Raw genomic sequence first — 55,741 nt, forward strand, 5'->3', positions numbered from 1 at the left:
ATCGGGCCGGGGCGCATCAGGAACGCCCCCTCGGGCGCGCCGGGCAGGTTATGCATGCCGAAGACCTGCGCGATCTCGAAACGCTCCATCAGCCCGTCGCGCACCATGGCCAGCGCGCCGGCGCCTCCCTCCTCGGCGGGCTGGAAGATGACCGCGACGCGCCCGGCGAAGTCGCGCTCCCGCGCCAGCCGCCGCGCCGCGCCCAGCAGCATGGCCGTGTGCCCGTCATGGCCGCAGGCGTGCATGCGCCCCGCCGCGCGCGAGGCCCAGGGCGCGCCGCTGGCCTCGAGGATGGGCAGGGCGTCCATGTCGGCGCGCAGCCCCATGGTCGGGCCCGGCGCCGCGCCGCGAATCAGCCCGACCACGCCCGAGCGGCCGATTCCCTCGACCACCTCGTCGCAGCCGAAGGCGCGCAGCTTGTCGGCGACGAAGGCGGCGGTGCGGGGCAGATCGTAGCCCAGCTCGGGGTTCATGTGCAGCTCGCGCCGCCATGCGGCGATCTCTTGCGCCTCCGAGGCGAATTCTTCGGCAAGGCTTCGTCTTGCGGGCATGGCGGCTCCTTCGCGGTTTTGGTTAACGGCCGTTAATCGATGGTGACAAACGCCTTCGGCTTCTGGTATCAAGAGGCAAGTGTATCGATCGGTGGGAATCATCATGTTGAAAAAAGTTTCACTGGCCATGGCGTTTGCCGCGTTCGCCTGGGGCGGGACGGCCTCTGCGGCGGTCTATTACGGGCAGGACGTCACGGGGGTTAACCCCGACGACAGCGCCACCTGGGTCAACTCGAACGCCGCACGCGCGAGCTTCCTGTCCGCGCTGAGCAACGTCGGCAGCCAGGACTTCGAGAGCTTCGCCGACGGGCAGACGCCGCCGGTGTCGATGAACTTCCCCGGCTCGACCGGCTCGATCACGGCGACCATGTCGGCCGGCGGGCGCGTGCAGGCCGAGAACGCGACCGAAGCCAGGAAGGGCCGATTCGCGACCTCGGGCAGCCAGTATTACCTGATCGGCACCGGTCAGGGCGGCACCACCATCACCTTCAGCGCCGACGTGGCCGCCTTCGGCTTCTACGGAACCGATATCGGCGACTTCAACGGTCAGCTGGTGCTGGACTTCCTGGACGACGCCAACAACGTGCTGTTCTCGGAGAACGTCGGCATGGCCGGGCCGAACGGCAACATCCTGTTCTGGGGCATCACCAGCCAGAGCAACCCGTTCAACGCCGTCCGCTTCCGCGCCATCGGCAGCAACGATCAGTTCGGCTTCGACGACTTCATCATCAGTGACGCGCGCCAGATCAACCCGGTGCCGGTCCCCGCGGCAGGGCTTCTGCTGCTGTCGGGCTTCGCCGGCCTGGCCGGGATGCGGCTGCGCCGCAAGGGCTGAAGCGGAACGCGACTCAGGGTTCCCGCCGAAACATCGACGCCCGGGCGCTTCGCCCGGGCGTTTTCGCGCGTTTGAGCGGGCGGCTCTTGAGAAAGCGCGCGCGACTCGCTACCTCTGATGGCAAGCAGCGGGCTTGCAGCCCCAACGGATCGGAACATAGCCATGGCGTCGAGCCGGGGCGCCGCCCCAGCCGCGACCCGCGCCGCGCGCGGGGACGCGCGGGCGGCGCATGATCGCGACAGGCCGTGCTACGCGGCCCTGGATCTTGGAACCAACAACTGCCGGCTGCTGGTCGCGCGGCCGGCGGGCGCGCATTTCGACGTGATCGACGCCTTCTCGCGCAATGTCCGCCTGGGCGAGGGGGTCGAGCGCACCGGCGCGCTGTGCGACGCGGCCATGAACCGCACCATCGACGCGCTGCGCATCTGCGCGGCCAAGATCCGCCGCCACGAGGTGCGCCGCGCCCGGGTCATCGCCACCGAGGCGTGCCGGCGGGCGATCAACGGGCGGGCCTTCCTGCGCCGCGTGCGCCGGGAAACGGGCCTCGAGATGGAGCTCATCACCCCCGAGCAGGAGGCGCGCCTGGCCCTGGCGGGCTGCGCGCCGCTGCTCGATCCCGAGGCGCGCAGCCTGATGGTTTTCGACATAGGCGGCGGCTCGACCGAGCTCATCTGGGTGGATCTCGAGGGGCTCGACCCGGCCGAGCGGCAGAACCTGCTCATGGCGCTGGCGCCGGGGCCGGGGGGCAAGCGGCGCTCGGCCCTGCGGCGCGAGGCGCGCGCGCGCGTGGTGGACTGGATCTCGGCGCCGGTGGGCGTGGCGACGCTGCATGACAAGTTCGCCGACGTGCGCGACGACCGCAGCCGCTATGCGCTCATGTCCTGGTTCTTCGAAGAGAACCTGGCCGGCTTCATCCCCTACGAGGACCCCGCCCTTCAGCGCCGCCTGCCGGGGCTGCAGATCATCGGCGCCTCGGGCACGGTGACGACGCTGGGCGCGCTGCACAAGGGGCTGGTCAGATACGACCGCGCGAAGGTCGATGGCATGTGGCTGGGCGCGGAGGACGCGGTGCGGCTGATCAACGCGCTGGTGGACATGGGGCCGGCGGGGCGGCGCGCGCATCCGGGCGTGGGCCATGACCGCGCCGAGCTGGTGGTGGCGGGCGGCGCGATCCTGCGCACCATCCTGCGTCTGTGGCCCGCGCCGCGCATCCGCGTCGCCGACCGGGGATTGCGCGAGGGGCTGCTCTACAGCCAGATGTGGACCGAAAGGATGGGCGACGCATGAGCAAGGACAAGCTTCCGCCGGGCGTGCGCCGCCACGCCCCCAAGGGCGCCGCGGCCGAGCGCGGCGGCGCCTCGGGGCGCGGGCGGCAGGATCTGAAGAAGCGCGTCAAGACGGCCAAGGGGCGCAAGCTCAGCTCGACCCGCTGGCTCGAGCGGCAGCTGAACGACCCCTACGTCGCCGCCGCCCGCCGCGACGGCTATCGCGGCCGCGCGGCCTACAAGCTGATCGAGATGGACGACCGGCTGCGCATTCTGACGCCGGGCGCGCGGGTGGTGGATCTGGGCTGCGCGCCGGGCGGCTGGCTGCAGGTCGCGGTGGCGCGGGTCAACGCGCTGGGCCGCAAGCCGGGCAAGCGCGTGGGGCGCGTTCTGGGCGTGGATCTTCAGGATGTCGAGCCACTGCCGGGCGCCGAGGTGCTCAAGCTCGATTTCCTCGAGGAAGGCGCCGACGAGGCGGTCAAGGAGGCGCTGGGCGGGCAGGCCGACGTGGTGCTGTCGGACATGGCGCCCTTCGCCTCGGGCCACAAGACGACCGATCATCTGCGCATCGTCGCGCTGTGCGAGGCGGCCGCCGCCTTCGCGCGCGACGTGCTCAGCCCCGGCGGCGCCTTCATCGCCAAGGTGCTTCAGGGCGGCGCCGAGGCCGAGCTTCTGGCCGCGCTCAAGCGCGACTACGAGCATGTCTCGCATGTCAAGCCGCCCGCCAGCCGCAGCGATTCGTCCGAGAAATACGTCGTCGCGCGCGGCTTCCGCGGCAGCCCGGCCGCGCCCGAGCCCCCTGCCGGGCAGGCGGGCTGGGATCCGGCGGGGGTCTAGCCGCGGGAAGCGGGCCGGCCCTTGGCGCCGGGCCGCGCATGGGCCGCGATGCGCTTGAAGGTCGTCAGCAGCTCGTCCAGACGCGCCTCTTCGGCGAAGGGCAGGGCAGCGCGCATGAGCTCCTCGGCCGGGTCGGGCAGGCGCGCGCCATGGGGCGCGAGCGCCGCCGCGGCTTCGTCCATGCGTCCAAGCTCGGCAAGGCTGGCCGCGGCGATCAGCGCGGGGAACAGCTCGTCCGGCGCCTCGGCGACGGCCAGCCGCGCCAGCTCCAGCGCGCGCGCGGGGCGCCGGGCGGCGTAGGCGGCCAGGGCCTTGAAGGCGCGCCAGATGGGCGCGCGCGCGTCGTCGGGGCTCAGCGCCAGGGCGCGGTCGGCCCAGAAATCGGCCTCGGCCTCGGAGGCTTCCAGCGCGAACAGGCGCGCCAGCTCGGCCATGGCGGGGGCGTAGGCGGGGTTGAGCTCGAGCGCGCGCAGCTGCAACGCCCGGCCCGTTTCCGTTCCCTCCAGAAACGAGGCGCCCAGCCCCAAGCTGTAGTGCGCCAGCGCCGAGCGCGGCTGCGCGCGCACCGCGCGGCGCGCCATCTCGCGCCCGACGAAGAAGGCCGCGCGCGGGTCGGGGGTCAGTCCGCGGTATCCTTCGGCCATGTGAAGCTGCGCCAGCAGCGCAAGGGCGGTGGAATCGTCGGGATGCAGCTCGAGCGCGCCTTGCAGAAAGCCGCGCGCCTTGCGCAGAAGCTCGGCGTCCTGCGCCTGGCGCAGACCCAGCGCGGCCATCAGAAGGCGCCAGAAATCGCCGTCGGGCGGCGTCTTGCGCGCGCGTTCGAGCGCGACCTCGGCCGTCAGCAGCGCCGGCGTCACGCGCCCGGCGATGCGCCGCGCCAGCGCGCGCGGGGGGTCCGAGGCGTCGCCGGGCATGGGCTCGGCGTCCTGAGCCAGAACCAGCGCGCCGTCGCCCCGGCGCGCGGCCGAGAAGAAGGCGCGCGGGGCCTCGTCCGGGCGGCGGCCCAGCGTGATCACGTAATCGACCTGCGCGGCGATCTGCGCGGGGCTCATTCCCGCCGCGAAAAGCTCGTCGCAGCTGCGCACGCGCAGCCAGCAGCAATTGGCCATCATCGCCGTCGTCTCGCGCAGCAGGGCGACGTCGGCGGGCGAGTCGGGGTCGGCGGCCTTGAACGCCGCCAGCGGGCGGGCCGAGAAGGAATCGCCGCCTTCGCGCGCGGGGGCGGGGGCCGCGGGCGGCGCGCCGCGGGCGGCGCGGCGGGACGAGAGGGCGTTCTCATAGGCCTCGAGCGCGGCGCGGGGCTCTTCGCCCAGCTCCTCGCGGAAAAGCGCGCGGCAATCCTCCAGATGCGCGCGCGCGCTCTTGAGGCGCCCGCGCTCGACCAGCAGCGCGATCAGCCGCGCGTGAACGTCCTCCTGCAAGGGGTCGATGCGCAGCAGCGCCCGCGCCGCGTTGGCCGCGCGTTCCAGCCGCCCGGCCGCCTGGTCCAGCAGCAGCTGGCGCAGCAGCCCGTCCAGGGTGAGGGAATCGAGCCGGCTGGCCTGCGTGGCGGTCCAGTCCTGGAAATCCTTCTCGGGCACCTGAAGCGGGCCCAGGAACGGGCCGCGATGCAGATCCGCCAGCCGCGAAAGCCCGTCCGCGTCGCGATGGGCGGCTGCGGCCTCGATCTCGAGCGCGTCGCACCACACCGCGCCCGGGCGCAGCGCGATGGCGGCGTTGTCGGCGTCGATGACGGCGTCGAAAGCCGGCCCCAGCGCCCGCTTCATGCGCCGCATCTCCTGGCGCAGGCTGGCGCGGCCCTGCTCGGGGGCGCTCTGGCTCCACAACAGCTCGACCAGCGCGTCGCGGCTGGCCGCCTGGCCGGGCTGCAGCGCCAGATAGGCGAGGATCGCCGCCCCTTTCGCCCCCAGCCGCCCGACGGGCGCGCCCTCGGGGTCCGACGCCACGGCCAGCGCCGCGCCCATGGCGTAAAGGCGCAGCGTCGCCGCGCCCGCCGCCACGCGCGGCGGCTGGCTGGGAGCTTCGAGATTCATGGTCTCTCGTCCGCGGATGCCTTCATGCAAAGCGCTTCACTTCGTTTCCTTGCCCGCCCTATGCTTGGCGTTCCCGCCGCCGGGGCGCGGCCGCTGCCATTCTAGCCCGAGGCGCGCGCCCCGCGCCATCATCCGTGGACCAGAGATGACGAAATCCGACAAACCCGCCATCGCCTCGCCCGACGAGCTGGCGCCCTTCGCCGCGCCTCTGGCCGGTCCGCTCGAGCTGCCGCCCTTCGACGCCGCCGGCCCCGAGCGCTGGCCCGCGCTGTTCCGCGCCGCCATCGCCGAGCACGAGCGCGAGCTCGAGCGCATCGCCCAGGACCCGCGTCCGGCCGATTTCGGCAACGTGATCGACGCGCTCGAGGCGTCGGGGCGCGCGCTGGGGCGGCTGTGCGCGGCCTTCTTCACCCTCGCGAGCTGCTGCTCGGACGATGCGCTGCGCGCCGCCGAGCGCGAGGTCGCGCCGCTTCTGGCCGGCCATCGCGCCCGCATGTGGAGCGATTCGCGGCTTCTGGCGCGCATCGACGCGCTGGCCGCGCGCGCCGATGCGCTTGCGCCCGACGCCGAGGCGGCGCGCGTGCTCATGCTCTATCGGCGCGAGTTCGAGCGCGCCGGCGCCCGCCTGCCCGAGGCGGCCCGCGCGCGCCTCGCCGCGATCTCGGCCGAGCTGGCGGCGCTGGGGGCGCGCTTTTCGCAGAACGTGCTGGCCGACGAGGCCGGCTGGACGCTGCAGCTTGGCGAGGGCGATCTTGCGGGGCTGCCGGCCGACGTGATCGACGCCGCCCGCCGCGCGGCGCGCGAGCGCGGGATGGAGGGCTGGGCGATCACGCTTGCGCGCTCGTCGGTCGAGCCGTTCCTGACCTTCAGCGCCAGGCGCGATCTGCGCGAGGCCGCCTGGCGGGCCTGGGCGGGGCGCGGAACCGGCGCCGGCGCGGGCGGGTCCGAGGCGGACAATCGCCCGCTCATCCGCCGCATCCTGGCCCTGCGGGCCGAGCGCGCGCGCCTTCTGGGGCATCCGAACTACGCCGCCTTCAAGCTGGCGCCGCAGATGGCCGGCGCGCCCGAGGCGGTGCGCGCGCTGCTCGACCGCGTCTGGGCGCCCGCCCGCGCGCGCGCGCTGGACGAGGCGCGCGCGCTGTCGGCCCTGGCCGCCGAAGAGGGGGCGAACATCGCCCTCGCCCCCTGGGATTGGCGCCACTATGCCGAGAAGCTGCGCAAGCGCCTGCACGATTTCGACGAGGCCGCGGTCAAGCCGTATCTGGCGCTCGACAACGTCATCGCCGCGGCGTTCGACGTGGCCGGGCGGCTGTTCGGCCTCGAATTCGCGCCGGTCGAGGGGCTTGCCCTGCATCACCCCGATGCGCGCGCCTGGCGGGTGACGCGCGGCGGGCGCCATGTGGGGCTGTTCGTGGGCGACTATTTCGCGCGGCCCTCCAAGCGCTCGGGCGCGTGGATGTCGGCCCTGCGCGCGCAGGAGAATTTCGACCCGCGCATGGGCGAGGTGCGGCCCATCGTGCTGAACGTGATGAACTTCGCCCAGGCCGAGGGGCCAAGCCTGCTGAGCTGGGACGATGCGCGCACGCTGTTTCACGAGTTCGGCCACGCGCTGCACGGGCTTCTGTCCGACGTGCGCCATCCCTTCGTGTCGGGAACGGCCGTGGCGCGGGATTTCGTCGAGCTGCCCAGCCAGCTCTTCGAGCACTGGCTCTCGCAGCCCGAGGTGCTGGCCCGGCACGCGCGGCACGTCGAGACGGGCGCGCCGATGCCGCAGGAGCTGATCGCGCGTCTGCGCGCGGCCGAGACCTTCAACCAGGGCTTCGCCACGGTCGAATACGTCGCCTCGGCGGCGGTCGATCTGGCCTTGCACGAGCTGCCCGACCCCGAGGCGATCGACCCCGCCGCCTTCGAGGCCGAGCTCTTGTCGCGCATGGGCATGCCCGAGGCGGTCGCCATGCGCCATGCCAGCCCGCATTTCCTGCATGTCTTCGCCGGCGAGGGCTATTCGGTCGGCTATTACAGCTACATGTGGGCCGAAGTGATGGACGCGGACGCCTTCGGCGCCTTCGAGGAGGCCGGTGATCCCTTCGATCCCGAGGTCGCCGCCCGGCTGGAGCGGCACATCTACGCCGCGGGCGGCAGCCGCGACCCGGCCGAGGCCTACCGCGCCTTCCGCGGCCGCGACCCCGATCCGGCGGCGCTGCTGCGCCGGCGCGGCCTGGCCGGGCAAGGCGCGTCCGAGGCCGCCGCGACCGCCTGAGCGCAGCGCAAGGACAGGGCGGCGAGGCTGGTCCGAACGGGGGGCGCAAGCGGCGAGCCGTTGCGCATCGAGCGACCGTGGCCGCGAACGTGCCGCCGCGCCGCTTGGGGCCGTCCGCCGATGGCGGCGCGCGGCCGGATGCGCTTCGGGCCGCTTCGCGCCCGCCTCGGGGCGGGCGCGCCGGGGTCAGTTCGCCGCTTCGGGGCCGCGCGCCTCGCGGCCCGCGCGGCGTCCGCGGCGCCCGCGGCGCTCGGCCTCGGCGGGACGCTCGCCGCCGCCCTCCTGCAGCAGCTCCATCGCCGCGGCGCTGGCCGGGCCCAGCCGCGCGACGATCTCTTCGGCCGTGGGGCGCGGGCCGCGCGGGCGCGTCTCGAGCGCCTCGCGCATCGCGCGCACATGGGCCGGGGTCGTGCCGCAGCACCCGCCGATCACGCGCGCGCCCAGATCGCGCGCCAGGCACGCATAGTCGGCCATCAGCTCTTCGGTGCCCGAGTAACGGATCGCGCCGTCGACATACTCGGGAATGCCGCAATTGGCCTTGGCGACCAGAACGTCCTCGTCGCCCAGCTGCGAGACGACGCTCAGCAGCCCGATCAGCAGATCCGGCGCCCCGGTGCCGCAATTCCCGCCGAAGGCCGCGGGCGGATGCGCGCAGCTGTGCGCAAGGCGCGCCAGGCCCGCCGGGGTGACCCCCATCATCGTACGGCCGTTGGTGTCGAAGGACATGGTCGAGATGGCCGGCATCCCCGCCTCGGCCGCGGCCTCGAGCGCCGCGGTCAACTCCTCGGCCGAGGACATGGTCTCGATCCAGATCACATCCGCGCCGCCGGCCTTCAGGCCCTCGATCTGGGCGCGGAAGGCGGCGCGCGCGGTCTCGGGGGTCAGAACGCCGCCGACCTCGGCGAAAAGGTCGCCGGTGGGGCCGACGTCGCCGGCGCAGACGATCTCGCGCCCCGTGGCGGCGCGCGCCGCGTCGATCTCGGCCCTCAGCAGCGCCGCGGCGGCGCGGTTGACCTCGAACACCCGGTCGTCCAGCCCGTGCAGCTTCAGCCGGTTGGCCGTGCCGCCGAAGCTGTTGGTCAGAACGATGTCCGACCCGGCCTCGATGAAGTCGCGGTAATGCGCGCGCACCTTGTCCGGCTCGGCCAGGTTCCAGCCCTCGGGGGCGTCGCCGTGGTTCAGCCCGCGCGCGAAAAGGTTGGTTCCCGTCGCGCCGTCGGCCAGAAGCCATTCGCGCTCGGACAGCAATCGGCGGAAAAGATCGGACATGGCGGGCGGCCTCCTTCTGGGAACGCGCGGGTCATGCCATGAAACGCCGCCGCGCGCAACGCGCCGCGGGCGGGGTCGGGGCGCGGCGCCGCATGCCCCGCGGCCGCCGCGCGGCGCGGGCGGGCGCTGCACGCATGCGCGCGGCCGACGCGCCGCCTAGCCCGAGCCCCCGGCCGGGCGCGCCGTCTCGGTCAGCAGCCAGTCGCGAAAGGCCGAAAGCGGCGGCGCCTCGGCCGCCCCCGCGGGCCAGACCAGCCAGTAGGCGCCGGCGCTCTTGCGCGGCCGCCCGCAGGGAATGACCAGCTCGCCGCGCGCGCGCTCGGTCTCGGTCATGAACAGCGGCAGCAGCGCCACGCCAAGCCCGGACATGGCCGCGCGCGCCAGCGCGGCGAACTGGTCGAAGGTCATCCCGCCCGGCCGCGGGGGCGGCGCGCCCTCGGCGGCCAGCCAGTCGTCCCAGGCGCGCGGGCGCGTGGCGATGCGCAACAGCGGCGCCGCCCCGCGCGCCAGCGCCTCGGCCGAGCGCGCCCTCGGGGCCAGGGCCGGCGCGCACATGGGGGCCACGCGCTCATGCATCAGGAAGGCGGCCTCGGCGCCGGGCCAGTCGCGCGCCAGCCTTTCCTCGGGTCCGAAATGAATGGCGGCGTCGTGCCCCTCGGCCGCGAAGTCGAAAGGGCGCAGCCGCGTCGCAAGGTTCAGCGTCACGCCGGGATGGGCCTGCAGAAAGCGCGGCAGCCGCGGCGCCAGCCAGCGCGCGCCGAAGGTGGGCAGCATGGCCAAGTTGAGCACGCCGCCGTCGGGATTGGCCACCAGGTCCTGCGAGGCGCGCCCGATGATCCCCAGCGCCCGGCGCACCTCGGCCAGATAGCGCGCGCCCGCCGGCGTCAGCTCCAGCCGCCGGCCGCGGCGCGCGAACAGCGCCACCTGCAGCCGCGCCTCGAGCGCGCGGATCTGGCGGCTGACGGCGCTTTGCGTCAGGTCCAGCTCCTCGGCCGCGCCGGTGACCGAGCCGGCGCGCGCGGTCGCCTCGAAGGCGGCGAGCAGGGCGATGGGGGGCAGGAAGCGTCGCGGCCAGGTCATGACATTCCCATTCGGAATGGATCGCGCGGGCGGGCGAAGGAAAACGCAATTGCCTTGGCGCGCGCGGCGCTGCATTCATTCTTCATCTTCATAAAACGGCGGGCCGCTCCCGCCAAGACCCGGAGGACGCGCCATGAACGCCCCGCTCAAGGCCAAGGACTCGCCCGCGCTCGCATCGTTCGACTGGCAGGACCCCTTCCTGCTCGCCGATCAGCTGACCGAGGACGAGCGCATGATGATGGACAGCGCCCGCGCCTACGCGCAGGAGAAGCTGATGCCGCGCGTCACCGACGCCTATCTGAACGAGCGCACCGATCCCGAGATCTTCCGCGAGATGGGCGGGATGGGCCTTCTGGGCGTCACCATCCCCGAGGAATACGGCGGCCTTGGCGCGGGCTACGTCGCCTACGGCCTTGTCGCGCGCGAGATCGAGCGCGTGGACTCGGGCTATCGCTCGATGATGTCGGTGCAGTCCTCGCTGGTGATGTATCCGATCTACGCCTACGGCTCGGAAGAGCAGCGCAGGCGCTACCTGCCCAGGCTGGCCTCGGGCGAGTGGATCGGCTGCTTCGGCCTGACCGAGCCCGACGCCGGCTCGGACCCGGCCGGCATGAAGACCCGCGCCGTCAAGACCGAGGGCGGCTACCGCCTGACCGGCTCGAAGATGTGGATCTCGAACGCGCCCATCGCCGACGTCTTCGTCGTCTGGGCCAAGTCCGAGGCCCATGGCGGCAAGATCCGCGGCTTCGTGCTGGAAAAGGGCATGAAGGGCCTGTCCGCGCCCAAGATCGGCGGCAAGCTGAGCCTGCGCGCCTCGGTCACCGGCGAGATCGTCATGGACGGGGTCGAGGTTCCCGAGGACGCGCTGCTGCCCAATGTCGAGGGGCTCAAGGGCCCGTTCGGCTGCCTCAACCGCGCGCGCTACGGCATCAGCTGGGGCGCCATGGGCGCGGCCGAGGATTGCTGGCATCGCGCGCGCCGCTACGGGCTCGAGCGCACCCAGTTCGGCCGCCCGCTGGCGCAGACCCAGCTGTTCCAGAAAAAGCTGGCCGACATGCAGACCGAGATCGCGCTGGGGCTGCAGGCCAGCCTGCGCGTGGGCCGGCTGATGGACGAGGGCCGCGCCGCGCCCGAGATGATCTCGATCGTCAAGCGCAACAACTGCGGCAAGGCGCTGGACATCGCGCGCATGGCCCGCGACATGCACGGGGGCAACGGCATTCAGGCCGAGTATCACGTCATGCGCCACGCCCAGAACCTGGAAACCGTGAACACCTACGAGGGCACGCATGACGTGCACGCCCTGATCCTGGGGCGCGCGCAGACCGGCCTTCAGGCGTTCTTCTGAGCGCGCGGCCGGGCGGGAGGGGCGCGATGACCACGGACGGAACCGGGCGCGACGCGCCGACCGGCGGGCGGCTGCTGGTCGAGTGCCTGCGCGCGCAGGGCGTCGAGCGCGTCTTCTGCGTGCCGGGCGAAAGCTATCTCGAGGCGCTCGACGCGCTCGGCCTCGCCGGGGTCGAGACGGTCAACGCCCGCCACGAGGGCGCCGCCGCCATGATGGCCGAGGCCGACGGCAAGCTGACCGGCCGGCCGGGCGTCGCCTTCGTCACCCGCGGCCCGGGCGCGACCAACGCCGCGGCCGGGGTGCATGTGGCCATGCAGGACGGCACGCCGATGGTGCTGTTCGTGGGCCAGATCGGCCGCGCCATGCGCGGGCGCGCCGCCTTTCAGGAGGTGGACTACCGCCAGACCTTCCGCGACCTGGCCAAATGGGTCGAAGAGATCGACGACGCCGCCCGCATCCCCGAGATCGTCTCGCACGCCTGGCACATCGCCATGTCGGGCCGGCCGGGGCCGGTGGTGCTGGCGCTGCCCGAGGACATGCTGCGCGACCCCGCGCCCGCCCGTCCCGGCCCGCGGGTCGAGGTCGCCGATCCCGCTCCCGACCCCGCCGCCATGGCGCGGATGCGCGCGGTCATGGCGGCGGCTGAGCGCCCGCTGGTCATCGTCGGCGGCAGCCGCTGGGACGCGGCGGCGCGCGAGGCGCTGCACCGCCTTGCCGCCGAATGGGACGTGCCTGTGGCCGTCACCTTCCGCCGGCAGATGCTGTTCGACGCCACGCATCCCAACTATGCCGGCGATCTGGGGCTGGGCGCCAATCCCGCCCTGGTGCGGCGCGCGGCCGAGGCCGACGCGGTGCTGATGATCGGCGCGCGCTTTTCCGAGAACCCCAGCCAGGGCTTCTCGCTGTTCGACATTCCCGCCCCGCGCCAGCGCCTGATCCATGTCCACCCCGCGCCCGACGAGCTGGGGCGCATCTACGTCCCCGAGGTGGCCGTCAACGCCACGCCGCGCCTGTTCCTCGAGGCCGCGCTGGCCGAGGCGCCGCCCCGCCGCTGGAGCGCGCGCGCCGAGAACGCCGCCTACCGCGCCTGGACCGACGCGCCCCCCGAGGATCCCGGCGCGCTGACCATGTCGCGGGTCATCGCCCACATGCGCGAGGTCCTGCCTCCCGACGCCGTTCTGACCAACGGCGCGGGCAACTACGCCATCTGGCTGCACCGCTTCTACCGCTGGCGCGCCTTCGGCACGCAGCTGGCGCCGGTGTCGGGCTCGATGGGCTACGGCCTGCCGGCCGCCATCGCCGCCAAGCTGCGCGACCCCGCGCGCGAGGTGTTCTGCCTGGCGGGCGACGGCTGCTTCCAGATGACGGGGCTCGAGCTGGCGACGGCGGCGCAGACGGGCGCCTCGGTGGTGACGCTGATCTGCGACAACGGCATGTATGGCACCATCCGCATGCATCAGGAGCGCCGCTTTCCCGGACGCGCGCACGCCACCAGCCTGCGCAACCCAGACTTCGCCGCCCTGGCGCGCGCCTGCGGCGCCTGGGCCGAGACGGTCGCGCGCGACGAGGACTTTCCCGCCGCGTTCGAGCGCGCGCGCGCCCATGCGCGGGCCGCGAAGGGGCCGGCGGCGCTGCATCTGCGGCTCGATCCTCGGGCGCTGGCGCCGGGGCGCGCGTTGCCGGATGCCGGCTGAACGGGGAGCCTGAACGGGGGGCGCCGATCGCAGGGCGGTTGCCGCGGGGCGGTTGTCGCGCTAACCCTATGGATGAACAGGATGGATGAATGCGGCGCGCGGCGTGCGCGCAGGCTTGGATCAGGGGAGCTCTGAATGGGGCATGAGACGGCTTCGGCGCCGCGGGGCGCGGCGTTTCGCGACGCCGCGGTTCTTGTCGTGGCGGCGCGCGACGCCGCGCGCGCGATCGCCCAGACCCTGCGCGATGCGGGCATGCGGGTGGACGCCGCGCTGACCCGAGACGAGGCGCTGGGGCTGATCGGCTTCTACGACTTCGACCTGGCGCTGGTCGATCCGCTTTGCGACGGCGGCGCGGGGGCCGAGCTGATCCGCGATCTGGTCGCGGCGGCGGGCGGCCCGGCGGTGGCCGCCCTTGCCGCGCCCGAGGACGAGCGCGCCCGCGCCCTGGCGCGCGAGGCGGGCGCGTCGGCCTGCCTTGCGCCCGACGCGCCGGCCGAGGCGGCGGCGGCGCTGCTTGGTCCGAGCGGCGCCGAGCCGGGGCGGGGCGCCGCGCCCGATGCCGAACCGGCCGTGGGCGGGGTGGACCCCGGGCGCTTCGGCGCGCATGTGGATCGCGAGATCTACGAAGGCCTGGCCGCGGCCATCGGCGAAGAGATGATGGACGAGCTGCTGACCCGCGTGCGCGCCGACATCGCCGAGCAGCGCGCCCTGGTCGCCGCCGCCGCCCCCGCCGCCGATCGCGAGGCGCTGCGCCGGGCCACGCATGTTCTCATCTCGGTCGCCGGCGCGGTGGGCGCGACGCCGCTGCAACGCATGGCCGAAGAGCTCAACCGCCTGGCCAAGCAGGCCGAGGACGAGGCCCTGCGCGCGGCAGCGGCGGCGCTGACCGCCGAGGCCGACGAGGTGCTGGCCTTCATCGGGCCGCGCTAGGCGCATGACGCACGCCCGCCTATCCGGCTTCGCTGCGCGGCCCGATGCGGGGCCGGTCCTCCTGGTCGAGGACACGCCCTCGCTGTCGATGGTCTACGAGACGGTGCTGCGCAAGGCGGGCTACGACGTGCGCGCGGCGCTGACAGGGGCCGACGCGCGGGCCGAATTCGCGCGCGGCGCGGCGCGGGTGGTGCTGCTGGACCTGATCCTGCCCGACGCCGACGGGATCGACCTTCTGCGCGAGATGACGCGGGCCGACCCCGGCGCGAAGGTGATCGTGATCACGGCGAACGGCTCGATCAACCGCGCGGTGGACGCCATGCGCGGCGGCGCCTTCGACTTCCTGGTCAAGCCCTTCGACGACAAGCGCCTGCTATCGGCCGTGGCGAACGCCGCCGCCGCCGCCGGCGGCGCGGCCGAGGCGGCCGCCGCCCCGCCCGCCGGCAGCCGCTTTCACGGCTTCGTCGGCTCGTCGCCGGCGATGCAGGCGGTGTATGAGAAGGTGCGCTCGATCGGGCGCTCGACCGCGACGGTGTTCGTCACCGGCGAAAGCGGCTCGGGCAAGGAGGTCTGCGCCCAGGCGATCCACGCCGTGTCGAACCGGGCCTCGGGGCCGTTCGTGCCGCTCAATTGCGGCGCCATCCCCAAGGATCTGCTGGAATCCGAGGTGTTCGGGCATCTGCGCGGCGCCTTCACCGGCGCGGTCGCCGACAAGCAGGGCGCGGCGGCGGCGGCCGACGGCGGCACGCTGTTCATGGACGAGATCTGCGAGCTGAGCCTGGATCTTCAGGCCAAGCTGCTGCGCTTTCTCCAGACCTCGACCATCCAGCCCGTGGGCGCGGCCACGCCGCGCAAGGTCGATGTGCGCATCGTCTGCGCCACCAACCGCGACCCGGCCGAAGAGGTGCGCCGCGGCCGCTTCCGCGAGGATCTGTTCTACCGCCTGCACGTCGTGCCCATTCACCTGCCGCCCCTGCGCGAGCGCGGCGAGGACGTGCTGGAAATCGCGCAGACCTTCCTCGAGCAGTTCAGCCGCGAGGAGGGCAAGCGCTTCAAGCGGCTTGGCGAAGAGGTGCGGCGCCTGTTCCTTTCGCATCCATGGCCGGGCAATGTGCGCCAGCTGCAGAACGCGATCCGCCATGTGGCGGTGCTGCATGACGGCGAGGAGGTGACCCCCGCCATGCTGCCGCCCGAGATCGTTTCGGGCCAGGCGCCGACGCCGGTCGACGGCGCGCAGGGCTGGTTCCCGGCGACGGGCCGCGCGCCGGGGGCCGCGGCGCCCGCCGCCCCGCCCGCCGGGCCCGAGGGGCTGCGCGCCCATGCCCGCGCCATGGTGGGGGCGCGGCTGGCGGATGTCGAGCGCGAGGTGATCGAGGCCACCATCGAGGCCTGCGGCGGCTCGGTGCCCAAGGCGGCGCGGATGCTGGACGTCAGCGCCTCGACCCTTTACCGCAAGCGCGAGGCCTGGGCGCGCGCCCGCGACAAGGCCTGAGCGCGCCCGGCTGACGCGGCCGCGCCCCAGCCCCGGCGCGCGAGGGGGGCGAAAACCGAAAGCGGCCGGCGGACGCGGCCGCGCCATCGCAAGGCCGCCGGCGGCGCGCGACGTCAACGAACGCGCCCGGCGGACGCGGCGTCGCCTCTTGCCAAGCGCCGCGTTTGCCCGCACCCTTCCGCCCCGCGACGCAACGACGCCGCCGCGCCGACCGCAAAGTGCAGGCTTCGCCCGCGCGGCGCGCAAACCGACAGGGAAAGGATGATCCACATGCTTCGACGCACGCTGCTGGCCGCGACCGCCGCGCTGGCCGCCGTGGCCGCGCAGGCCGCCGAGCTCAAGCCCGCCGTGGTCTACGATCTGGGCGGCAAGTTCGACAAGTCGTTCAACGAGGCCGCCTATTCGGGCGCCGAGCGTTTCCGCAAGGAAACCGGCGTCGCCTACCGCGATTTCGAGATCCAGAACGACGCCCAGCGCGAGCAGGCGCTGCGTCGCTTCGCGCGCAGCGGCTACAACCCGATCGTGGCCATCGGCTTCAGCCAGGCCGCCGCGGTCGAGAAGGTGGCCAAGGAGTTCCCCGACGCCAATTTCGCCATCGTGGACATGGTGGTGGACCTGCCCAATGTGCGCTCGATCCTGTTCAAGGAGCATGAGGGCTCTTATCTGGTCGGCATCCTGGCGGCCATGGCCTCCAAGACCGGCAAGGTCGGCTTCGTCGGCGGCATGGACATTCCGCTGATCCGCAAGTTCGCCTGCGGCTATCGCGGCGGCGTCAAGGCGGCCAATCCGGACGCGGTGGTGTTCGAGAACATGACCGGCACCACCGGCGCGGCGTGGAACGATCCGGTGCGCGGCGGCGAGCTGGCCAAGGCGCAGATGGCCCAGGGCGCCGACGTCATCTACCACGCCGCCGGCGGCACCGGGCTGGGCGTGATCCAGGCCGCCGCCGATGCGGGCAAGCTGGCCATCGGCGTGGACAGCAACCAGAACGGCATCGCGCCGGGGCATGTGCTGACCTCGATGCTCAAGCGCGTGGACGTGGCCGTCTACGACGCCTTCAAGGACGTGCAGGACGGCAAGTGGACCACGGGCTTCGAGGTTCTGGGCCTGGCCGAGGGCGGCGTCGGCTATGCGCTGGACGAGAACAACAAGGACCTGATCACGCCCGAGATGAAGGCCGCCGCCGACGAGGCCGCCGCCAAGATCATCGCCGGCGAGATCGTCGTGCACGACTACATGTCCGACAACGCCTGCCCCTACTGAGGGCTCCGGGCGGCGCGCCGACCGGCCGCGCCGCCCTTCGCGCATGCGGCGTTTCCCTTGCGTCGCGCATTGGCGCCGGGCGCGCAAGGCGCTATTCGGCCCCTCGTTCATTCGAATCGCCTTCGCCTCGGGACCGCGGCGCCTGCGGGCTTTCCCCGCGCCGCCCGGAGGGCTACCGTCAATTCGAGCGGCGCCGTGCCGGCGTCGGCGGGAGGAGCATCGCATGACGGCGCCTGCCATCGAACTTGTCGGCGTGGACAAGAGCTTCGGCCCCGTCCACGCCAACCGCGACATCAACCTGCGGGTCGAGAAGGGCACGATCCACGGCATCGTCGGCGAGAACGGCGCCGGCAAGTCGACCCTGATGTCGATCCTCTACGGCTTCTACCAGGCCGATCGCGGCGAGATCCGCGTGAACGGGCGCCGCGTGCGCATTCCCGACAGCCAGGCCGCCATCGCGCTGGGCATCGGCATGGTGCACCAGCACTTCATGCTGGTCGAACCCTTCACCGTGCTCGAGAACGTCATGCTGGGCGCCGAGGGCGGGCGGCTTCTGCGCGGCGGCTCGGCGCGCGCGCGCGCCGAGCTTGCGCGCCTGGCGCGCGAATACGGGCTCGAGGTCGATCCCGACGCGGTGGTGGGCGATCTGCCCGTCGGCCAGCAGCAGCGGGTCGAGATCCTCAAGGCGCTGTATCGCGGCGCCGAGATCCTGATCCTGGACGAGCCGACCGGCGTGCTGACCCCCGACGAGGCCGATCAGCTGTTCCGCATCCTCGACCAGCTGCGCGCGCAGGGCAAGACGGTGCTGCTCATCACCCACAAGCTGCGCGAGATCATGGCCGCCACCGACGCGGTGTCGGTCATGCGCGCGGGGCGCATGGTCGCCACGCGCGCGACCGCCGACACCTCGGTCGAGGAGCTGGCCGAGCTGATGGTCGGGCGGCGCGTCCTCTTGCGCGTGGACAAGGGCCCCGCGCGCCCGGGCGAGGTGCGCCTGCGCGTCGCGGATGCGCGCGCTCATGACGCGCAGGGCGTCGAGCGGCTGCGCGGCGTCTCGCTCGAGGTGCGCGCGGGCGAGATCGTCGGCATCGCCGGCGTGGCGGGCAACGGCCAGTCAGAGCTGCTCGAGGCGATCGCGGGCATCCGGCCGCTGAGCGCGGGGCGCATCGAGATCTGCGGCGCGCCGCTGGCCCGCCCCGACCCGGCGCTGGCGCGGCGCATGGGGCTGGCGCATGTGCCCGAGGACCGGCACCGCATGGGGCTGGTCACGCGCTTTCCCGCGCGCGAGAACGCGATCCTGGGCTATCACCGCGCGCCGCGCTACGGAAACGGTCCGTTTCTGGATCAGGGCCGGGTGCTCGAGGCCTGCCGCGAGCTGATGGCCGCCTTCGACGTGCGCCCGCCCGATCCGCATCTCAAGACCGCGAACTTCTCGGGCGGGAACCAGCAGAAGATCGTGCTGGCGCGCGAGATCGAGCGCGACCCCGAGGTGCTGATCGTGGGCCAGCCCACGCGCGGCGTGGATGTGGGCGCGATCGAGGCCATCCACCGCCGCCTCATCGAACTGCGCGACGCGGGCAAGGCGATCTTGCTGGTTTCGGTCGAGCTGGACGAGATCCGCGCCCTGTCGGACCGCATCCTGGTCATGTTCGACGGCCGCCTGATGGGCGAACGCGACGCCGCCGCCGACGAGCGCGAGCTGGGCCTGCTGATGTCGGGCGTCGGCGCCGGGAGGGCGGCATGAGCGCCCGGCGGCCGACGCGCGGGGGGCGGCGATGACGGGCGCGCGCGGGCTTTCGGTCCGGCTGTTCCTGGCCGACGGCGCGCCCGGCGGCATCGTCACGGCCGAGATCATGAACTGGACCGGCCATGTTCTTTCGGCGCCGCGCGCGGCGCTGGCGCGGGCCTTGGGGCGCGACGAGGCGGGCAAGACGGGCGTCTATTTCCTGATCGGCGAGGTCGAAGATTCTCTTGGTCGGCGGCGGGTCTACGTTGGCGAGAGCGACGAGGTCGGCCGCCGGGTCGCGGAGCATGCGGCCGATCCCGCCAAGGATTTCTTCGAGCGCTTCGTTCTCGTCACCAGCAAGGACCAGAACCTGACCAAGGCCCATGCGCGTTATCTCGAGAACCGCCTTGCCGCCATCGCGCGGGAATCGCGGCGCGCCATCCTTGACAACCGGACTGATCCCGCGTCGGGGGCGTTGCCCGAAAGCGACGTTGCGGACATGGAATTCTTCATCGCGCAGACCCGCCTCATCATGCCCGTTCTGGGGCATGATTTCCTGCGCGAGCCGGCGATCGCCCGCGAGGCGTCCCCCGGCGCGCTCGAGCTGTATCTGGAAAGCCCGAAGAAGGGCTTGCGGGCCGAGGCGGTCATGACCGACGACGCCTTCGTCGTGCGCGCCGGATCGACCGCCGCCCCGACGCCCCGCGGCGGCGGCCGCTCTGGCGCGGCGGGCCATGCCGCCTTGCGCGCGCAGCTTGCGGCCGAGGGGGTGCTCGCCCCCGACCGGGATGGGCGGGCGTTGCGTTTCGCGCAGGATTTCGCCTTCTCGAGCTCCGGCGCGGCGGCGTCCGTCATCCATGGGCGCTCGGCCAACGGGCGCATCGCCTGGCGCCTCAAGGGCTCGGGCGCGACGTTGAGGCAGCATGAGGAAGCGCAGACGGAGGGCCGCGCATGAACGCCCAACTTCCCCGCTGGGTCGATCTTGGCCTGATCCCGCTCCTGAACCTGGCGGCCGCGCTTCTGGTGGCGGGGCTGGTGGTGGCGCTGATCGGGCAAAGCCCGCTCGAGGCCGTGCGGCTGATCGTGCAGGGCGCCTTCGGATATGGCGAGGGCGTGGGCTTCACGCTGTTCTACGCCACGAATTTCATCTTCACCGGGCTGGCGGTGGCGGTGGCCTTTCATGCCGGGCTGTTCAACATCGGCGGCGAGGGGCAGGCCTATGTCGGCGGGCTGGGCGTCGGGCTGGCGTGCCTGGCGCTGGACCGCTGGCTGCCGTGGTGGCTGATCGCGCCGGTCGCGGCGCTGGCGGGGGCGGCCTTCGGCGCGGCCTGGGCCTTTCTGCCGGCCTGGTTCCAGGCGCGGCGCGGCAGCCATATCGTCATCACGACGATCATGTTCAACTTCCTGGCCGCCTCGCTGATGGTCTATCTGTTGGTCAACGTGCTCAAGGTCGAGGGCGCGATGGCGCCCGAGTCGCGCACCTTCGAGCAGGCGGGCCGTCTGCCCAGGCTGGACTGGCTGATGTCGGCGCTGGGCTACGAGCAGGGGGGCGCGCCGCTCAACGTCAGCTTCCTTCTGGCGCTGGCGGCCTGCGTCTTCGTCTGGGCGCTGATCTGGCGCACGCGGCTGGGCTACGAGATCCGCACCTTCGGCGCCAATCCCACGGCGGCGCTCTATGCCGGGATCGACCCGGTGCGGGTGACGGTGATCACCATGCTGATCTCGGGCGGGCTGGCGGGGCTGATGGCGCTGAACCCGGTGATGGGCGACCAGAACCGCATCTTCCTCGACCTTGCCGGCGGGGCGGGCTTCGTGGGCATCGCCGTGGCGCTGATGGGGCGGGCGCATCCGCTGGGGGTGCTGCTGGCGGCGGTCCTGTTCGGGGCGCTTTATCAGGGCGGCGCCGAGCTGGCCTTCGAGATGCCGCAGATCACCCGCGACATGGTGGTGGTCATCCAGGGCCTGGTGGTGCTGTTCGCCGGCGGGCTCGAGTTCATGTTCCGCCCGCTGGTCGCGCGGTTGCTGGCGCCGTTCCTGCGGCGCGAGGAGGGGTGATGTTCGACGCCGCGATCCTGATCCTCGATTCCACCGTGCGGCTTTCGACGCCGCTGCTGCTGGTGTGCCTGGCGGGTCTGTATTCCGAGCGCGCGGGGGTCATCGACATCGGTCTCGAGGGCAAGCTGCTGGCGGGCGCCTTCGCCGCCGCGGCGGCCGCGGCCGTGTTCGGCTCGCCCTGGATCGGGCTGGCGGCGGCGGTCGGGGTCAGCATCGCGCTGGCGCTGCTGCACGGGCTGGCCTGCATCACCTTCCGCGGCAATCAGATCGTGTCGGGCGTGGCGATCAACTTTCTGGCCGCGGGGCTGACGGCGCTTCTGGGGCAGGCCTGGTTCAGCCAGGGCGGGCGCACGCCGGCCCTCGGCCCCGAGCAGCGCTTCGGCGAGCTGTCGCTGCCGCTGGCGCAGACGCTGGCCGACGTGCCGGTGCTGGGCGGGATCTGGTCCGAGCTGATCTCGGGGCACTCGATCCTGGTCTATCTGGCCTTCGCCATGGCGCCGATCACCTGGTGGACGCTGGGGCGCACGCGCTTCGGCCTGCGCCTGCGCGCGGTGGGCGAGAACCCCGCCGCGGTGGACACGGCGGGCATCTCGGTGGCGCGGATGCGCTATCTGGCGGTGGCGTGCTGCGGCGCGCTGTGCGGCGCGGCGGGCGCGTATCTGAGCACGGCGCAGTCGGCGGGCTTCATCAAGGACATGTCGGCGGGAAAGGGCTTCATCGCCCTGGCGGCGCTGATCTTCGCCAAATGGCGCCCGATTCCGGCCATGTTCGCCTGTCTTCTTTTCGGCTTTCTCGACGCCGCCGCGATCCGCCTTCAGGGCGTGTCGCTGCCGGTCATCGGCTCGGCGCCGGTCGAGCTGATCCAGGCGCTGCCCTATCTGCTGACGGTGGTGCTGCTGGCCGGCTTCATCGGCGCCGCGCGGCCGCCGCGCGCGGGCGGCGTGCCCTATGTGAAGGAGCGCTGAGGTCATGACCCGAGCAACCGCCGCGCCGCCTCCTGCCGGGGAGGCGCGCTGATGGCCCCGGAAGAGGAGCTTTACGCCGCCGCGCTGGCCGCGCGCGCGCGCGCCTATTCGCCGCACTCGAACTTCGCGGTGGGCTGCGCGATCCGCTCGGCCTCGGGCGCGATCCATGTCGGCGCGAATGTCGAGAACCAGTCCTATCCCGAGGGCTGGTGCGCCGAGACCAGCGCCATCGCGCAGATGATCATGGCCGGCGAGCGCGAGATCCTCGAGGTCTGCGTCGTGGCCGATCTCGACCCGCCGATCACGCCCTGCGGCGGCTGCCGCCAGCGGCTGGCCGAGTTCGCCGGCCCCTCGACGCTGGTCCATGCGGGCGATCTTGGCGGGCCGCGCGCCAGCTGGACCATGGCCGAGCTGCTGCCCGCCGTTTTCAGACTGGAGGAAGGATGACCCAAGCCGCGCAGATCATCCGCGAAGCCGCCGGCGACGAGCCCGTGCGCCTGGGGCTGGTGCTGGGCTCGGGGCTGGGGGCCCTGGCCGAAGAGGTCGAGGACGCCGCCGCCTTCGCCTTTTCCGAGCTTCCGGGCTTTCCGGTTTCGGGGGTGTCGGGCCATGCCGGGGCGCTGTCGGTGGGGCGGCTGCGCGGGGTGCGCGTGGCGCTGTTGTCGGGCCGCGCCCACTACTATGAAAAGGGCGATCCGGCCGCCATGCGCACGCCCATCGAGACGCTGCGCGCGCTTGGCGCCGAGGCGGTTCTGCTGACCAACTCGGCCGGTTCGACCCGGGCCGACATGCCGCCCGGATCGCTCATGATCATCCGCGATCACATCAACTTCTCGGGCCTCAACCCCCTGATCGGCGAAGAGGGCGACGCGCGCTTCGTCAACATGGTGGACGCCTACGACCCCGAGCTGCGCGCGCGTCTGCACGAGGCCGGCGCGGGGCTGTTCGAGGGCGTCTACGCCTGGTTCTCGGGCCCCAGCTTCGAGACCCCGGCCGAGATCGAGGCCATCCGCATGCTGGGCGCCGATGCGGTGGGCATGTCGACCGTGCCGGAAACGATCCTTGCGCGGCGCTTCGGCTTGCGCGTGGCGGCGGTCTCGGTCATCACCAACTTCGCCGCGGGCATGACCGGCCAGGCGCTGAGCCATGACGAGACCAAGACCGAGGCCGCCCGCGCCCAGACCCGTTTCCGCGCCCTGGTGCGTCATTTCGTGGAGAGCTTCGCATGATCGATCTTCGCGCCGCAGCCGCCCGCGCGCTGGCCTGCCTTGACCTGACCGACCTGTCCGACGACTGCGACCTGGCCAGGGTCGAGGCGCTGTGCGGCCGCGCGGTCACGCCCCATGGCGCGGTCGCGGCGATCTGCATCTGGCCGCGTTTCGTCGCCGCCGCGCGCCCGCTGCTGGCGCCGGACGTCAGGATCGCGACGGTGGTGAACTTTCCCGGCGACGAGGACGCCCCCGAGGACTACGTCGCCCTGACCGAGCGCGCCATCGCCGACGGCGCGGACGAGATCGACATGGTGATCCCCTATCGCCAGCTGCTCGAAGGCCGGCCCCAGGCCGTGCCCGCCGCGGTCGAGCGCGTGGTGCGGGCGGCCGGCGGCGCGCCGGTCAAGGCGATTCTCGAGACGGGCGTGCTGCAGGATGCCGACGCGATCCGCCAGGCCGCCGAGCTTGCCATCGAGGGCGGCGCGCGGTTCCTCAAGACCTCGACCGGCAAGGCGCCGGTGAATGCGACGCTGGGCGCGGCGCAGATCATGCTCGAAGTCATCGCCGCGCGCGATCCGGGGGTGGGCTTCAAGGCCGCGGGCGGCGTGCGCACGGCCGCCGAGGCCGCCGCCTATCTGGAGCTGGCCGACCGCCTGATGGGGGCGGGGTGGGCCGACCCGACGCATTTCCGCATCGGCGCCTCGGGGCTGCTCGATGCGCTGCTGGCCGTTCTGGATGGGCGCGACGCGCCCGCCTCGGCCCAGGGCTACTGACCGCCCCGTAACAGGAGACCCGCCATGCTGCCGCAGGAGATCATCGTCAAGAAGCGCCGCGGCCAGGCGCTGAGCCCCGACGAGATCGGCTTCTTCGTCCGTGGGCTGACCACGGGCGAGGTCACCGAGGGGCAGGCCGCGGCGCTGGCCATGGCCATCTGCTTCCAGGGCCTGAGCGTGGACGAGCGCGTGGCGCTGACGCTGGCCATGCGCGACTCGGGGCGCACGCTGCGCTGGGATCTGCCCGGCCCCGTGGCGGACAAGCATTCGACCGGCGGGGTGGGCGACAACGTCTCGCTCATGCTGGCGCCGGCGCTGGCGGCGTGCGGCGTCTATGTGCCCATGATCTCGGGCCGCGGGCTGGGACACACGGGCGGCACGCTGGACAAGCTGTCGGCCATTCCGGGCTATGACGTGCGCCCCGACGTCGCCACGCTTCAGGCCGTGGTGGCGCGCGCGGGGTGCGCGATCATCGGCCAGACCGACGACATCGCCCCCGCCGACCGGCGCCTTTACGCCATCCGCGACGTCACCGGCACGGTCGAGTCCATCGACCTGATCACCGCCTCTATCCTGTCCAAGAAGCTGGCCGCCGGGCTGGACGCGCTGGTTCTCGACGTCAAGACCGGCACGGGCGCCTTCATGCAGACCGAGGCCGAGGCCCGCGCCCTGGCGCAAAGCCTGGTCGCGGTCGCCAACGGCGCGGGCTGCCGCACGGCGGCGCTGCTGACCGACATGAACGAGCCCCTGGCCTCGGCGGCGGGCAATGCGCTCGAGGTGGCGAACGCGATGCGATTTCTCGTCGGCGCCGAGATCGACCCCCATCTGTGGGACGTGACCGTCGCGCTGGGCGGCGAGCTGCTGGCGCTGACCGGCGTCGCGCCCAGCGCCGAGGACGGGCGCGCGCGCATCGCCCGCAGCTTCGAGTCGGGCGCCGCGGCCGAGCGCTTCGGCATGATGTGCGCGGCGCTGGGCGGGCCGGTCGATTTCGTCGAGCGCTTCATGGAATACCTGCCCGCCGCGCCGGTGGTGCGCGACGCGCCGCCCGCGCGCGAGGGGATCGTGCGCGCCATCGACCTGCGCGCCGTGGGCAACGCGGTGGTCGAGCTGGGCGGCGGGCGCCGGCGCCCCGAGGACGACATCGACCTGGCCGTGGGTCTTGACCAGCTGGCGCCGCTGGGCGCGGCGGTGGGGCCCGACCGGCCGCTGGCGCGCATCCATGCCGCCGACGAGGCCGCCGCCGAGGCCGCCGCCGCGCGCCTGCGCGCCGCCTACCAGGTCGGCGACCAGGCGCCGCCCGAGCGCCCGCTCATTCTTGGCCGCATCGGCCCCGAGGACGTGGCGGGCCCGGAGGCGGCGCGATGAGCGCGGGCCGCGTCCTCATCCTGGTCATGGACAGCGTCGGCGTCGGGGGCGCCCCGGACGCGGCGCTGTTTCGCAACGGCGACGGCGACGACGAGGGCGCCGCCACCGTCCCGCACATCGCCCAGGCCTGCGCCGAGGGCCGCGCCGAGGAGGGCCGCTCGGGTCCGCTGCGTGCGCCCAACCTGACGGCGATGGGGCTTGGCGAAGCCTGCCGCATCGCCTGCGGCGCGACGCCGCCGGGGCTCGAGGCCACGGGGCCGTTCCAGGGCGTCTACGGCGCGGGGCAGGAGTTCTCGGCCGGCAAGGACACCATCACCGGCCATTGGGAGCTGGCCGGCGCGCCGATGCGCCGCGACTGGCACTATTTCCCGCGCGCCGTGCCCGCGCTGCCCGAGCGGCTGACCGACGCGCTGATCCGCCGCGCCGGCCTGCCGGGGCTGCTGGGGAACAAGCACGCCTCGGGCACCGAGATACTCGACGAGCTGGGCGCCGAAAGCCTGCGCACGGGCAAGCCCATCATCTACACCTCGGCCGACAGCGTGATCCAGATCGCGGCGCATGAGCAGGCCTTCGGGCTCGAGCGGCTTTACGAGCTCTGCCGCATCGCGCGCGAGCTGGCCGACGAGCTCAATGTCGGGCGCGTCATCGCGCGGCCCTTCCTGGGCGATCCGGCCACGGGCTTTCGGCGCACGGCCAACCGCAAGGATTTCTCGACCCCGCCGCCCGAACCCACCCTGTGCGACCGCGCGCTCGAGGCGGGGCGGCAGGTCTTCGGCGTGGGCAAGATCGCCGACATCTTCGCCGGGCGCGGCATCGGCGCCGTGCTCAAGGGGGCCGACGACATGGCGCTGTGCGATCGCACGCTCGAGGCCATGCGCGACGCCGGGCCGGGGGATCTGATCTTCGCGAATTTCGTCGATTTCGACAGCCTTTACGGCCACCGCCGCGACGTGTCCGGCTATGCCCGCGCCATCGAGGCCTTCGACGCGCGCCTGCCCGAGCTGTTCGCCGCCATGGGCGACCAGGATCTGATGATCGTCGCCGCCGACCATGGCAACGATCCCACCTGGCGCGGCACGGACCACACGCGCGAGCGCGTGCCCATTCTGTGCCGCGGCGCGCGCCTGCGGCCCGGCTCGGCGGGTCTGCGGCGCTTTGCGGATGTGGCCGAGACGGCGGCGCGCTGGCTTGGCCTGCCGGCGGGGCCGCATGGCCGCGCGATGCTGGCGCCGGCCGAGAGCGGCGCCTGGCGCGCCGCGCCCGAGACCGCGCTTGGCCCCTTCGCCGTCGCCCCGGGCCGCGAGGAGGGCGCATGAGCGACCTGCGCGCCATTCCCAAGATCGAGCTGCACCTGCACATGGAGGGCGCGGCCCCGCCCGCCTTCGCGCGCGCCCTTGCCGCGCGCAAGGGCCGCTCGATCGATGCGCTGATCGACCCGCGCACGGGGCGCTACGCCTGGTCCGACTTCTCCAGCTTCCTGGCCGCCTATGACGCGGTGGCGGCGCTGTTCGACACGCCGCAGGACAACCGCGACCTGGCCGAGGCGGTGCTGCGCGAATGCGCCGCGCATGGCGTGATCTATGCCGAGATCTTCATCTCGCCCGATCACGCGGGCGCCGATCCCGTCGCCTGGGCCGAGTATCTGGCCGCCATTTGCGAAGGCGCGGCCGCGGCCGAGGCGGCCTGCGGCATCGTCGCGCGGTTCATTCCCCTGTGCGTGCGCGGGCTGGGGCCCGAGGCGGCGATGCGCGCCGCCCGCCTTGCCGTCGCGGCCGAGGATCCGCGCATCGTCGGCTTCGGCATGGCGGGGGACGAGCGCATGTTCGACCCGGCCGATTTCGCCCCCGCCTTCGCGCTGGCGCGCGAGGCGGGGCTGAAGCTGACCGCCCATGCCGGCGAATTCGGCGGCGCCGACAGCGTCCGCCGCGCGCTGGACGCGCTGGGCCTCGACCGCGTCGATCATGGGGTGCGCGCCGTCGAGGACCCCGACCTGGTCGCGCGGCTTGCGCGCGAGGGCGTGCCGCTGGCGGTCTGCCCGGGCTCGAACGTGGCGCTGGGCGTCGTGCCGGACTGGGCCGCGCACCCGATCGACGCGCTGCGCCGTGCGGGGGTGCGGGTGACGGTCTCGACCGACGACCCGCCCTTCTTCGACACCGACATGACGCGCGAGCACGAGATGCTCTCGCGCCATTTCGGCTACGGCCCCGACGACCACCTCGCCCTGGCGCGCGCCGCGCTCGACGCGGCCTTCTGCGCGCCCGACCTCAAGCGGCGCCTTGGCGCGCGGCTCGCCGCGGCATGAACGCGCCCTCTTCCAACCGCAGGACACAGGCATGACCAAGCATCTGACCATCGTCGACCACCCGCTGGTGCAGCACAAGCTGACCTACATGCGCGACAAGGACGCCTCGACCGGCAAGTTCCGCCGCCTGCTGCGCGAGATCAGCCTGCTGCTGGGCTACGAGGCGCTGCGCGACCTGCCCATGACCACGACCACCGTCGAGACGCCCCTGCAGGAGACCGAAGCCCCCGTCCTGGCGGGCAAGAAGGTGGCGCTGGTCTCGATCCTGCGCGCGGGCAACGGGCTGCTGGACGGCGTGCTCGAGCTGGTGCCCTCGGCGCGGGTAGGGTTCGTGGGGCTCTATCGCGACGAGGAGACGCTCCAGCCCGTGCAGTATTACTTCAAGGTTCCCAAGGATCTTGCCGACCGGCCGGTGATCGTGCTCGACCCGATGCTGGCGACGGGCAACTCGTCGGCCGCGGCGGTGACGCTGCTCAAGGAGGCGGGGGCGCGCGACATTCGCTTCCTGTGCCTTCTGGCCGCCCCCGAGGGCGTGGCCCGCATGAAGGAGGCCCACCCGGACGTGCCCATCATCACCGCCGCCCTGGACGAGAGGCTGAACGAGAAGGGCTATATCCTGCCCGGCCTTGGCGATGCGGGCGACCGGATGTTCGGCACCAAGTGAGCGCCCGGCGGCGCGAATGACGCGGGCCGGAGCCTGGCGGCTCCGGCCCGTCATCTTGCTTGCGGCGTTCAGGTATGGGCGTTCAGGCGGGGCGGATCAGACCGCCCGCCGCCTCGCCCCCAGCCCCGCCAGGCCCGCCAGCCCGGACAGCAGCAGCAGCCCCGCGCCGGGGATCGGCACCGTGGCCGCGCCGGGCGTCGAGCCGAGGATGAAGTCGTCGAGGCCGAACTGGTCGTTGCCCCGAACGTTGCTGACGGTCAGGCGCAGGCCGAAGAAGTTCTCGTCGGTCGTGAAGCCGGCGAAAAGCAGGTTCGACTTCGGATCGGCCGAGGTGGTGGCGAGGTTGCCCAGCTCGGTCCAGATCGGGTTGAGCGAGCCGTCGTAGGACAGCGCCTCGATCATCAGCGAATCGCCGAAATCGCCCACATCCGTGGCGTAAAGGCCGAAGGCGTTGGCGCCCGACAGGCCGAGATCGATGGTGATCTGCCCGCCCGAGCCGATGAGGACGAAATTCTCGGGCGACGAGTAGTATTGTTCGTTCGCCGTGATGCCGGTCCGGATCCGGGCGGGGCCGCCCAGCCCGTTGTCCGAGAAGGTCGCGCCGCCATAGGTGGTCCAGCCGGCGCCGGCGCCGTTGGTCGTGGACAGCTGCGTGCCGTCGTCAAGGCCTTCGAAATCGGCGACGTCGCTGCTTTCGAGCGCGCCGAGGAAGGCGTCATGGGCGCTCAGCGCCGGGCCGCTGGTCGGGATGACGGGACTGCCGCCCTCGGTCTCGCCGAACCAGCTTTGCGTGACGGTGAGCGCGCTGGCGCCCGTGGTCATCGCAGCTGCGGCGAGCGCGGCGGACAACGCCAGCGCGCCAATTCGTGCACAGGTCATGAAAACCTCCTGGGTCCATGCTTCAACGCGATGCGGCTTCGACGAATGCGCCGCCAGGTTGAACGCAAGAAAACGAGCGGGTCGAAACGACGACCCTGCGGCCAATGCGTCCGGCTTCGCCGTGCGCGCAACGCTGCCGATGAAATGTCTTACGCTGAACCCGGTTCGCTTGAACCCCGGCGCCTGCGAGGCTGTCGCGGCGCTCATGGGCATAATACCACGTCGCGCGTCGAAGGGAAGGGGCCGCATGGGCGAAAAGCACCGCGGAAGCGGCGCGGGATGAACCCGAAGGCGGGGGCGCCGGGGCGTGGAAGGAAATTTTAACCGAATTCCGTTCAAATCGATTCGAACCGGCGCGGCCTTGTTCCCGCTTCGTTTGATGGTTAATGTCGGGAACGAACGCGGAACGCGGCGTGCGATTGCGCCGTCGCCGCGGCTGTGAAATAAGGAATGACGGCGATGAGCCAAAGCATCCTGGAATTGAACGGAACTCGCGGCATGGACAAGCAGAAGGCCCTGGAATCGGCCCTTGCGCAGATCGAGCGCAACTTCGGCAAGGGCTCGATCATGAAGCTCGGGCAGCAGACCGCGATGGATATCGAGGCGGTGTCGACCGGCTCGCTGGGCCTCGACATCGCGCTGGGCATCGGCGGGCTTCCGATGGGCCGCATCATCGAGATCTACGGCCCCGAAAGCTCGGGCAAGACGACGCTGGCGCTGCATGTCATCGCCGAGAAGCAGAAACAGGGCGGCATCTGCGCCTTCGTGGACGCCGAGCACGCGCTTGACCCGACCTATGCGCGCAAGCTGGGCGTGGATGTGGACGAGCTGCTCATCTCGCAGCCCGACGCTGGCGAGCAGGCGCTCGAGATCACCGACACGCTGGTGCGCTCGGGCGCGGTTTCGGTGGTGGTGGTCGACTCGGTCGCCGCGCTGACGCCGAAATCCGAGCTCGAGGGCGACATGGGCGACAGCTCGGTCGGCGTCCAGGCGCGGCTCATGAGCCAGGCGATGCGCAAGCTGACCGGCTCGATCGCGCGGTCGAAATGCATGGTGATCTTCATCAACCAGATCCGCATGAAGATCGGCGTCATGTTCGGCAGCCCCGAGACGACCACCGGCGGCAACGCGCTCAAGTTCTATTCCTCGGTGCGGCTCGACATCCGGCGCATCGGCTCGATCAAGGACCGCGACGAGGTGGTGGGCAACCAGACCCGCGTCAAGGTGGTCAAGAACAAGGTCGCGCCGCCCTTCAAGCAGGTCGAGTTCGACATCATGTATGGCGAGGGCATCTCGAAGACCGGCGAGCTGATCGACCTGGGCGTCAAGGCCGGCGTGGTCGAGAAATCGGGCTCGTGGTTCTCCTACGGCGATCAGCGCATCGGGCAGGGGCGCGAGAACGCCAAGAACTTCCTCAAGGAGAACCCCGACATCGCGCGCGAGATCGAGGACAAGATCCGCGCCGCGCACGGGCTGGACTTCGCCATGCGCGACGAGCCCGATCCCGTTCTGGACTGAGGCGGCGGGGATGAAGCGGCCCGGGCGGCGCCTTCAGCCGCCCGTCACGCTCATGTGGCGCGAGACGGTTCCGTCGACGCGCTGGCGCGAATAGTCGAAATCATGGCCCTTGGGCTTGCGCGCGATCGCGCCGCGGATCGCTTCGCGCAGGGCCTCGTCGTCGTCGGTGGCGCGCAGCACCGCGCGCAGATCCGCGTCGTCGTCCTGCCCCAGGCACATGAAGAGCTGGCCGGTGCAGGTCAGGCGCACGCGGTTGCAGCTTTCGCAGAAATTGTGGGTGAGCGGCGTGATGAAGCCCACCATCCCGCCCGTCTCCTCGACGCGGACATAGCGTGCGGGGCCGCCCGTGCGGTGGTCGAGATCGGTCAGCGTCCAGCGGCTTTCGAGATCGCGCCTGAGGTCCTTGAGCGAATAATACTGGTCGAGGCGGTCCTCGTTGCCGATGTCGCCCATGGGCATGACCTCGATGAAGGTCAGGTCCATGTCGCGCGCGCCGCACCATTCGACCATGCGGTGGATCTCGTCGTCGTTGACGCCGCGCAGCGCCACCGCGTTGATCTTGACCCGAAGCCCCGCTTCCTGGGCGGCGTCGATGCCGTCCATCACCTGCGCGAAGCGGCCCCAGCGCGTGATGCGCGCGAAGCGGTCGGGGTCGAGCGTGTCCAGCGACACGTTCACCCGCCGCACCCCCGCCGCATGCAGCCGCCCGGCGAAGCGCCGCAGCTGCGAGCCGTTGGTGGTCAGCGTCAGCTCGTCCAGCGCGCCGCTTTCGAGGTGGCGGCTCATGGCCTCGAAGAAGCGCATGATGTCGCGCCGCACCAGCGGCTCGCCGCCCGTCACGCGCAGCTTGCGCACCCCCAGCCCGACGAAGACCGAGCACAGCCGGTCCAGCTCCTCGAGGGTGAGCAGGTCCTTCTTGGGCAGGAAGGTCATGTTCTCGGACATGCAGTAGACGCAGCGGAAATCGCAGCGATCCGTCACCGACACCCGCAGATAGGTGATGGCGCGCATGAACGGGTCGATGAGCGTGGGGGCGGCATCTTGCATGCGGTGTCCTCCGTTGCCCAGCAAGCTAGCGCCCGCGCGGCGGGGCGGCAAGCGGCGCCTTCGGGCCCTTCAGCGCGTGGGCGGGGGCAGGGGGCGGCGCACGCTCGAATCGCGCAGCAGCTCCCACGCCTGCTCGGCGCTGTCGACGAAGTGGAACAGCTCCAGATCCTCGGGCGAGATGGTGCCCGCCTCGGCCAGCATCTGCCAGTTGACGATGCCGCGCCAGAATTCCTCGCCGAACAGCAGGACGGGCACCGGCGCCATGCGGCGGGTCTGGATCAGGGTCAGCGTCTCGAACAGCTCGTCCAGCGTGCCGAAGCCGCCCGGAAACACCGCGATCGCCTCGGCCCGCATCAGGAAGTGCATCTTGCGGATGGCGAAGTAGTGGAAGTTGAAGCTCAGCTCGGGGGTGACGTAGGCGTTGGGCGCGTTCTCGAAGGGCAGAACGATGCCGAGGCCGATCGAGCGCCCGCCCGCCTCGGCCGCGCCGCGGTTGCCGGCCTCCATCACGCCGGGGCCGCCGCCGGTGACGACCACGTGATGGCGCCCGCCCTCGGCGATCGAGGCCTCGGTGCACAGCCGCGCGAAGCGCCGCGCCTCGTCGTAATAGCGCGTCAGCTCGGCCAGCATGGGCGTGCGCGCCGTGTCGCGATGCTCGGGGGCGGGGATGCGCGCGCCGCCGAACAGCACCACGGTCGATTCGACCCCCGCCTCGGTCAGCAGCATCTCGATCTTCAGAAGCTCGAGCTGAAGGCGCACCGGGCGCAGCTCGTCGCGCTTGAGGAAATCCAGATCCTGGAAGGCCAGCCGGTAGGAGGGCGACGCGCTTTGCGGCGTCAGCGGCTGACGCAGGGCGGCGTCGATGTCCTCTTCGGCGGAACGGAAGATCGAGTGGCGCTCCTCGCCTTTCTTCATCGCATGGGATCCCTTCGCATGTGGGCGCGGCGATTGCGCGCGCGCTCAGACGTCTCTATAGCCAAGCGGTGAAACGACCGTAACAGCAAAAGCAGGGACGAGAATGGAACACGCCGCGCTCGAAGCCGCCATCGAAGCCGCCTGGGAAGAGCGCGACGCGCTTGGCCCCGACACGAAGGGCGAGGCGCGCGACGCCGTCGAGGCCGCGCTCGAGCTGCTCGACTCGGGCCGCGCGCGCGTCGCCTCGCGCGGCGAGGACGGCGTCTGGACCGTGCATCAGTGGCTCAAGAAGGCGGTGCTGCTGTCCTTCCGGCTCAACGACATGCAGGTGATTCCCGGCGGGCCCGGTGCCAGCGGCTGGTGGGACAAGGTGCCCTCGAAGTTCGAGGGCTGGGACGCGGCGCGCTGGCGCGCGGCCGGGTTCCGCGCCGTGCCCAACTGCGTGGTGCGCCGCTCGGCCTACATCGCGCCGGGGGCGGTGCTGATGCCCTGCTTCGTCAATCTGGGCGCCTATGTGGGCGAGGGGACCATGGTCGACACCTGGGCCACCGTCGGCTCGTGCGCGCAGATCGGGCGCAACGTGCACCTGTCGGGCGGCGTGGGCATCGGCGGCGTGCTCGAGCCCATGCAGGCCGCGCCGACCATCATCGAGGACGACTGCTTCATCGGCGCGCGCTCGGAGGTGGTCGAGGGCGTGATCGTGCGTCAGGGATCGGTGCTGGGCATGGGCGTGTTCCTGGGCCAGTCCACCAAGATCATCGACCGCGAGACCGGCCAGGTGTTCTATGGCGAGGTGCCGCCCTATTCGGTGGTCGTCGCGGGCACGGCGCCGTCGAAGGGCGGGGTCAACCTGTATTGCGCCGTGATCGTCAAGCGGGTGGACGCGCGCACGCGCTCCAAGACCTCGATCAACGAGCTTCTGCGCGACTGATGGCCGATCAGGAACAGGGCGCCCCGCGGCGCGGCAAGCAAAAGGTCTACACGCTGCTGGTCGATGTCGGCCGGGCCGAGGGCGACGGCCTGCCCGAGGGTTCGACCGGCGCGGCGCTGATGTGCTACGCCAGCGGCGTGGACGAGGCCGAGGCCGTGCGCGAGACCGTGGCCGTGCTGCGCCAGGCGGGGCTCGCCCCGCTCGAGGTGCAGGGCTACGGCACGCTCGACGAGCGCGAGGCCGAGGGCCATGTGATCGGCGACGAGGACCGCGCGCTGATGCGCCGCGCGCTCGAGGAGAACGCCGTGATCGTCGCCCAGGCCACGCCCTTCTACGACTGACCCCCGCGCAGGAGGACGCATGAGCGCCGACGCCCCTTCCCCCGCCGCGCTTGCCGACGACCCCGTCGCCCTTGCGGCCGAGCTGATCCGCCGTCCCTCGGTCACGCCCGCCGAGGCGGGGACGCTGGAGCTGCTCGAGGCGGTCCTGTCGCCGCTGGGCTTTCGCTGCGCGCGCATCGAGCGCGGCGGGGTGAGCAACCTTTACGCGCGCCTTGGCGAGGGCGGGCCGGTTTTCGGCTTCAACGGTCATGTGGACGTGGTGCCGCCGGGCGACGCGGCGGCGTGGACGCATCCGCCCTTCTCGGGCGCGCTTGCGGACGGGATGCTGTGGGGGCGCGGCGCGGCCGACATGAAAAGCGGCGTCGCCGCCTTCGTCTGCGCGGCGGCGGCGCTGGCGCGCGAGGGGGCGCCGCGCGGCTCGATCGCGCTGCTCGTCACCGGCGACGAAGAGGGCGAGGCCGAGCACGGCACCCGCGCCATCCTCGACTGGATGGCCGAGAATGGCGAGCGGCTGGACCATTGTCTGGTCGGCGAGCCCACCTGCCCCGAGCGCCTCGGCGAGATGATGAAGATCGGCCGCCGCGGGTCGATGACCGCCTGGATCACGGCGCACGGGCGCCAGGGCCACGCGGCCTATCCGCACCGCGCGCTCAACCCGCTGCCGGCGCTGGCGCGGCTGGTGGACCGGCTGGCCTCGCGGCGCCTCGACGAGGGGACCGAGCATTTCGAGCCCTCGACCCTGGCGGTGACGACCATCGACGTCGGCAACCCCGCGACCAACGTCATCCCGGCCGAGGGGCGCGCCACGGTCAACATCCGCTTCAACGACGCGCATGACTCGGCCTCGCTCGAGGCGTGGCTGCGCGACGAGGCCGAGCGCGTCGCGCGCGAGACGGGCGTGCGCTTCGATCTGCGCGTCAAGGTGTCGGGAGAAAGCTTCCTAACCCCGCCGGGGCCGTTCTGCGAGCTGATCGCGGACGCCGTCGAGGCCGAAACCGGCCTGCGCCCCGTCGCCTCGACAAGCGGCGGCACGTCGGATGCGCGCTTCGTCAAGGACATGTGCCCGGTGGTGGAGTTCGGCCTGGCCGGGGCGACCATGCACCAGACCGACGAGCGCGTGCCCGCCGAGGATGTGCGCAAGCTGGCCCGCATCTACGCGCGCATCATGCGCGACTACTTCGCCTGCGGCGGCGTCTGAGCCGGCCAGGCGGCGGGTTTTCGGGCTTCGTTCGCGGCAGGCGGGCGCGCGGCTTCGCGACGGGCCGCGCGATCGCAAGGCGCGGCTTGCCGCGCTGCGGCCCGCCGCCCCCGCGGGACGGGCGGCGCCCGGGAGCGCCCCGCGCCGATCCGGGCCGCCGCCGGCGCGCCTTCGCCCTTGGGCGTCGGCGGGCGGCGCCGCGCACCTTCGGGATGGGCGGCGGCGGAATCGCCTTCCGGTCGGCGCCCCCATCGGGGCTGCGGGCGGGCCGCGCCGGCGGGCGCTTCGGCGCGGTCGGGGCGGGAGCGATCGGCTGATCGCGTCGCCTCAGCGCGCCGGGCCCTGACCGGACGAGAAGGGCGGCTCGGGCGCGTCGCGGCGGGCGGCGGCGCGCAGCTGCGCGGCGGCCTCGCGCTCGCGCGCCGAAAGGACCGGCTCGGCGGCCCGCGCCGGGGCGTCGGATCGCGCCTCGGGGCGAGCGGCGGGGGGCTCGGGCAGGGCGCGGCGGAAGACCAGCACCGCCTGGACCGTCTCTTCGAGGCGGCGGAACCAGCCGCGCCGCTCTTCGCAGGGCAGATTCTCGGCGCGCAGGAACTCCCAGCCATCGACGGCCTCGGCGGACAGCACGTCCTGCACGGTGCGGGCGAAGAGCTGCGCGCGGTCGCGCACGCCCTTGCGGCGGCGCGCGCGCCGCGGCGCGGGGACGACCTTGTATTCATAGCGGGTCATGGCCTGCTCCGTGCTTGCCCGTGGGGGACCTTCGCATGCTTAGCGCGGCGACGCGGCGCGGTCGAGGGCGCGCTCACTCGACGCCCAGCTTGCGCCGCACCAGCGCGTTGACCGCCTGCGGGTTGGCCTTGCCCTGGGTGGCCTTCATCACCTGCCCCACGAACCAGCCCGCCAGCGAGGGCTTGGCCTTGGCCTGCTCGACCTTGTCGGGGTTGGCGGCCAGCACCTCGTCCACCGCCTTCTCGATCGCGCCCTCGTCGGTGACCTGCTTCATGCCGCGCTCTTCGACGATGCGGGCCGGATCGCCGCCCTCGGTCCAGAGGATCTCGAACAGGTCCTTGGCGATCTTGCCCGAGATGTCGCCGCTGGCGATCAGGTCGATCACCCCGCCCAGCTGCTCGGCGCTGACGGGGCTGTCGGAAATGGCGCGGCCCTCCTTGTTCAGGCGGCCGAACAGCTCGTTGATGACCCAGTTGGCGGCGGCCTTGCCGTCGCGCCCGCGGGCGACGGCCTCGAAGAAGTCGGCCGACTCGCGCTCGGCGGTCAGCACCGAGGCGTCGTATTCGGTCACGCCATACTGCGCGACGAAGCGCGCCTTCTTCTCGTCGGGCAGCTCGGGCAGCGAGGCGGCGATGGCGTCGACCCAGGCCTGCTCCAGCGTCAGGGGCAGAAGGTCCGGGTCGGGGAAATAGCGGTAGTCATGCGCCTCTTCCTTCGAGCGCATCGAGCGCGTGCGCCCCTTGTTGGGGTCGTAGAGGCGCGTTTCCTGCTCGACCGTCCCGCCGTCCTCGAGAATGGCGATCTGCCGGCGCGCCTCGTAGTCGATGGCCTGCTGGATGAAGCGCATCGAGTTCATGTTCTTGATCTCGCAGCGCGTGCCCAGCACCGAAGGGTCGCCCGTCTCGCGGAAGCGTTCGTAATCGCCGGGCCGGCAGACCGACACGTTGACGTCCGCGCGCAGCGAGCCTTCCTGCATGTTGCCGTCGCACGCGCCCAGATAGCGCAGGATCTGGCGCAGCTTGCGCACGTATTCGGCCGCTTCCTCGGGGCTGCGGATGTCGGGGCGCGAGACGATCTCCATCAGCGCGACGCCGGTGCGGTTCAGGTCGACATAGGTCAGCTCGGGGTCGAGATCGTGGATCGACTTGCCCGCGTCCTGCTCGAGGTGGATGCGCTCGATGCGCACGCGCCGCGCCACGCCCGGCTCGAGATCGACCAGCACCTCGCCCTCGCCGACGATGGGGTGCTTGTACTGGCTGATCTGGTAGCCCTGCGGCAGGTCGGGATAGAAGTAGTTCTTGCGGTCGAAGACCGAGAACAGGTTGATCTTCGCCTTCAGGCCCAGCCCGGCGCGCACCGCCTGCTCGATGCAGAATTCGTTGATGACCGGCAGCATGCCCGGCATGGCCGCGTCCACCAGGCTGACATTGGTGTTGGGCTCGGCGCCGAAGGCGGTCGAGGCGCCCGAGAACAGCTTGGACTTCGAGCTGACCTGGGCGTGGACTTCCATGCCGATGACCATCTCCCACTCGCCGACGGCGCCGGCGATCCTCTTGGCGGGGGGCTCGCGATAGGTCAGCTGGGTCATTGGCGTGATCTCCTTGCCGGGGCGGTGCTGCAGCGCGCCTCACATACCGCGCGCCGGCGCCGATTTCCAGACGCGCGCGCGATGTTCCGCGCCGGCGCCGCGGGGCGGGGCGGCGCGGCGCCGGGGCCCGTTGCGCGGCGCGCGCGCGGCGGCCATCATGCGGGCCGCGTCGTCGGCCTGGCAGCGGGGAGAGCGGGCATGCGTTCAATGGTCATCCTGGGCATCGCGGCCTGCCTTCTGGCGCTGGCGCCGGTCGGGTCCGGCGCGCGCGCGCAAGAGGCCGCGCAGGGCGCGGCGGCGGCGCCGGCCGAGGACGCGCTGGCGCGCATCGCGCGCACCGGCCGCATCCGCCTTGGCTATCGCGCGGACGCGCCGCCCTTTTCCTACGTCGACGACCGGGGCGCGCCCGCCGGGCTTGCGGTGGCGCTGTGCGCGCGCGTGGCGCAGACCCTGTCCGGCCCCGAAGGCGCCGCGCCCGAGCCCGTCTGGCTGCCGGTCACCGCCCAGTCGCGCTTCGCGGCGCTGACCGAGGGGCGCATCGACCTGCTGTGCGGTCCGGCCACGCAGACCCTGTCGCGCCGGCGGACGCTGGATTTCTCGATTCCCTACTTCATCGACGGCGCCGCGGTGGCCTTTCGCCGCGGCGGCGCCGAGCGGCTGGCGCAGCTGAGCGACGAGCCCGTGGGCGTTCTGGCCGGCACCACCACCGAGGCCGTGGCCGCCCGGCGCCTGCGCGAGGCGGGCGCGCGCTCGGCGCTGCGGCGCTTCGCGACGCATGAGGAGGGGCTGCGCGCCCTGGCCCGCGGCGAGATCGAGGCCTATTTCGCCGACCGCGCGATTCTCCACTACCAGCTGGGGCGTCTGCGGCCCGCGACGCCGTTGGTCATCTCGGACGAGGCGCTGTCCTTCGAGCCCTACGCGCTGACCATGAAGCGGGGCGAGACGCGGCTGCGCCTTGCGGTGGACGCGGCGCTCAGCCGCATCTACCGCACGGGCGCGATCTACGACCTGATCGCCGAGACCATGGGCCGCGTCCGCCTCGGGCCGCTGGCCGAGGCGCTTTACGAGGTCGTCGCGCTGCCCGAGTGACGCCCTCAGTCGAAGCGCGCCTGCTTGCGCGCGCGCTCGGCGTCGAGCCGCTTCTGATAGCGCGACTGCATCATGTCCACCGCCACCAGCACCGCGACCGAGAAGTAGAAGGTCGTCTTGCTCAGCGGCTCGACCTTGTAGCCGGCCAGCGTCAGATGCGCCTGGTGCCCGCCCTCTCCCAGCAGCACGACCCCGACGATGAGCAGGATGAACAGGCCCAGCACCTCGTATTGGCGGTTGCGGCGGATGAAGTCGGCCACGCGGTCGGCCAGGAGCAGCATCCCCAGGCCCGAGATCAGGATCGCCGCCGACAGAATCGCGTAGACCTCGGTGATGGCGATGGCCGAGACGATCGAGTCGAAGCTGAAGACCAGGTTCATCAGCACGATCATCGCCACGACCGCCGCGGCGGGCTTGGGCGTGCGCTCGCGGTCGGGCGCGTGCTCGAGATGCTCCATGGACAGCAGGTGCGAGATCTCGCGCACCGCCGTATACATGATGAACGCGCCGCCGCCCAGGAAGACCAGCGTGGCGAAGTCGAAGCTGCCCTCGATGACGCCCGGGATCGAGACGGCGAAGAACGGCTCGGTCAGGCTGTCGAGCAGGCGCAGCATCACAAGGAGCATGACCAGGCGCAGCGCGACCGCGATGACGATGCCCCAGCGCCGGACCGCGGCGCGCTGATCGACGGGCGCGCGCGCCGATTCGATCGAGATGTAGAGCAGGTTGTCGAAGCCCAGCACGGCTTGCAGGAAGATCAGCACGCCAAGATTGGCGAGGTTCTCGAGCGTCAGCAGGTCTGACATGGGCGCGGCTCCGCTTCTTGTCCTGCCCGCCGGGGCGCGGGCCGCGGGCACGATGCCCTTCCCGCGCCCGCGGGGCAAGCGCGCGTCCGGGACGGCGGCGCTTGGCGGCCTGACACGGGGCGCCCCGCCCGCGCGCCGGGCGACGGGAAGCGGCGCCCGCGCTTGTCCGGGGAGGCCAGCCGCAGCGGTCGGGGCGCGTGCGGTCGGAGGCGGCGCGGGGGCAAGCCGCTTTTGTCCGCGCCGCGGCTGGTGTAGGATGGGCGCGCAGATCGGATGATCGTCGATGCTCCGCCTCTTGATGCGGCGGGTCCTCGGGAACGTTCGAGGACTGCGCCTATGCCGGCGGCCGCGCGCCCCGGTTCGACGTGAATGGAATGGAGATCGACGATGGCCAAGGGCACCGTCAAGTGGTTCAACTCGGAAAAGGGCTATGGGTTCATTCAGCCCGATGACGGCGGCAAGGATGTGTTCGTGCACATCACCGCCGTGCAGGCCGCCGGCCTGGATGGTCTGAACGAAGGCCAGTCCCTCGACTTCGAGATGGTCCCGGGCCGCGACGGCCGCATGAGCGCGGGCAATCTGGTCGCTCACTGACGCGGCCCGCGCAAGGCCGCCCGCATTCGGGGCGCGCGATCCGGCTGGGTCGCGCGCCCCTTTCGATTCGCGCCGCGCGGCGCGGGCTCAGTCGAGGCCGACGGTCTCGCGCACGATCGAGTCGAGCAGCGCCTCGATCTCCTGCATCGGGCCGTCGGGCATGCGGCGGTAGCCGACATGCACCCGTCCCGCCTCGCCATGCAGCTGGTAGGTGAAGATGCCGTAGGGGCAGAAGGCGAGGTTGCGCGCATCGGCCTCCATCACCTTGCGCGAAAGCGTGGCCGAGCAGAATTGCGTGACCTCGGCATGGTCGTAGACCTGCCGCTGCGCGCCGACGTCGCCCGCCGTGCGGTTGAGCATCGCGCCCACATGGCTGACGGCGTCGATCACGAAGCCGCGCCCCTCGATGGTCAGGCGCAGATCCTCGAGCACGTCTTCATAGGGCGCCTCGATCACATGTTCGACGATCAGCGCATCCCACTCGGCGGCCTGCGCGACCCCCGGCAGGGCGAGCGCCGCGGCGGCGGCAAGGCGGGCGATGGCGTTCATGGCGGACCTCCGTTCGCAGGGGCGGTCCGCCATGCTAGCACGTTCCCCTCAGGCGGGCATGAGCCTTTGCACGTAGCGCGGCAGGGCGAAGGCGGCCTTGTGCACCTCGGGGGTGTAGTAGCGGGTTTCGAGGCCGGCGCGCTCGAAGCGGGCGGTCAGCTCGTCAAGGCCGACATTGCGCGCGTCGCCATCCGTGCCCCAGCCCATGGCCATGGGCCCGCCGGCATAGGTCGGGATCGTGGCCAGGTAGCAGGTCCAGTCGCGGAACAGGGCCTTGAAGGCGCGCATGGTGTTGGTCAGCTCGGACCCCTGCATGAAGGGCACGCCGTTCTGCGTGACCAGGATGCCGCCCTCGTTCAGCAGCGCCTTGGCGCGGCCGTAGAAGGTGTCGGTGAACAGCACCTCGCCCGGGCCGATCGGATCGGTCGAGTCGACGATGATGACGTCGAAGCCCCCGCCCAGCGATTCCCGGTCGCGGCGCACGAACTCGGCGCCGTCGGCGATGACCAGGTTCAGCCGCGGATCGTCGAAGGCGCCGGCCGAGAGCGAGGGCAGGTAGGTCTTCGAGAACTCGACCACGCCGGCGTCGATCTCGACCATGGTCACGTGCTCGACCGAGGCGTGGCGCAGCGTCTCGCGCGCCATGCCGCCGTCGCCGCCGCCGATGATCAGCACCCGCCGCGCCACGCCGTGGGCCAGGATGGGAACGTGGCTCATCATCTCGTGATAGATGAACTCGTCGCCCTCGGTGGTCTGCACGACGCCGTCCAGCGTCAGGATGCGGCCGAAGGTGGGGTTGCGGAAGACGCGCAGCCGCTGGTGTTCGGTCTCGCTGTCATAGAGCAGCGTGGCGATGCGCAGCGCCTGCGCGTAGTCCTCGTGCAGCGTCTCCACCGCCCAGCCGGGCATGGTCCTGTCGTCGCTCATGGCATGGAACCTCCGTCGCTTCTCTTGGCGCGGTTCTAGCCGCGGCGCGGGCGCGAGGCGAGGGGAAATGCGCCGTGGGATGCGCCGTCTCGGGGGCGCCGGGGCCCGCCGCGTCAGTTCGCGCGCGAAATGGCGATGATCATCGCCAGGGCGGCCGCCGTCAGGCCCAGATAGGCGATGATGAGCGCCGCGTAGCCCCAGATCGCCGTGGCCAGGACGATGAGCAGCACGACGTTGGCCAGCGCCCAGAGCGGCGCGTCCTCGGCGCCGTGCATGGCGTCCTTCAGCATCCAGCCCAGCAGCGGCATGGCCATCAGTAGACGCAGGATCGGGCCGGGGCGGTCGTGATCGGCGTTGGCGGCAAGGGTCATGTCGGCCTCCTTTTGGCGATGCGCGGCATTGGCGCATGTTTTCGCGAAGAAACGGTTGCCGCGCATATGTCGCCGGCGGCGCGTCAAGTCCACGCCCGGCGGCTGCGCCCCAAGGCCGCGCGGCGCGCCGCCGCGCGTCAAGCCGCCGCGGCCGGGGCCGGCAAGCGAAGGCGCCGCGCGGTTCCCCGCGCGGCGCCCCATTCGCGTCGCGGCGGCCGGTTCAGTCGACCAGACCTTCGCCGCGCAGCATCTCCTTCACGCGGACCTCGCCGGCGTTGAACGCCTTGCGCAGCACCTCGACCGAGCGCCAGGGCTCGGCGTCGCCGCACATGAAGACGTCGAAGGCGCCGTAGCCGACCTCGGGCCAGGTGTGGACCGAGATGTGGCTCTCGGCCAGCACCGCGACGCCGCTCACGCCCTGGGGGGTGAACTTGTGCGTGTGGATGTGCAGCAGCGTGGCGCCGCATTCCTCGACGCAGTCGCGGAACGCCTTCTGGATGCGCGCCTCGTCGTCCAGCCCCTCGGCGTCGATCACCTCGATGATGAGGTGCGTGCCGGCGAAGACCTTGCCGTTGCGGCGGATGAAATGGTCCTCGCGGTCCGCGTCGAACACGGAGCGCTCACGGTCGTTGTCGGTGCAAACGGCCTTGCCGCCGCGGATCGCAGCTTCCTCGTGGGTGGCGCCTGTCTCCAGGTCCATCCCCAGTCGGAAGAGGTCGCCGTCCATCATGACGATCTCCCCTACCAGCAGATGAAGTCCCAGCGGTCCCTTAGCGCCCCCCCGGATGATCCGAAGTTGGGATCGGTGACCCTGTGGCGGGGGACATAGCGATTCGTGGCGACTCGATCAATCCTTATCCGGGCGCCGGGCCGGATTTTTCGCGCGGGCGCCGGGCCGAATTTTCCGCGCGGGCGTTCGGGCGGGCGGGGCGCGCTCAGTCGGCGGGCATGGCCCTGGGCTCGCGCCGGGCGCGGCGCAGGCGCGCCTCGCGCTGGGCGATGTAGAGCGTCGCGCCCACGATCACGGCGCCGCCGGCGACGGTGGCCGCGTCGGGGATCTCGGAGAACATCAGATAGCCCGCGCCCCCGATCAGGACGAGGCGCAGATACGCCACCACCCCGACCACGCTGGCCTCGCCATGCCGGTAGGCCTGGATGTCGGCGACGCCGCGCGCCGCGCCCGCCGCCACCAGCGTCGCCAGCGCCGCCCAGGCCGCGCCGCCTTCGGGCAGGCGCCAGACCGGCAGCGCCGCCGGCAAGGCCACCAGCGCCGTCGCCGCCACGGACGAGACATAGGTCGAGACCGGCCCGTCCGCCTGCGCAAGCCCCCGCGCGGTCGACAGCGCCGAGGCGAACAGCAGCGACGAGCCCAGCGCCACCAGCATGGCCGGCTCGGGCGCGGCGAAGCCCGGCCGCAGGATGATGAGCGCGCCGGCGAAGCCCGTCAGCACCGCCGCCCAGCGGCGCGGGCCCACGCGCTCGCCGTTCACGGGGCCGGCCAGCAGCGTCGCGAAGATCGGCGCGGTGAAGAACAGCACCGTCGAGGTCGCCAGCGGCAGATGCGCGATGGCGTAGAAGCCCATCTGGGTCGAGACGGCGATCATCAGCCCGCGCGCCGCGTGCATCCAGGGGCGCGAGAAGCGCAGCCGGGCGCGAAAGGCCGGCAGCGCCAGAAGCGGCGCGATCAGCGCCAGCGTCACGCCCGCGCGCAGGAACACGATCATGCGGCTGTCGATGTCCTCTGACAGCGCGCGCACCGCGACGGTCATGGCGCTGGCCGCGGCGACCGAGAACAGCATCCACGCCACGCCGCGCAGATTGTCGGCGCCTTGCGCGGCTTCCCCGGCTGCGGGGCGCGGCGGCGCGTCGGGCTTGGCGGCGGGGCGAGGCATGGCGCGTCCTGTCTACGAGCCCTGGCCGGCCGCGGCGGCCCGCGGCGCCTGCGCAAGGCGGCCGCTCAGCCATGCCGCCCCGCGCCGCGCCGGTCAAGTGGCGGCCATCGTCGCGGGGCGCGCCTGCCGCCGGAGATGGGGCGCGAAGGCGCGTCGTGCGCGCGGATGCGCGGGGCGGATGGCCGGGCCGGGCGCGGCGGGCGTGCGCTCGGGCGAACCGGCGCCTGCGGGGCGCAAGCCCGGCGCTTCGGCGGTCGGGGGGCTGCCGGCGACGCCGGGCGCGGGGCGCGGCTCTTGTCGGGCGGGCGGGGCGGGCGCGTGCCGCGGCGACGGCCGGCAAGGCGGGCGGGAGCGCGCTCGGGAAGGCGCGGGGGGTTGCATCGCGAGGGGCGCGGGGCGATCTGTAGGGCGCATGGGGCGGGGCGCCCCCCGCGCGCAGGAGGCGTTCATGATCCGCGACATCGCTTTTCGCCTGGTCCTGGCCGGCGCCGCGGCGCTGGCGGCCGCGCCCGGCGGCGCGCGGGCCAATCCCTGGCTCGAACGCTGCTTCGACCCCGAGGCCGCCCCCGCCGCGCTGGCCGAGAACTGCCGGCGCGCGGTCGAGGCGGGCGGGCTTTCGGCGCGGCGTCAGGCGATGGCCTGGACCAACATGGGCGTCGGGCTGGCCGAGCTGGGCCGCCATGGCGACGCCATCGCCGCCTTCGACGCGGCCGAGCGCGCCGATCCGGGCTATGCGGGGCTTTACGTCAACCGGGCCATCTCCAACGAAGCGCGCGGGCGCGTGCGCGACGCGCTGGCCGATTTCGCCCGTGCGCTCGAGCTGGCGCCGGGCGACCGCACGGCGCTGATGGGGCGCGGCGCGATGCTGCTGCGGCGCGGCGTGGCCGATCGCGCGCTCGAGGACTTCCGCGCCGTGCTGGCCCGCGATCCGGCGGATGCGGATGCGCGCTTCAATGCGGGCCTTGCGCTGGCGGCTCTGGGCAAGGCGGACGAGGCCGAGGCCGCCTTCTCGCGCGTCATCGCCGATGCACCGGGCGACGCGGATGCGTGGCTCGAGCGCGGGCGCGTGCGCGCCCTGCGCGATCCGCGGGCGGCGCTGGCCGATTTCGGCCGCGCCATCGCCCTGGCCCCGGAACGCCCCGCAGGGTGGCTGGCGCGCGCCGCGCTGCGCGAGCGGCTGGGCGACGACGAAGGCGCCCTTGCCGACTGGCGCCGCGCCTTCGAGCTGGGCGCGCAGGACCCCGCCTTGCTCGAGCGCATCCGGCGCCTTGGCGGCTGAGCGGGCGCGCGCCGCTCAGCCCGCCAGCGGGCGCGGCGCGGCGGCGCCTTCGGCCTCGACCTCGGCCGCGCGCACGAAGATCTCGATCGGGTCGGCGAAGTCGCGCAGCCGGTGCAGCCCGGCGCTGCGCCAATGGCCGGGCTCGACGGCGGCGATCTCGCGCGTCACCAGAACCGAGCGCCCCAGCGTCTTGCTCAGCTCGTCCATGCGCGAGACCTGGTTCACCACCGGCCCGATGGCCGAGAAGGTCAGCCGAGTGGGCACGCCGATGTTGCCGAACATGATCTCGCCCTCGGCCATGGCGACCGAGAAGCGCACATCCTCGGTTAGCCCCATGGCGGCGCGCTGGGGGCGACGCTCTTCGCGCATCTGCAGCGCGCGCTCCATGGCGCGCGTGGCCGCGCGCGCCGCGTCGGGGCCGCCGGTCTCGCCGCGCAGGGGAAAGATCGCCAGGACGGCGTCGCCGATGAAGTCGAGGATCTCGCCGCCCTCGTCGATGACCATCTGCGCCGTGCAGTCGTAGTAGCATTTGAGCAGGTCCAGATACACGTCCGGCGCCAGCGTGTTGGACAGCCGCGTCGAATCGCGCAGGTCCGAATACCAGACCACGGCGCGGATGCGCTCGCCCGCGCCGCGCCGCACCAGCCCCTCCATCACCTGCCGCGCGGCGGTGGCGCCCAGATAGGCGGTGGCCAGGTTGACCATGACCCGCTTCTGGATCGAGGCGTGGCAGGCGACGGCGAAGATGCGCTGGATGCGGCTGAGCGCGTCGATGTCCGCGTCGCTGAACCCGCCCTCGCGGCGCGTCGCCCAGCTGGCCATGATGCCGCTTTCGCCGCCGCGATAGTTCTCGACCTCGGCGATCTGGAAGGCGGTCGAGGTCATGAGGTAGTCGGTGAAGCCCTGCTCGCGCAGCTCGTTCAGAACCGGAAAGTCCAGCATCGTCTCGGGGCCCATCAGCCGCCGGCGCAGGCGGTCCAGCCCGTGGATCAGCACGTGGTGGAAGGGGCTGGCCTCGAAGGCGGCCGAGGGTTGCGTCTCGTGCAGGTATTGCAGCAGCTCGGCGCCCTCGCCAAGGCGCCAGTAGATCTGCTCGGCCTGGAACAGCGGATGCAGCGTGGGCCAGGACAGCGCCGCGCGCTCGAGCGGGACGCCGATCGCGTGCAGGCGCACGCACAGCGCGCCGAACAGGTCGAGAATGTCGGGATCGTGAAGCGCCTCGTCGATGAGCCAGCTCTCGATCTCGGCGATCAGGGGGCCATGGGTCATGCGCGCAGGATAGTTGCGCGCGGCGGCCGGGCCAAGCGCCATGATTGACGCGCGCCGCCGCGCGGGCGATTTTCGCGCATGGCGCGCGCGCGTCGGGCGCGGAGGAGCGAATGGGACCGGATTTCATCTGCATCGGCGGGCAACGCTGCGGCACGACCTGGCTTTACCACGCCCTGCGCTGCGCGCCGGGCATATGGACCCCGCCGGTCAAGGAGCTGCACCATTTCGACGTCGGCGCCCAGGGCGTCGAGGTCTGGCCCTATCGCTACCGCCGCCATCTGCGCAGCCGCGCGGCCCATTACGCGGGCCGCCTTGCCGGGCGGCGCGACGCGATCGTCGATCCGCTGTGGGATGCGCGCTATTTCCTCGGCCGCCGCTCGGACGACTGGTATGCGGGGCTGTTCGCCCGCGCGCGCGCCCGCGGCCAGGTGGCGGGCGAGATCACGCCCGCCTATTCCATCCTGCCCGAGGCGACGGTGGCGCGGGTGGCGGCGCGCTTTCCCGACGCGAAGATCCTGCTGATCCTGCGCGACCCGCTGGCGCGCGCCTGGTCGAACGCCATGCGCGAGCCGGGCCTCGACCCGCGCGACGAACAGGCCGTCATCGCTCATCTGCGCAGCCCCGGCTGCGTGGCGCGTTCGGACTGGCCGGCCATCGTGGCGCGCTGGCGGCGGCATTTCCCGCGCTCGCGCATGCTTCTGGCGGCCTTCGAGCAGATCCGCGAGGACCGGCGCGCCTTTCTGGCCCGCATCGGCGCCTTTCTGGGCGCGTCGATTCCCGATCCGGGGGTCGAGCGCGACCGGCGCAAGACCGGGGCCAGCACCTGGCGGCGCGGGCCCCCGCCGGCGCATGTGGTCGAGGCGGTGCGCGACATCTACGACCCGATCGCCGAGGCCAGCGCCGAGCTGATGCGCGAGGCGCGGGCCGAGGTGCGAATCAAACCTTGACGAAAGGTTTCCGCGCGGGTCAGGCGCTTGATCGAAAAGAACCATGAGCGCCCGCGCCGCCGCCGGCTTGCGCGCCCGGCGCGGCGCGGCCCCGGACGGCGGCGGGCGCGCCCGCGCGGGGGCGCAAGGCCTTGAACCCGCCCGGAATTTCCCCCTGCGGTTGCGGGCGGGCGGCGCCGGGCGCCGGGGTTGGTTAAAGATCGTGGTTGATTTTCATCGTCTTGCGCCCTGAACTGAGGGGGCCGCGGCATGATGTGCGCCGCGGCGAGTGGCTTTGGCGTTCGGCGCATGTTGCGCCGTCAGCAACCAGGAACGCGTGGCGTGATGACGATGAACAGGACCCTTGCGGCGCCTCTGCGCCGCGCGGTCGGGGCGGCGGTTGTGGCCGCCTGCGCCGCCATGGCGGCCCCCGCCGGGGCAAGCAACATCCTTCCCGAAGAGATCGACGCTCACAGCCATGAGGACGGCATCTTCCGCGTCGTCGAGGCCGCCGGCGCGCAGCCCGCCGTCCTGCCCGCCTACGAGGCCGCCGGCATCGTCACGCGCGAGAGCGAGGTCGACGCCATCTTCGGCCAGCAGAGCGTGACCGACCTTCTGGGCGAGCCCATCGACATCCGCTTCGGCGACGTGGTGCAGATCGAGGCGCCGGACCTGCTGCGGGTGACGACCAAGACGGAGCTGGACCAGCTTTTCGGCCTGACCGATCCGCTCTACAGCCGCGACGGCAGCGCGAACCCGGTGGTCAGCCTGTATTTCGTCGACGCGATCGACTATTGCGGCGGCTACGCGGTCAACATCGTCGGCTGCGGGCAGACGCCGGGCAACCAGCTGGCGGTGGAGAAGGGCTACATGAGCTCGGGCTACGGCGCCGAGCTGCTGGCGCACGAGCTGGGCCATGCGCTGGGCCTCTACCACCCCGACGATTCGCCCTATTCGGTCGCCAGCGGAAACCTGATGGACCCGACGCTGAACGGCGACACCTCGCTCGACACGCTGCAGGTGGCGCAGTTCATGGGCATGGGATTCTTCGAGCGCTTCGGCCCCAGCCCGCTGATCCAGCGGGACGCGGCCGGGTGGTTCGTGGCGATCACGCCTTACCTGATCGTCGATCAGCCGCTCGTGATCGACCCGCTTTCGGGGGGCGACGGCACGGCGGCCACCTCGTCGGTGCCGCTGCCGGGGTCGGGGGCGATGATGGCCGCGGCGCTGCTGATCGCGGCCGGCGCCGCGCTGCGGCGCAGGAACGCCGCGGCGCGCCCGGCCTGAGCGGGCGCCGCGGGCTCTGGAAGGGCGCCCGAGGGGCGCGCGCCGCGTCCTGACATCCGCGCCGAGGCGACGGGGCCTGCGCGGCGGGGGCGGGTCGGCGACTTCGACAAGGGGCCGCCGGGCCCTTGGGCCGGGCGCCGCCAGCGCTTTCCCGTCGATCGTCCGGCCACCATCCATCGCTCCGTCGCTCCGTCGCGCCGCCGCGCGCCGACGGGAACCCGCGCGCGGCCTGCCGGGGCGGCGCCCCGCGTCAGTCGGCGTCAGTCGGCGCCGGCGAAGCGGGCCTCGAGCTCGGCGCGCTGCTCGTCCGTGATCTTCGCGAACAGGGTCGGCGGCGTCTCGAAGGCGTGGCCCTCGGGCAGGGCGCGCAGCGCGGCCTCGACGTCGCGCGGCCAGTCGCGCTCGGTCTCGGGCGCAAGGCGCAGCGCGGCGAAGATGCGGTCCGAGGTCTGCGGGATGAAGGGCCGCGAGACGATGGCGTAAAGGCGCGTCAGGTTCAGCGCGAAGCGGATCGCGGCGGCGGCCGCCTCGGGATCGGTCTTGAACCTGGCCCAGGGCTCGGCGCGCTGCAGATACTCGTTGCCCGCCACCCACATGGCGCGCAGCTCGGCGGCGGCCTTGCGGATCTCGAGCGCGTCCCAATGGGCCTCGTAGGCGGCCAGGCGCCGGCGCAGCTCTTCGACCAGGGCGCGCTCGGCCTCGCCCCAGGCGCCGCCGGCGGGAACCTGCTCGCCGAAGCGCGAGCGGCAGAACTTGGTCACGCGGCTGACGAAATTGCCCAGCACGTCGGCCAGATCCTTGTTCACGCCGTTCTGGAACGCCTCCCAGGTGAAGTCGCTGTCCGAGCTTTCGGGCGCGTTGGCCAGCAGCCACCAGCGCCAGCAGTCGGCGGGCAGGATCTCGAGCGCCTGGTCCATGAACACGCCCCGCCCCTGCGAGGTCGAGAACTTGCCGCCCTGATAGGTCAGCCAGTTGAAGCCCTTGATGTAGTCGACCAGCTTCCACGGCTCGGCGCCGTCGAAATTCGCCCCCATCAGCGTGACCGGGAAGCTGAGGGTGTGGAAGGGGATGTTGTCCTTGGCCATGAACTGGACGTAGCGCACGTCATGCGCGCCCTTGTCCTCGCGCCACCAGCGCAGCCAGGCGGAATCGTCCTGGCCGGTAGCGTCGGCCCATTCGGCGGTGGCGGCGATGTATTCGATGGGGGCGTCGAACCAGACGTAGAAGACCTTGCCCTCCATGCCCGGCCAGGGCTCGGTTCCCTTGCGCACGGGGATGCCCCAGTCAAGGTCGCGGGTGATGCCGCGATCCTGCAGGCCCTCGCCGTCGTCGAGCCATTTGCGCGCGATCGAGGTGGCCAGGACCGGCCAGTCGGTCTTCGAGTCGATCCAGGCGCGCAGGCGCTCGCGCATGGCAGACTGGCGCAGGTAAAGGTGCTTGGTCTCGCGCACCTCGAGGTCGGTCGAGCCCGAGATCGCCGAGCGCGGGTTGACGAGGTCGGTCGGGTCGAGCTGCTTGGTGCAGTTCTCGCACTGGTCGCCGCGGGCCTTGTCGTAGCCGCAGTTGGGGCAGGTTCCCTCGATGTAGCGGTCGGGCAGGAAGCGGCCGTCGGCGCGCGAGTAGACCTGGCGCTCCATCCTTTCCTCGATGAGCCCGGCTTCGGCCAGCCGGCCGGCCATGTGCTGGGTCAGCGCATGGTTGCGCGCCGAGGACGAGCGCCCGAAGTGGTCGAAGCTGAGCGCGAAGCCGTCGGCCAGGGCCTTCTGCACCTCGTGCATGCGCGCGCAGTATTCGGCCACGGGCAGGCCGGCCTTGGCGGCGGCCAGCTCGGCGGGGGTGCCGTGTTCGTCCGTGGCGCAGATCAGCAGCACCTCGTGGCCGCGCTGGCGCATGACGCGCGCATAGGCGTCCGAGGGCAGCTGCGAGCCGACCAGGTTGCCCAGGTGCTTGACGCCGTTGATGTAGGGCAGGGCGGAGGTGATCAGAATTCGGGCCATGTCGCGCCTGTTCCGGTTGCCGATGGGTCGAGTCGGCCTCTCATAGCGGATCGGCGGGCCGAGGGCGAGCGCCGCTCAGCCATCCTTGCGGCGCCGCATCAGCCGGCCGACCACGAAGCTGGTGCGCGGCAGGTAGCGGTAGGGCGTGCGCGCGCGCGCCTTGCGCCCCACGGCCATGCGCGCCAGTCCGAACAGCGCCAGCAGCCCGTGCAGCCCGGCGATGAACGAGAACAGCGCGCCCGGGCCGAAGCGATCGAGCAGCAGCGAGGCCGAAAGCGGGCTGGCGATCGCGCCGAGTCCGTAGATGAACATCAGCGAGGCGTTCAGCTCGGCCACGAAGTCGGGTTCGGCGAAGTCGTTGGCATGGGCCGAAGAGACCGAGTAGATCGGAAAGGCGAACAGCCCGAAGGCGAAGGCGCCCGCGAAGGCCGCGGCGGCCGAGCTGCCGCCGTCGGCGGCGACGCCAAGGCATGTCGCCGCCGAGGCCGCCGACAGCCCGGTCAGAACGTGCCGCCGGTCCATCTTGTCCGCGACCCAGCCGATCGGGATCTGCGCGGCGGCGCCGCCCAGGATCGCCGCCGCCAGGAACGTGGCGATCCCCTCGGCATCCAGGCCGACCTCGTGGCCATAGACCGGGCCGACCATTCGAAAGGCGGGCATGGACGAGCCCGCAACCAGCACGCCCGCCGCCGCCAGCGGCGACAGCCGCGCCGCCCGCACCGGGCGAAGGCGCGGCGCAAGCGGCATGGCCGGGGCGGCCGCCCTGCTCAGCGTCAGCGGCAGAAGGCACAGGCAGCACAGGATGGCGACGATGTTGTAGGACACGTAGGAGGCCGGCGGCAGCACGGCGATCATCGCCTGCGCGACCAGCGACGCGCTCAGATCCACCACGCGGTAGATCCCGACGACCCGCCCGCGCGTGCTGTTGTCGACCTTGGCCTGCAGCCAGCTTTCGACCACCGTGTAGGCGCCGGCGACGGCAAGGCCGGTCAGCGCCCGCAGCGCCGCCCATGCCGTCGGATCGGGCCAGAGCGGATGGGCCAGCGCGCCGATGGCGCCCGAGGCGGCGAAGGCCGCGAAGGCGCGCGAGTGTCCGATCGCGCCCATCATGCGCGGCGCCGCCCAGCAGCCGACGAAGAAGCCCACGAAATGGGCCGATCCCAGCATGCCGATCTGGGCCGTCGAAAAGCCCAGCGCCGCCCCCGACAGCGCGTCGAGCGGCCCCAGCGCCCCCGAGCCCAGCTGCACGAGGACCACCGACATCAAGAGCGCGGCGAAGGAGATGACAAGGCGCATGGCGCGATTCCCGCTCTGCGCCGCGGGCGGCGCGCGTGACCGGCTTGGCGCAAGATGCGCGCCCCGGTCAAGCGTGTTTCGAGGCGCGGGGCCCCGCCCGGCCGGGTCGGCGCGATCGCCCATCCGACGGCAGGGCGCCGCGGCGGTTTGACAGGGCTTTCGCGCGCCCATAACATGACGTATGATTCATGTGTCATATTTTGACATCGGGAGGAGACGATGAAGAAACTTATGGCCGCCATCTCGGCGCTTGCGTCGATGGCCGGCGGGGCGCATGCCGACATCACGATCGCGCATGTCTACGGAAAGACCGGCCCGTTCGAGGCCTACGCCAAGCAGTCCCATGACGGGCTCATGCTCGGGCTCGAATACGCGACCGGCGGCACGATGCAGATCGACGGCGAGAAGATCGTCGTGATCGAGAAGGACACCCAGCTCAAGCCCGAGCTGGGCAAGGCGCTGCTGGCCGAGGCCTATGGCGACGACGGGGCGGACATCGCCGTGGGGCCGGTCAGCTCGGGCGTGGCGCTGGCGATGCTGCCGGTCGCCGAGGAATACGAGAAGATCCTGCTGGTCGAGCCCGCGGTCGCCGACTCGATCACCGGCGAGAACTGGAACCGCTACATCTTCCGCACCGCGCGCAATTCGAGCCAGGACGCCGTGGCCAACGCCATCGCCATCGGCGGGCCGAACGTGCGCGTGGCCACGCTGGCCCAGGACTACGCCTTCGGACGCGACGGCGTCGCCGCGTTCAAGGAGGCCCTCGCGACCACCGGCGCGCAGGTCGTGCACGAGGAATACGTGCCCACCGACGCCACCGACTTCACCGCCGCGGCCGAGCGCATCTTCAACGCGATGAAGGATGTCGAGGGCGAGAAGAAGCTATTCATCATCTGGGCCGGGGGCGGCAACCCCATGGGCAAGATCAACGCCATGGATCCCGGCCGCTACGGCATCGAGATCGCGACCGGCGGCAACATCCTTGCCGCGCTCAAGGCCTACAAGGACATGCCGGGCATGGAGGGGGCCACCTACTACTACTACGAAATCCCCAGGAACCCGGTGAACGACTGGCTGGTGAAGACGCATTTCGAGCGTTTCGGCACGCCGCCCGACTTCTTCACCGCCGGCGGCATGGCGGCGGGCATCGCCATCGTCGAGGCGATCCGCAAGGCCGGCTCGACCGAGACCGAGGCGCTCATCGCCGCGATGGAGGGGATGGAGTTCCAGACCCCCAAGGGCCGGATGGTCTTCCGTCCCGAGGATCATCAGGCGCTGCAGTCGATGTATCACTTCCGCACCGAGATCCAGGAGGGCAAGGACTACGGCGTTCCCGTCCTGGTGCGCGAGCTGGGCATCGAGGATCTGCCGATCCCGATCCGCAACGGCCGCTGAGCCGCGCTTCCGGGGCCGCGCGCGGCCCCGGCTCTTCCCAACGGAGCTTCGCAGATGGACGAGCGCATGACCGATGCGGTTCTGGCGACCGAGGAGCTGACGGTGCGGTTCGGCGGGCATGTGGCCGTGGACCGCGTCACCTGCCGTTTTCGCGCCGGCGAGCTGACGGCGATCGTCGGGCCGAACGGGGCCGGAAAGACCACCTATTTCAACCTGATCTCGGGGCAGATCCCGGCCACCGGTGGGCGGGTGCTGCTCGGGGGGCGCGACGTGACGCGGCTGTCGGTCGCCGCGCGCACGCGCCTGGGCGTCGGGCGGGCGTTCCAGCTGACGAACCTGTTTCCCGACCTGAGCGTGCTCGAGAACGTGCGCCTCGTGATCCAGTCCAGGCGCGGCAGGGACTTCGACATGTGGTCCATGGCCGCCGCGCATGCCGACCTGGCCGAGGCCGCCGAGGCGGTGCTCGAGCGCGTGCGCATGACGGACCTGGCGGGGCGCAAGGTCGCCGCGCTGAGCCATGGCGACCAGCGCAAGCTCGAGGTGGCGATGCTGATCGCGCTCGATCCGAAGGTCTACATGTTCGACGAGCCCACCGCGGGAATGAGCGTCGACGAGGCGCCGGTGGTGCTCGAGCTGATCGCCGCGCTCAAGGCGCAGACCGACCGGACCATCCTGCTCGTCGAGCACAAGATGGACGTGATCGCCCGCCTGGCCGACCGGATCATCGTGCTGCACAACGGCGCGCTGGCGGCCGACGGGCCGCCGCGCGAGGTGATCGCCTCGGACGTGGTGCAGGAGGCCTACATGGGAAAGGCGCTCGAAGATGTCTGACCCGATCCTGACGCTCGAGGAGGTGCACACCGACATCGGGCGGTATCGCATCCTGCAGGGGGTGAACCTTGTCGCGCCGCGCGGGGCGGTGACCATGCTTCTGGGGCGCAACGGCGTGGGCAAGACCACCACCTTGCGCACCATCATGGGGCTGTGGCGCGCGCGCTCGGGGCGCATCGTCTTCGACGGCGCCGACATCGCCGCCAGCCCGACGCCGGCGATCGCCCGGGCCGGCATCGGCTATGTGCCCGAGGACATGGGCATATTCTCGGACCTGACGGTCGAGGAGAACATGATCCTCGCGGCGCGCTCGGGGCCGTTGGCCGAGGCGCGGCGCGAGCGCATCTTCGCTGCCTTTCCGCCGCTGCGCACCTTCTGGCGCAAGCCCGCGGGCACGCTGTCGGGCGGGCAGAAGCAGATGCTGGCCATCGCCCGCGCCATGGCCGAAGAGCGGCGGCTCTACCTGATCGACGAGCCCACCAAGGGCCTGGCGCCCGCCATCGTCGCCGCCATGGCCTCGGCGCTGCGCGCGCTCAAGGCCGAGGGCGCCTCGATCCTGATGGTCGAGCAGAACTTCTCGGTTGCCCGGCATCTGGGCGACCACGCGGCGGTGATGGATGACGGCCGCATCGTGTGGACCGGCGCCATGGCCGAGCTGGCGGGCGATCGCGCGCTGCAGGAGCGGCTGATGGGGCTGAGCCTTGACGCGCATGGCGGGCGCTGAAGAGCGCGACGATGGCGATGACGCGGCGCGAGGGCGCGGCGCGACGGCTGGCCGCGCCTGCGGGGCGCGACGGCGGGTCGGACGACGGAGGCGACGAATGACGGACAACGCCGGAAACAATGCTGGAAACGACGCCGGAACCGGCGCAGGGGGCCGCGCATGACGGCCGCGCCCGGACACAACCCCACCTTCGCCGCGCGCGGCCCGGCCGAGCGGCTGGCCGAAGCGGCGCCCTTCCTGCTTGTTCCGCTGCTTGCGGCGGCGGGGTGGCTTGCGATCCCGCAGGGCTCGTCATGGCTGACGCTGACGGTCTCGGGGCTGGCCATGGGGATGATGATCTTCATCATGGCCTCGGGGCTGACGCTGATCTTCGGCCTGATGGACGTGATCAACTTCGGCCACGGCGCCTTCGTCTCGGTGGGCGCCTTCGTCGGGGTCGGCGCGCTGGCGGCGCTCGACGGGCTGACGGGCGCGCCCTCGCCGGCGCTCAACGCGCTGGCGCTGGCGCTGGCGGCGGCGGCGGCGATGCTGGCCACCGGCGCGCTGGGCTGGGCCTTCGAGCGGGCGATCGTGCGCCCGGTCTATGGCGCGCATCTCAAGCAGATCCTGGTCACCATGGGCGGGCTGATCGTGATCGAGCAGCTGATCCTCGTCATCTGGGGGCCGTCCGAGATCTTCTTCAGCCGGCCCGAGGCCTTCAAGGGCGCGCTGACCTTCGCCGGCGCGGCGATCGAGAAATACCGCCTGGTGGCGGTCGGCGTGGGGCTGGCGCTGTTCCTGGCCATGCGCACGGCGCTGCGCGCCACCCGCATCGGGCTGATCGTGCGCGCGGGCGTCGAGAACCGCGAGATGGTCGAGGCGCTGGGCTACCGGCTGCGGGTGGTCTTCGTGGGCGTGTTCGTGGCCGGTTCGGCGCTGGCGGGCCTGGGCGGGGTGATGTGGGGCCTCTACGAAGAGGTCATCACCGCCCATATGGGCGGCGCGCTGATGGTGCTGGTGTTCATCGTGGTCATCATCGGCGGGCTGGGCAGCGTCGAGGGCTGCTTCCTGGGGGCGCTGCTCGTCGGGCTGATGCAGAACTACGTGGCCTTCCTCGAACCCAAGCTGGCGCTGATTTCGAACATCGGCCTGATGGTCGCCATCCTGATGTGGCGGCCGCAGGGCATGATCCCCGTGGTAAAGGCGAAATGATCCCATGCTGAAGCGCATTCTCTCGGGCGACATGCCGCAAAGCCGCGCCCTGGGCCTGATCCTTCTGGCGATCCTGATCGGCCTTGCCTTCGCGCCCTTCCTGTTCCCGGGCACGCGGTCGCTGGACACGGCGGCGCGGATCTGCGTCTTCGTCGCGCTGGCGGCCAGCTACGACCTGCTTCTGGGCTATGCGGGCATCGTCAGCTTCGCGCACACCATGTTCTTCGGCCTTGGCGCCTATGGCGTGGCGCTGG

52 protein-coding genes (2 of these 52 running past the window's edge) are annotated in these 55,741 nt (G+C 72.1%); 34 read left to right on the forward strand and 18 right to left on the reverse strand.

Annotated elements, in window-relative coordinates; translation table 11 throughout:
• Nucleotides 1-551: the 5' portion of a M20 aminoacylase family protein gene (locus tag LY05_RS00495; protein ID WP_148921715.1), read on the reverse strand. The gene continues 631 nt to the left of window position 1, outside the view; only the first 551 of its 1,182 coding nucleotides appear in the window; its start codon is at nt 549-551; its stop codon lies off the left edge, out of view.
• A gap of 127 nt (nt 552-678) precedes the next feature.
• Here LY05_RS00495 and LY05_RS00500 point away from each other — a divergent pair, with 127 nt between their 5' ends.
• The 3 genes from LY05_RS00500 (at nt 679) to LY05_RS00510 (ending at nt 3,488) form a co-directional block, all read left to right on the forward strand.
• A complete protein-coding gene (locus tag LY05_RS00500; protein ID WP_072746447.1) occupies nt 679-1,386 on the forward strand; it encodes a VPLPA-CTERM sorting domain-containing protein in 708 nt (235 codons plus the stop codon).
• 156 nt (nt 1,387-1,542) lie between these two features.
• Complete coding sequence (locus LY05_RS00505) at nt 1,543-2,673, forward strand: Ppx/GppA phosphatase family protein (protein ID WP_370426837.1); 1,131 nt, start codon at nt 1,543-1,545, stop codon at nt 2,671-2,673.
• Nucleotides 2,670-3,488, forward strand: a complete 819-nt coding sequence (locus tag LY05_RS00510) for an RlmE family RNA methyltransferase (protein ID WP_083581158.1) — start codon at nt 2,670-2,672, stop codon at nt 3,486-3,488. The genes LY05_RS00505 and LY05_RS00510 overlap by 4 nt, the downstream gene beginning before the upstream one ends.
• Here LY05_RS00510 and LY05_RS00515 read toward each other — a convergent pair.
• Nucleotides 3,485-5,521, reverse strand: a complete 2,037-nt coding sequence (locus LY05_RS00515; RefSeq protein WP_148921717.1) for an AfsR/SARP family transcriptional regulator — start codon at nt 5,519-5,521, stop codon at nt 3,485-3,487. The genes LY05_RS00510 and LY05_RS00515 overlap by 4 nt on opposite strands.
• Nucleotides 5,522-5,666: 145 nt before the next feature.
• Between LY05_RS00515 and LY05_RS00520 the strand changes: the two genes are divergently transcribed.
• On the forward strand, nt 5,667-7,781 hold the full coding sequence (locus tag LY05_RS00520; protein ID WP_148921718.1) for a M3 family metallopeptidase: 2,115 nt from the start codon (nt 5,667-5,669) through the stop codon (nt 7,779-7,781).
• A 186-nt stretch (nt 7,782-7,967) separates the two neighbouring features.
• Here the strand turns inward: LY05_RS00520 and bmt are convergent, their stop codons facing one another.
• The gene (gene bmt, locus LY05_RS00525; protein ID WP_072746444.1) at nt 7,968-9,050 is read right to left on the reverse strand and encodes a betaine--homocysteine S-methyltransferase; all 1,083 of its coding nucleotides are present in this window, start codon (nt 9,048-9,050) and stop codon (nt 7,968-7,970) included.
• A 156-nt stretch (nt 9,051-9,206) separates the two neighbouring features.
• A complete protein-coding gene (locus LY05_RS00530; RefSeq protein ID WP_072746443.1) occupies nt 9,207-10,130 on the reverse strand; it encodes a LysR family transcriptional regulator in 924 nt (307 codons plus the stop codon).
• A 133-nt stretch (nt 10,131-10,263) separates the two neighbouring features.
• Between LY05_RS00530 and LY05_RS00535 the strand changes: the two genes are divergently transcribed.
• The 16 genes from LY05_RS00535 (at nt 10,264) to upp (ending at nt 27,918) form a co-directional block, all read left to right on the forward strand.
• A complete protein-coding gene (locus LY05_RS00535) occupies nt 10,264-11,478 on the forward strand; it encodes an acyl-CoA dehydrogenase (RefSeq protein ID WP_148921719.1) in 1,215 nt (404 codons plus the stop codon).
• 26 nt (nt 11,479-11,504) lie between these two features.
• Nucleotides 11,505-13,172 (forward strand): thiamine pyrophosphate-dependent enzyme, encoded by a 1,668-nt coding sequence (locus LY05_RS00540; protein WP_072746441.1) that lies wholly within the window; start codon nt 11,505-11,507, stop codon nt 13,170-13,172.
• Between the two features lie 135 nt (nt 13,173-13,307).
• On the forward strand, nt 13,308-14,102 hold the full coding sequence (locus LY05_RS15325; protein ID WP_148921720.1) for an Hpt domain-containing protein: 795 nt from the start codon (nt 13,308-13,310) through the stop codon (nt 14,100-14,102).
• Between the two features lie 4 nt (nt 14,103-14,106).
• Nucleotides 14,107-15,594 carry a sigma-54-dependent transcriptional regulator gene (locus tag LY05_RS00550; protein ID WP_148921721.1) on the forward strand — a complete coding sequence of 496 codons (1,488 nt, stop codon included), beginning with the start codon at nt 14,107-14,109 and terminating at the stop codon, nt 15,592-15,594.
• A gap of 270 nt (nt 15,595-15,864) precedes the next feature.
• Nucleotides 15,865-16,857: a BMP family lipoprotein gene (locus LY05_RS00555; RefSeq protein ID WP_249041815.1), complete on the forward strand. Its 993-nt coding sequence runs from the start codon at nt 15,865-15,867 to the stop codon at nt 16,855-16,857.
• 223 nt (nt 16,858-17,080) lie between these two features.
• A complete protein-coding gene (locus tag LY05_RS00560; RefSeq protein ID WP_148921723.1) occupies nt 17,081-18,601 on the forward strand; it encodes an ABC transporter ATP-binding protein in 1,521 nt (506 codons plus the stop codon).
• Nucleotides 18,602-18,632: 31 nt separating this feature from the next.
• The gene (locus LY05_RS00565; protein WP_148921724.1) at nt 18,633-19,538 is read left to right on the forward strand and encodes a GIY-YIG nuclease family protein; all 906 of its coding nucleotides are present in this window, start codon (nt 18,633-18,635) and stop codon (nt 19,536-19,538) included.
• A complete protein-coding gene (locus LY05_RS00570) occupies nt 19,535-20,638 on the forward strand; it encodes an ABC transporter permease (protein ID WP_148921725.1) in 1,104 nt (367 codons plus the stop codon). Before LY05_RS00565 ends, LY05_RS00570 begins: the two co-directional genes overlap by 4 nt.
• The gene (locus tag LY05_RS00575; RefSeq protein ID WP_148921726.1) at nt 20,638-21,603 is read left to right on the forward strand and encodes an ABC transporter permease; all 966 of its coding nucleotides are present in this window, start codon (nt 20,638-20,640) and stop codon (nt 21,601-21,603) included. The genes LY05_RS00570 and LY05_RS00575 overlap by 1 nt, the downstream gene beginning before the upstream one ends.
• Nucleotides 21,604-21,654: 51 nt before the next feature.
• A complete protein-coding gene (locus tag LY05_RS00580; RefSeq protein ID WP_148921727.1) occupies nt 21,655-22,050 on the forward strand; it encodes a cytidine deaminase in 396 nt (131 codons plus the stop codon).
• Nucleotides 22,047-22,832, forward strand: coding sequence for a purine-nucleoside phosphorylase (locus tag LY05_RS00585; RefSeq protein ID WP_148921728.1), 786 nt, complete (start codon nt 22,047-22,049; stop codon nt 22,830-22,832). Before LY05_RS00580 ends, LY05_RS00585 begins: the two co-directional genes overlap by 4 nt.
• Nucleotides 22,829-23,587, forward strand: a complete 759-nt coding sequence (gene deoC / locus LY05_RS00590; protein WP_148921729.1) for a deoxyribose-phosphate aldolase — start codon at nt 22,829-22,831, stop codon at nt 23,585-23,587. The genes LY05_RS00585 and deoC overlap by 4 nt, the downstream gene beginning before the upstream one ends.
• A gap of 24 nt (nt 23,588-23,611) precedes the next feature.
• A complete protein-coding gene (deoA, locus tag LY05_RS00595) occupies nt 23,612-24,952 on the forward strand; it encodes a thymidine phosphorylase (RefSeq protein ID WP_148921730.1) in 1,341 nt (446 codons plus the stop codon).
• Entirely contained in the window at nt 24,949-26,268 is a 1,320-nt protein-coding gene (locus LY05_RS00600; protein ID WP_072746429.1) for a phosphopentomutase, read from the forward strand. The genes deoA and LY05_RS00600 overlap by 4 nt, the downstream gene beginning before the upstream one ends.
• Complete coding sequence (gene add / locus LY05_RS00605) at nt 26,265-27,254, forward strand: adenosine deaminase (protein WP_148921731.1); 990 nt, start codon at nt 26,265-26,267, stop codon at nt 27,252-27,254. The genes LY05_RS00600 and add overlap by 4 nt, the downstream gene beginning before the upstream one ends.
• A gap of 31 nt (nt 27,255-27,285) precedes the next feature.
• Nucleotides 27,286-27,918 (forward strand): uracil phosphoribosyltransferase, encoded by a 633-nt coding sequence (gene upp, locus LY05_RS00610; RefSeq protein WP_072746427.1) that lies wholly within the window; start codon nt 27,286-27,288, stop codon nt 27,916-27,918.
• Between the two features lie 96 nt (nt 27,919-28,014).
• Here the strand turns inward: upp and LY05_RS00615 are convergent, their stop codons facing one another.
• Complete coding sequence (locus LY05_RS00615; RefSeq protein WP_148921732.1) at nt 28,015-28,797, reverse strand: hypothetical protein; 783 nt, start codon at nt 28,795-28,797, stop codon at nt 28,015-28,017.
• Between the two features lie 459 nt (nt 28,798-29,256).
• Here LY05_RS00615 and recA point away from each other — a divergent pair, with 459 nt between their 5' ends.
• Entirely contained in the window at nt 29,257-30,315 is a 1,059-nt protein-coding gene (gene recA / locus LY05_RS00620; RefSeq protein WP_072746425.1) for a recombinase RecA, read from the forward strand.
• Between the two features lie 33 nt (nt 30,316-30,348).
• Here recA and moaA read toward each other — a convergent pair whose 3' ends face one another.
• Together moaA and LY05_RS00630 are read right to left on the reverse strand one after the other, a co-directional pair.
• Nucleotides 30,349-31,362 (reverse strand): GTP 3',8-cyclase MoaA, encoded by a 1,014-nt coding sequence (gene moaA, locus LY05_RS00625; RefSeq protein ID WP_072746424.1) that lies wholly within the window; start codon nt 31,360-31,362, stop codon nt 30,349-30,351.
• 69 nt (nt 31,363-31,431) lie between these two features.
• On the reverse strand, nt 31,432-32,277 hold the full coding sequence (locus LY05_RS00630) for an LOG family protein (RefSeq protein WP_148921733.1): 846 nt from the start codon (nt 32,275-32,277) through the stop codon (nt 31,432-31,434).
• A 103-nt stretch (nt 32,278-32,380) separates the two neighbouring features.
• Between LY05_RS00630 and dapD the strand changes: the two genes are divergently transcribed.
• From dapD to dapE, 3 genes are read left to right on the forward strand one after another with little or no spacing between them, the layout of a single operon-like run.
• A complete protein-coding gene (dapD, locus tag LY05_RS00635; RefSeq protein WP_148921734.1) occupies nt 32,381-33,208 on the forward strand; it encodes a 2,3,4,5-tetrahydropyridine-2,6-dicarboxylate N-succinyltransferase in 828 nt (275 codons plus the stop codon).
• On the forward strand, nt 33,208-33,549 hold the full coding sequence (locus tag LY05_RS00640; RefSeq protein WP_072746421.1) for a hypothetical protein: 342 nt from the start codon (nt 33,208-33,210) through the stop codon (nt 33,547-33,549). Before dapD ends, LY05_RS00640 begins: the two co-directional genes overlap by 1 nt.
• Nucleotides 33,550-33,568: 19 nt before the next feature.
• On the forward strand, nt 33,569-34,747 hold the full coding sequence (dapE, locus tag LY05_RS00645) for a succinyl-diaminopimelate desuccinylase (RefSeq protein WP_148921735.1): 1,179 nt from the start codon (nt 33,569-33,571) through the stop codon (nt 34,745-34,747).
• 327 nt (nt 34,748-35,074) lie between these two features.
• On the opposite strand, the gene LY05_RS00650 is transcribed toward dapE, so the two are convergent.
• Together LY05_RS00650 and gatB are read right to left on the reverse strand one after the other, a co-directional pair.
• On the reverse strand, nt 35,075-35,476 hold the full coding sequence (locus tag LY05_RS00650; protein ID WP_148921736.1) for a DUF4177 domain-containing protein: 402 nt from the start codon (nt 35,474-35,476) through the stop codon (nt 35,075-35,077).
• Between the two features lie 73 nt (nt 35,477-35,549).
• Nucleotides 35,550-37,064 (reverse strand): Asp-tRNA(Asn)/Glu-tRNA(Gln) amidotransferase subunit GatB, encoded by a 1,515-nt coding sequence (gene gatB, locus LY05_RS00655; RefSeq protein WP_072746418.1) that lies wholly within the window; start codon nt 37,062-37,064, stop codon nt 35,550-35,552.
• A gap of 198 nt (nt 37,065-37,262) precedes the next feature.
• Here gatB and LY05_RS00660 point away from each other — a divergent pair, with 198 nt between their 5' ends.
• Complete coding sequence (locus LY05_RS00660; RefSeq protein WP_148921737.1) at nt 37,263-38,153, forward strand: amino acid ABC transporter substrate-binding protein; 891 nt, start codon at nt 37,263-37,265, stop codon at nt 38,151-38,153.
• 5 nt (nt 38,154-38,158) lie between these two features.
• Here LY05_RS00660 and LY05_RS00665 read toward each other — a convergent pair whose 3' ends face one another.
• Nucleotides 38,159-38,959, reverse strand: a complete 801-nt coding sequence (locus LY05_RS00665) for a TerC family protein (RefSeq protein ID WP_072746416.1) — start codon at nt 38,957-38,959, stop codon at nt 38,159-38,161.
• A gap of 387 nt (nt 38,960-39,346) precedes the next feature.
• On the opposite strand from LY05_RS00665, the gene LY05_RS00670 reads away from it, so the two are divergent.
• Complete coding sequence (locus tag LY05_RS00670; protein ID WP_072746415.1) at nt 39,347-39,553, forward strand: cold-shock protein; 207 nt, start codon at nt 39,347-39,349, stop codon at nt 39,551-39,553.
• An 87-nt stretch (nt 39,554-39,640) separates the two neighbouring features.
• On the opposite strand, the gene LY05_RS00675 is transcribed toward LY05_RS00670, so the two are convergent.
• From LY05_RS00675 to LY05_RS00695, 5 genes are all read right to left on the reverse strand, one after another.
• Nucleotides 39,641-40,102: a DUF302 domain-containing protein gene (locus tag LY05_RS00675; protein WP_083581154.1), complete on the reverse strand. Its 462-nt coding sequence runs from the start codon at nt 40,100-40,102 to the stop codon at nt 39,641-39,643.
• Nucleotides 40,103-40,150: 48 nt separating this feature from the next.
• Complete coding sequence (gene speE, locus LY05_RS00680; protein ID WP_148921738.1) at nt 40,151-41,029, reverse strand: polyamine aminopropyltransferase; 879 nt, start codon at nt 41,027-41,029, stop codon at nt 40,151-40,153.
• Between the two features lie 113 nt (nt 41,030-41,142).
• Nucleotides 41,143-41,400 carry a hypothetical protein gene (locus LY05_RS00685; RefSeq protein ID WP_148921739.1) on the reverse strand — a complete coding sequence of 86 codons (258 nt, stop codon included), beginning with the start codon at nt 41,398-41,400 and terminating at the stop codon, nt 41,143-41,145.
• 220 nt (nt 41,401-41,620) lie between these two features.
• Nucleotides 41,621-42,130: an adenosylmethionine decarboxylase gene (gene speD / locus LY05_RS00690; RefSeq protein ID WP_072746412.1), complete on the reverse strand. Its 510-nt coding sequence runs from the start codon at nt 42,128-42,130 to the stop codon at nt 41,621-41,623.
• Nucleotides 42,131-42,335: 205 nt separating this feature from the next.
• Nucleotides 42,336-43,292 carry a DMT family transporter gene (locus tag LY05_RS00695; RefSeq protein WP_072746411.1) on the reverse strand — a complete coding sequence of 319 codons (957 nt, stop codon included), beginning with the start codon at nt 43,290-43,292 and terminating at the stop codon, nt 42,336-42,338.
• Between the two features lie 448 nt (nt 43,293-43,740).
• Here LY05_RS00695 and LY05_RS00700 point away from each other — a divergent pair, with 448 nt between their 5' ends.
• Nucleotides 43,741-44,571, forward strand: coding sequence for a tetratricopeptide repeat protein (locus LY05_RS00700; protein WP_170258711.1), 831 nt, complete (start codon nt 43,741-43,743; stop codon nt 44,569-44,571).
• 15 nt (nt 44,572-44,586) lie between these two features.
• Here LY05_RS00700 and LY05_RS00705 read toward each other — a convergent pair whose 3' ends face one another.
• Nucleotides 44,587-45,840, reverse strand: a complete 1,254-nt coding sequence (locus LY05_RS00705; RefSeq protein ID WP_072746592.1) for an adenylate/guanylate cyclase domain-containing protein — start codon at nt 45,838-45,840, stop codon at nt 44,587-44,589.
• Between the two features lie 110 nt (nt 45,841-45,950).
• Here LY05_RS00705 and LY05_RS00710 point away from each other — a divergent pair, with 110 nt between their 5' ends.
• Nucleotides 45,951-46,787 carry a sulfotransferase gene (locus LY05_RS00710; RefSeq protein WP_148921742.1) on the forward strand — a complete coding sequence of 279 codons (837 nt, stop codon included), beginning with the start codon at nt 45,951-45,953 and terminating at the stop codon, nt 46,785-46,787.
• A gap of 324 nt (nt 46,788-47,111) precedes the next feature.
• Nucleotides 47,112-48,053: a hypothetical protein gene (locus LY05_RS00715; protein ID WP_148921743.1), complete on the forward strand. Its 942-nt coding sequence runs from the start codon at nt 47,112-47,114 to the stop codon at nt 48,051-48,053.
• A gap of 260 nt (nt 48,054-48,313) precedes the next feature.
• Here the strand turns inward: LY05_RS00715 and metG are convergent, their stop codons facing one another.
• The gene (metG, locus tag LY05_RS00720) at nt 48,314-50,050 is read right to left on the reverse strand and encodes a methionine--tRNA ligase (RefSeq protein WP_148921744.1); all 1,737 of its coding nucleotides are present in this window, start codon (nt 50,048-50,050) and stop codon (nt 48,314-48,316) included.
• A 75-nt stretch (nt 50,051-50,125) separates the two neighbouring features.
• Nucleotides 50,126-51,346: an MFS transporter gene (locus LY05_RS00725; protein ID WP_148921745.1), complete on the reverse strand. Its 1,221-nt coding sequence runs from the start codon at nt 51,344-51,346 to the stop codon at nt 50,126-50,128.
• Between the two features lie 219 nt (nt 51,347-51,565).
• Between LY05_RS00725 and LY05_RS00730 the strand changes: the two genes are divergently transcribed.
• The 5 genes from LY05_RS00730 to LY05_RS00750 all read left to right on the forward strand — a co-directional run.
• Nucleotides 51,566-52,741: a substrate-binding domain-containing protein gene (locus tag LY05_RS00730; protein ID WP_148921746.1), complete on the forward strand. Its 1,176-nt coding sequence runs from the start codon at nt 51,566-51,568 to the stop codon at nt 52,739-52,741.
• 66 nt (nt 52,742-52,807) lie between these two features.
• Nucleotides 52,808-53,572 carry an ABC transporter ATP-binding protein gene (locus tag LY05_RS00735; RefSeq protein ID WP_072746591.1) on the forward strand — a complete coding sequence of 255 codons (765 nt, stop codon included), beginning with the start codon at nt 52,808-52,810 and terminating at the stop codon, nt 53,570-53,572.
• Nucleotides 53,565-54,296 (forward strand): ABC transporter ATP-binding protein, encoded by a 732-nt coding sequence (locus tag LY05_RS00740; protein ID WP_148921747.1) that lies wholly within the window; start codon nt 53,565-53,567, stop codon nt 54,294-54,296. Before LY05_RS00735 ends, LY05_RS00740 begins: the two co-directional genes overlap by 8 nt.
• Before the next feature lie 159 nt (nt 54,297-54,455).
• Nucleotides 54,456-55,487 (forward strand): branched-chain amino acid ABC transporter permease, encoded by a 1,032-nt coding sequence (locus tag LY05_RS00745; RefSeq protein ID WP_148921748.1) that lies wholly within the window; start codon nt 54,456-54,458, stop codon nt 55,485-55,487.
• 4 nt (nt 55,488-55,491) lie between these two features.
• Nucleotides 55,492-55,741, forward strand: the start of a protein-coding gene (locus tag LY05_RS00750; protein ID WP_148921749.1) for a branched-chain amino acid ABC transporter permease. 806 nt of this gene lie beyond the right edge of the window; only the first 250 of its 1,056 coding nucleotides appear in the window; the start codon lies at nt 55,492-55,494; its stop codon lies beyond the right edge, outside the window.

This window comes from Oceanicella actignis (assembly GCF_008124525.1).
Classification (GTDB): Bacteria; Pseudomonadota; Alphaproteobacteria; order Rhodobacterales; family Rhodobacteraceae; genus Oceanicella; species Oceanicella actignis.

Coding starts and splice junctions, on each gene's coding strand:
- LY05_RS00745 (WP_148921748.1), top strand. CDS start 54,456: ATGACGGCCGCGCCCGGACACAACCCCACCTTCGCCGCGCGCGGCCCG.
- LY05_RS00715 (WP_148921743.1), top strand. CDS start 47,112: ATGACGATGAACAGGACCCTTGCGGCGCCTCTGCGCCGCGCGGTCGGG.
- LY05_RS00550 (WP_148921721.1), top strand. CDS start 14,107: ATGACGCACGCCCGCCTATCCGGCTTCGCTGCGCGGCCCGATGCGGGG.
- LY05_RS00705 (WP_072746592.1), bottom strand. CDS start 45,840: ATGACCCATGGCCCCCTGATCGCCGAGATCGAGAGCTGGCTCATCGAC.
- LY05_RS00640 (WP_072746421.1), top strand. CDS start 33,208: ATGGCCGATCAGGAACAGGGCGCCCCGCGGCGCGGCAAGCAAAAGGTC.
- deoC (WP_148921729.1), top strand. CDS start 22,829: ATGATCGATCTTCGCGCCGCAGCCGCCCGCGCGCTGGCCTGCCTTGAC.
- LY05_RS00675 (WP_083581154.1), bottom strand. CDS start 40,102: ATGAACGCCATCGCCCGCCTTGCCGCCGCCGCGGCGCTCGCCCTGCCG.
- LY05_RS00695 (WP_072746411.1), bottom strand. CDS start 43,292: ATGCCTCGCCCCGCCGCCAAGCCCGACGCGCCGCCGCGCCCCGCAGCC.
- LY05_RS00600 (WP_072746429.1), top strand. CDS start 24,949: ATGAGCGCGGGCCGCGTCCTCATCCTGGTCATGGACAGCGTCGGCGTC.
- LY05_RS00700 (WP_170258711.1), top strand. CDS start 43,741: ATGATCCGCGACATCGCTTTTCGCCTGGTCCTGGCCGGCGCCGCGGCG.
- upp (WP_072746427.1), top strand. CDS start 27,286: ATGACCAAGCATCTGACCATCGTCGACCACCCGCTGGTGCAGCACAAG.
- LY05_RS00650 (WP_148921736.1), bottom strand. CDS start 35,476: ATGACCCGCTATGAATACAAGGTCGTCCCCGCGCCGCGGCGCGCGCGC.
- recA (WP_072746425.1), top strand. CDS start 29,257: ATGAGCCAAAGCATCCTGGAATTGAACGGAACTCGCGGCATGGACAAG.
- LY05_RS00685 (WP_148921739.1), bottom strand. CDS start 41,400: ATGACCCTTGCCGCCAACGCCGATCACGACCGCCCCGGCCCGATCCTG.
- speD (WP_072746412.1), bottom strand. CDS start 42,130: ATGATGGACGGCGACCTCTTCCGACTGGGGATGGACCTGGAGACAGGC.
- dapD (WP_148921734.1), top strand. CDS start 32,381: ATGGAACACGCCGCGCTCGAAGCCGCCATCGAAGCCGCCTGGGAAGAG.
- LY05_RS00565 (WP_148921724.1), top strand. CDS start 18,633: ATGACGGGCGCGCGCGGGCTTTCGGTCCGGCTGTTCCTGGCCGACGGC.
- moaA (WP_072746424.1), bottom strand. CDS start 31,362: ATGCAAGATGCCGCCCCCACGCTCATCGACCCGTTCATGCGCGCCATC.
- metG (WP_148921744.1), bottom strand. CDS start 50,050: ATGGCCCGAATTCTGATCACCTCCGCCCTGCCCTACATCAACGGCGTC.
- LY05_RS00710 (WP_148921742.1), top strand. CDS start 45,951: ATGGGACCGGATTTCATCTGCATCGGCGGGCAACGCTGCGGCACGACC.
- LY05_RS00580 (WP_148921727.1), top strand. CDS start 21,655: ATGGCCCCGGAAGAGGAGCTTTACGCCGCCGCGCTGGCCGCGCGCGCG.
- LY05_RS00560 (WP_148921723.1), top strand. CDS start 17,081: ATGACGGCGCCTGCCATCGAACTTGTCGGCGTGGACAAGAGCTTCGGC.
- LY05_RS00520 (WP_148921718.1), top strand. CDS start 5,667: ATGACGAAATCCGACAAACCCGCCATCGCCTCGCCCGACGAGCTGGCG.
- dapE (WP_148921735.1), top strand. CDS start 33,569: ATGAGCGCCGACGCCCCTTCCCCCGCCGCGCTTGCCGACGACCCCGTC.
- LY05_RS00540 (WP_072746441.1), top strand. CDS start 11,505: ATGACCACGGACGGAACCGGGCGCGACGCGCCGACCGGCGGGCGGCTG.
- LY05_RS00515 (WP_148921717.1), bottom strand. CDS start 5,521: ATGAATCTCGAAGCTCCCAGCCAGCCGCCGCGCGTGGCGGCGGGCGCG.
- LY05_RS00585 (WP_148921728.1), top strand. CDS start 22,047: ATGACCCAAGCCGCGCAGATCATCCGCGAAGCCGCCGGCGACGAGCCC.
- LY05_RS00500 (WP_072746447.1), top strand. CDS start 679: ATGGCGTTTGCCGCGTTCGCCTGGGGCGGGACGGCCTCTGCGGCGGTC.
- LY05_RS00660 (WP_148921737.1), top strand. CDS start 37,263: ATGCGTTCAATGGTCATCCTGGGCATCGCGGCCTGCCTTCTGGCGCTG.
- LY05_RS00740 (WP_148921747.1), top strand. CDS start 53,565: ATGTCTGACCCGATCCTGACGCTCGAGGAGGTGCACACCGACATCGGG.
- LY05_RS00575 (WP_148921726.1), top strand. CDS start 20,638: ATGTTCGACGCCGCGATCCTGATCCTCGATTCCACCGTGCGGCTTTCG.
- LY05_RS00665 (WP_072746416.1), bottom strand. CDS start 38,959: ATGTCAGACCTGCTGACGCTCGAGAACCTCGCCAATCTTGGCGTGCTG.
- LY05_RS00725 (WP_148921745.1), bottom strand. CDS start 51,346: ATGCGCCTTGTCATCTCCTTCGCCGCGCTCTTGATGTCGGTGGTCCTC.
- LY05_RS00615 (WP_148921732.1), bottom strand. CDS start 28,797: ATGACCTGTGCACGAATTGGCGCGCTGGCGTTGTCCGCCGCGCTCGCC.
- bmt (WP_072746444.1), bottom strand. CDS start 9,050: ATGTCCGATCTTTTCCGCCGATTGCTGTCCGAGCGCGAATGGCTTCTG.
- LY05_RS00730 (WP_148921746.1), top strand. CDS start 51,566: ATGAAGAAACTTATGGCCGCCATCTCGGCGCTTGCGTCGATGGCCGGC.
- add (WP_148921731.1), top strand. CDS start 26,265: ATGAGCGACCTGCGCGCCATTCCCAAGATCGAGCTGCACCTGCACATG.
- LY05_RS15325 (WP_148921720.1), top strand. CDS start 13,308: ATGGGGCATGAGACGGCTTCGGCGCCGCGGGGCGCGGCGTTTCGCGAC.
- deoA (WP_148921730.1), top strand. CDS start 23,612: ATGCTGCCGCAGGAGATCATCGTCAAGAAGCGCCGCGGCCAGGCGCTG.
- LY05_RS00630 (WP_148921733.1), bottom strand. CDS start 32,277: ATGAAGAAAGGCGAGGAGCGCCACTCGATCTTCCGTTCCGCCGAAGAG.
- gatB (WP_072746418.1), bottom strand. CDS start 37,064: ATGACCCAGCTGACCTATCGCGAGCCCCCCGCCAAGAGGATCGCCGGC.
- LY05_RS00510 (WP_083581158.1), top strand. CDS start 2,670: ATGAGCAAGGACAAGCTTCCGCCGGGCGTGCGCCGCCACGCCCCCAAG.
- LY05_RS00535 (WP_148921719.1), top strand. CDS start 10,264: ATGAACGCCCCGCTCAAGGCCAAGGACTCGCCCGCGCTCGCATCGTTC.
- LY05_RS00555 (WP_249041815.1), top strand. CDS start 15,865: ATGCTTCGACGCACGCTGCTGGCCGCGACCGCCGCGCTGGCCGCCGTG.
- speE (WP_148921738.1), bottom strand. CDS start 41,029: ATGAGCGACGACAGGACCATGCCCGGCTGGGCGGTGGAGACGCTGCAC.
- LY05_RS00670 (WP_072746415.1), top strand. CDS start 39,347: ATGGCCAAGGGCACCGTCAAGTGGTTCAACTCGGAAAAGGGCTATGGG.
- LY05_RS00570 (WP_148921725.1), top strand. CDS start 19,535: ATGAACGCCCAACTTCCCCGCTGGGTCGATCTTGGCCTGATCCCGCTC.
- LY05_RS00530 (WP_072746443.1), bottom strand. CDS start 10,130: ATGACCTGGCCGCGACGCTTCCTGCCCCCCATCGCCCTGCTCGCCGCC.
- LY05_RS00735 (WP_072746591.1), top strand. CDS start 52,808: ATGACCGATGCGGTTCTGGCGACCGAGGAGCTGACGGTGCGGTTCGGC.